Origin of the sequence: Streptomyces sp. NPDC002055, from assembly GCF_040296705.1 — a bacterium.
Lineage (GTDB): Bacteria > Actinomycetota > Actinomycetes > Streptomycetales > Streptomycetaceae > Streptomyces.
The window spans coordinates 56,522-97,012 of sequence record NZ_JBEOXS010000029.1; the positions used below are offsets into that span (position 1 = coordinate 56,522).

The following is a 40,491-nucleotide window of genomic DNA, read 5'->3' on the forward strand; positions in this document are numbered from 1 at the left end:
ATCCTCTGAATCCCCGTCTTCGGGAACCTGCGGAAAGAAGCATCCGTGAAGCCCATGTGTGGCCGTTCACTCAACAGCCGCTTAACCAGACGCGCCATCGGCGCCATCGTGCTGGGACTCAACCTGGCGCTGGTCGGAGGCATGGCCGAGGCCGTTCCGGCCGAGAAGAGGTCCGGACCCGGGCGCCCCGGCGTGACCCGGTCGGCCGATCCCGTCCGGGGCAAGGTGGCGAAGGCCCGCCCCCGGCCGTCGGACCCGACGCGGAAGGCGGCCGTCACCCGACTGGACACAGCCGCCTGGCCGAAGCCCGGGAGCGTGGCGGCCCCCGTCCACCCGAGCAGCGGAAAGCCGGGCAAGCGGGCGACGGTGACCGCGGGTGGACTGCCCGTCTCGGTCGCCGAGGCCGCCGTGTCCGGCCGGCGGAAGGCCGGCGGTGCACGGCCGCCCGCCGCGGTCCGGGTCACGAATCTGGACACCCGGCGGGCCCGTGCGCTCGGCAGCGCCGCGCTGCTGCGCGTCCAGCGCACCGACCGGGCCGGCCGGCCGGGCAAGGTCGCGCTCACCGTCGACTACTCGGCCTTCGCCGAGGCCTACGGCGGCAGTTACGGGGCACGGCTCCACCTGGTGCAGCTCCCGGCCTGCGCGGCGGTCGCCCTCCCGGGCAGCAAGAGCTGCCCCGGAGTGCCGGTGCCGCTCGACACGGCGAACGACGCCTCGCGGCGGACCGTGACCGCGGAGGTCACGACCGCTCCGGCGGCCCCGGGGAAGTCCGCCGGCACCGCCGCCAAGGCACCGCTGGTCGCCCTCGCCGCCGGCACTGCGTCGTCGCAGGGCAGCTACCAGGCCACTCCGCTGGCTCCCTCCGCGAGCTGGAGCGTGTCCAACGCCTCGGGCGGCTTCTCCTGGAACTATCCCGTCCGCACCGTTCCGACCCCGGGCGGCCTGACGCCTTCCATCGGGCTGGGCTACTCCTCGCAGTCCGTCGACGGGCGCACCGCGGTCACCAACAACCAGGGGTCGTGGCTGGGCGAGGGCTTCAGCTTCGAGCCGGGCTACATCGAGCGGGCGTACAAGCCGTGTTCCGACGACGGCCACAAGGACTCCGCCGAGCAGTGCTGGGCCTACGACAACGCCACCATCCTGCTCAACGGCAGCGCCACCCGCCTGGTCAAGGACGACGACGGCGACGACTGGCACCTCGCGGGCGAGAGCGGAGCCAAGGTCCAGCGGCTGACGGGAGCCACCAACGGCGACGACGACGGTGAGCACTGGAAGGTCACCACGACCGACGGCACCCAGTACTTCTTCGGCCTGAACCGCCTGCCGGGCTGGAGCGCCGGCAAGGAGGAGACCGATTCGGCCTGGACGGCCCCGGTCTTCGGCGACGACGCCAAGGAACCCTGCTACAAGGCCACCTTCAGCAGTGCGCACTGCAAGCAGGCGTGGCGGTGGAACCTCGACTACGTCAAGGACACCCACGGCAATGTGATGTCCTACTTCTACGGGGCCGAGACCAACCACTACGCCCTGAACGGCAAGACGGACGCCAAGGGCACCGCCTACGAGCGCGGCGGCTACCTCAAGCGCATCGACTACGGCCAGCGGGACGCCAAGGCCTACGAGGCGAAGGCCCCCGCCCGGGTCTCCTTCACCGTGGCGGAGCGGTGTCTGCCCACGAGCGGTTTCGACTGCGCCCCGGCCAAGCGGACGAAGGCCAACGCGGCGCACTGGCCGGACACCCCGGTCGACCTGGAGTGCAAGGCCGACACCAAGTGCACGGCCGGCCAGTCCGTCCCCTCCTTCTGGACGACTAAGCGGCTCACCGGCATCACCACCCAGATGCGCACGGGCACCGACACCTACACGGATGTCGACGCCTGGACCCTCACCCACCGCTTCACCGACAACGGCGACGACTCCAAGACCCTGTGGCTCGCCGCCATCGACCACGAGGGCAAGGCCGGGAGCGGCAGCGTCAAGATGCCCTCGGTGGAGCTGCAGGGCACCCAGCTCGTCAACCGGGTGGACCGGAACGGCGACAACATCGCCCCCTTCCACCGCTACCGGCTGGGCACGGTGCTCAGCGAGACCGGCGCGCAACTGGACATCAACTACGCGCCGACCGAGTGCACGGCGGGAGCCCTCCCGAAGCCGGGCGAGTCGACCAAGCGGTGCTACCCGGTGCGCTGGGCGCCGCCCGGCCACATCGAGCCGATCACCGACTGGTTCCACAAGTACGTCGTCGCCGAGACCATCGAGACCGACCGCACCGGCGGCGGGGACAACCTGGTCACGGAGTACGACTACCAGGGCGACGCGGCCTGGCGGCACCCCGACCCGGACGGCATCACCGACGAGAAGTACCTGACCTGGGGGCAGTGGCAGGGCTACGGCAAGGTCAAGGTCACCGGTGGTGACGGCGAGACCATGCCCACCCGGGTCGACTACACCTACCTCCAAGGCATGGACGGGGACAAGAAGCCCGGCGGGGGCACCCGCTCGGAGAAGGTCTCCGACTCGACCGGCAAGGAGTACACCGACTCCGAGGAGTACAACGGCTTCGAGCTGGAAGCTGCGACCTATGACCGGGGCAAGGTCGTCTCCAAGGTCGTCAACGAGCCCTGGAAGCACATCACCGCGACCGAGACCAGGAGCTGGGCCACCACCCGGGCGAGCATCGTCAAGCCCCGGGTGACCCGCGGCTACACGGCCCTGGCCGACGGCCGCTGGCGCACCACGAGGTCCGAGTCCACCTACGACACCGACACCGACACCGGCCGGCTGCTGAGGACGGACGACGACGGGGACCTGGCGAAGGACGACGACCAGACCTGCACCCGCCTCTGGTACGCGGACAACCCCGGCAGGAACCTCTACGAACTGCCTTCCCGCAGCGAGGCGGTGAGCGTCGACTGCTCGAAGACGCCCGACCGTGGTACCCAGGTGACCGCCGACGAGCGCACCTCCTACGACGACGGGAAGTTCGGCGAGGCTCCGACCAGGGGGCTGGCGACCAGGACCGAGCGGCTGACCTCGTACCAGGGGGACACCGCGCGCTACCAGGTCACCGGGACCACCACATACGACGCCTTCGGCCGCCCCACCCGGCAGAAGGACGCCGCGGAGAATGCGACCTCGACCGACTACACCGAGACGAACGGCCTGCTGACCAGGACGAAGGTGGCCAACGCCCTCGGTCACGCCACCACCACCGACTACGCCCCGGCCTGGGGCCAGTCCGCGGGACAGACCGACCCCAACGGCCGGCGCACCGACCTCGGCTACGACGCCCTCGGCCGGCTGACTTCGGTGTGGATGCCGGACCGTCCCAAGTCGGAGTCCCCGAGCATCAAGTACTCCTACTTCGTCAGCCGCGACGACGCCATCGCCGTCAAGACCGAGAAGGCCGAGATCAGCGGCTCCTTCGGCGTCGAGTACCAGCTCTACGACAGCCTGCTCCGCCCGCGGCAGAAGCAGACCGAGGGGCCGGGCGGCACCCGGATGGTGGCCGACACCTTCCACGACGGCACCGGCAAGATCAAGAAGACCAACTCCACCTACAACATGGAGGGTGCTCCGTCGCCGAAGCTCCTGACCCGCGCCAACGGTGAGGTCGGCGCGCAGACCCTCTACGAGTACGACGGTCTGGGCCGCACCACCGCGGAGATCTCGCTGGTCGCGGGCCAGGAACAGTGGCGGACCACGACGGTGTACGAGGGCGACCGCACCCGCGTCGACCCGCCGGCCGGCGGCATCCCCACGACCACCCTCACCGACGCGGCCGGCCGCACCACCGAGGTCCGTCACCACCAGGGCGCGGGCCCCACCCCGGAAGGTGCCGGCGGGCCGGGCAACGGCTACGACTCCACCACGTACACCTACACCCCGGCGGGGCGGCTCAAGTCGGTCACCGACGCCAAGAAGAACGTCTGGCGCTACGAGTACGACCAGCTCGGCCGGAAGACCAGGAGCGTCGACCCGGACACCGGCACGTCGACCACCGAGTACGACGCACTGGACCGGCCGGTCTCGGCCACCGACAGCCGCGGCGAGCGGATCTCCACGGTCTACGACGAGCTGAGCCGCCCCGTCTCGACCTGGGAGGGCGAGCCGAAGACGGGCACCAGGCTCACCGAGACCCGCTACGACAAAGCCGGCCGGCTGGGCCACGCCTACGCCTCGCTGCGCTACACCAGCGACACCGAGTACTTCCTGTCGGTCACGCAGACGGTGGACGAGTTCTACCGTCCGATCAAGACCGCCTACCAGGTGCCGAAGTCCGAAGGGGCCCTCGAGGGCGTCTACACCTTCAGCTCCACCTACAACCGCGACGGCACTCCGCGCGGTCTGGGGATGCCGGAGGCGGGCGGCCTCGGGGCGGAGGCCGTCGTCTTCGGCTACGACGAGCTGCAGCGCCCGAAGAGCCTCAAGGGCGATGCCTCGTACGTCTCGGACACCGTCTACAGCCCCACCAGCCTGGTCAAGCAGCTCGAACTGTCCACCGGCAGCGGCAAGGCGGTCTGGCAGACCTTCGCGTACGAGAAGGGCACCGATCGGCTGACCCGCTCGGCGGTCGACATCTCCGGCGTGGGCCCGGTCAAGCAGTCCTTCTACTCCTACGACCAGGCCGGCAACGTCCTGTCGATCGCCGACACGGCGAGCACCACGCCCGATGTGCAGTGCTTCGCCTACGACTCCGCGCAGCGGCTGTCCGAGGCGTGGACCCCGCAGTCGGACGAGGCCGGCGCGGCCGGATCGGGCACGGTCGGCGGACCGCAGAACGGTTCCTCACCGAAGAGCTGCGGGTCTTCTCCGGGGGAGAAGCCGCTGGGCGGCCCGGCGGCGTACTGGAAGTCGTACACCGTCGACGCGATCGGCAACCGGACCAGGGAGACCGTCCACGACACCGGCCTCGACAAGGCCAAGGACGTGACCCGCTCCTTCACGTACGGCGAGAACAAGGCCGGTCCGCACGCGGTCACCAAGGTCGTGGAGAACACCCCGACGGGTGACCGGAAGTCCTCCTACGGCTACGACCCCGCGGGCAACACCGAGAAGCGCACGGTCGGCGGCAACGCCCAGACCCTGGAATGGAACGCCGAGGGCGACCTCGCGAAGACGAAGGAGGCGGACGGCAAGGAGGCGACCTACCTCTACGACGCCGAGGGCAACCGGGTCATCCGGCGGGACGCGGCCGCCACCACGGTCTACCTGCCGGGCATGGAACTCAGCCTGCCCAAGGGTGGGGAGAAGATCCAGGCCACCCGCTACTACACGTTCGCCGGTCGGACGGTGGCGATCCGCACCGACAAGGGCGACCTCTCCTTCCTCGCCTCCGACCACCACGGCACCGGCGAACTGGCCGTCAACGCCGAGACCGGCGCGCTCTCCCAGCGCCGCTTCGACCCGTACGGCGTGGAGCGCGGCAAGCCCGCGGGTGAATGGCCCGGAGAGAAGGGCTTCGTCGGCGCCACGATCGACGCGCAGACCGGCCTGACCCATATGGGCGCGCGCGAATACGACCCGGGTCTGGGCAAGTTCATCTCGGTCGACCCGGTCATCGACTTCTTCAGCCCGCAGCAGATGAACGGCTACGGGTACGCCAACAACTCTCCCGTCACGCTGTCCGACCCCAGCGGCCTGCTGCCGTGCGCGACGGGCATCCAGCTCAGCTGTGGCCCGTGCAACCCGATCTTCTCCTCCTGTGGGGGCGGAGGCGGCGGTGGCGGCGGTGGCGGTGGCGGAGGCGGAGGCGGCGGGGGTGGCGGCCATCAGGACTGGGTCGTCCACCAGGCGCAGCACCAGGTCTACTCGGCACAGCGCAACCTCGGAACGGCGAAGCACCGTGTCGTCCAGGCCGCCAAGTCCCTCGTCAAGATCGCCAGAGACATCCTCGGCGTCGACGCCGCCATGGACTGCGTCTCCACCGGAGACCTGGGCTCCTGCGGCGAAACCCTGCTGAATGTCGCGGGCAGCTTCGCCGGCGGACTCGCCGGCAAGATCCTTTCCAAGTACGGCATGCCCTGGAACTGGGCGAAGGGAGCCAGACTCACCAAACGCGTCTGGGGCCTGCTCGGCGACCTCGTCGGCGGCGCCAAGGACATGTGGAAGGCGTCCAAGTCACTCGACAAGGCGAAGGACACACTCGCCGCCGCCCGGGCCAAGGCGAAAACCATGGTCTCGAAGGGCAAGGAGCCGACCAAGTGCCATAGCTTCCTGCCAGGCACCAAGGTGCTGCTGTCGGACGGCAGCACCAAGCCGATCGAGGACGTCGAACTCGGCGACAAGGTCACCGTCACCGACCCCGAAACGGGCGAGACCACGACCCGCGAGGTCGTCGGCACCATCGTCACCAAGGACGACAAGCACTTCGTCGACCTGACGATCTCGACGGAGAAGGCTGCGGCCGACGGCACGGCCAAGGACGGCGAGGACGGCAAGGCCGGTGACGAAGGCAAGGCCGCCGGTGAGCCGGTCGAGGCCGGCAAGAAGACCGCGGCGCTGATATCCACGACCACCCACCCGTTCTGGGTGACATCCGAGAAGCGCTGGATCAAGGCAGGCGACCTCGAGCCCGGCATGACCCTCCGCACCCCGAAGAGCGACCGCGTCACGGTCGAGGGCGTCCGCCACTTCGAGGAACGGCGCCGGACGCATGACCTCACGATCAGCGGAATTCATGCGTACCATGTGCTGGCGGGGGCCACTCCGGTTCTGGTCCATAACTGCGGCGTTTCCAATGAATTGGAAGCGCAGGCCGATCGTGGTGAAATGCGTGGAAGTGATTTTGCTTCCGAGTACAGGTCCCGGAGCGGCGAGTTCTATCGCTCGGATAATAAGGAGCCGGTAGCGGCGCCTGACGAAATGGCGGATCTTTTCAAGAGAGAAGATCACCCCATGAATGGTGGGTGCTCGGAAATGCAGTGCCTGAGCAAAGCTTACAAAGCCGAAGGTGAGGTCGGGATCCGAGGGGGACATATGACGACGGTTCACGTGAGCGACACGGCAAAGGGTGCTCATGGTGAACTTGCCACCCCGTGCCGGGCATGTCGGCGAGTGATGAACGGATTGGGGGTGAGTTACTAGTGGACGCAGAGTCGCAGGATCCGGTGCTCAGCTTGGATCCCGGCACCGTGGCCGCTCTGGAGGCGTCTGGGTGGCATCCTGGGCGTCGGGTCGACGTGTCCGCTGAGGTACAAGCCTTGGAAGCCCGCGGGTACGTCACGAGTCGCACGGTCCTCGGTTTTCTTGAGTCGTTCTCTGGGCTGCGGGTCGAGCCGGTCAATGAACAAGGCCCGAATTTCATCAACGGAGAACCGTTCATCGCCGACCCGGTAGGGGTCGGGAACAGGCATCAGGATGAAGCCGTGGCGATCGGTTCGGCGCTGAACGGGGCTTGGTTCCCCATCGGCTGGTGGCTCAGCTATTCGCATGTCTTCATGGAGCGATCCGGCGCGCTGGTCGCTTGTGCGAATGGCCTCATCTGGAGTCTTGGGGACACCCCCCTCGCAGGTCTGGACTTCATGGTGCGAGCCGATCGTCCATTGGTTTGTGTGCATGCCCCTGCGGGGGTGAGGCCGTGGCCGGACAGCGTTTGACCTCCTCATGGATTACCGGACTGTGATGTTCGCCGAATCCTTGGCGCGGCGCCAGCCTGGCCGGACCCCGATGGGGAGTGGCGCTTCTTCGGGAGCAGCTCACCGCCGACGACGTGAATACCTGAGAGGCCCCGCTGGAGTCATCCAGCGGGGCCTCTCAGGCGCTTGACGGTCATGTGAGCGGACGGGCCCTGGAGGAAGAGGCTGAGCGTGTTGGGTCCCGTGGTCGGTGAGATGCCGAGGCGCGTGTGCGCCGTCCCTCACCCCGTCTGCGCCGCAGCAGCCGCCGAAGCCTGTCGGTTCCCCCGCTCCACGATCCGGGAGAAGGCGTAGTCCGCGACGTCCTTGCCCGCCTGGCGGGCGCGGGTGTCGGAGGGCTTGACGGGCTTGCCCGAGGTGTAGCCGGAGACCGTGAAGTACGCGTAGCGGCCGACCGAGTTGTAGGTCAGCCGGCAGGCCGTCGCGCGGCAGAAGGACGGTACGCCCTTGCCCGCGAGGGACTGGATGTTGCCCGCGGCCTGGTTCTTGGCCCGGGAGGCCTGGGTCTGCGTGTCGAAGACGGCGACGCCGACCGTGACGGCCACGCCGCTCTTCTCGTACGTCGCCCGGATGACCTGGTCGCAGTCGTTGCGGCCGAGGACGGCCCCCAGACGGCTGGAGGCGGCGGAGGCGCAGCTCTTGGTGGCGCCGGAAGCGCCCTTCTTGTACGAGCCGGCGCCCGTCGACATCGTCTCCGCGGGGAAGAGCGTGCCGGCGCTGAGCGGGGCCCGGTCCTTCTCCTTGGTGGATATGAAGTCCCGCGGGTCCGGCGGGGGCGGCGGCGAGACGTCCGAGAAGGAGGGCTCGGGCTGCTGCGGCTCACTGGGCAGGGTCTGCGGCGACGGGAGGTCCTGGGCGCTGTCGTCCGTGCTGCCCGAGTTCACCACCACGGCCGCGACCACGACCGCCACGGCGGCCGTCGCCAGCGCGCCGCCACCGATCAGCACGCCCTTGCGGCGACGGTTACGGGCTGCCGTGCGGTCCGCCAACGCGCCCCAGTCGGGCGTCGACCGGTTCGATCCGCCGGAGTCCACCGGCCCTCCTTGCCCAAAGCTCATGGCGCGAATCCTAAACCGCTTGGAAGAGCGGGCGTTCAGTGGCGACAATCGATCACCATGGGCCATCTCGAAGCAGCACATGTCGAGTACTACCTTCCCGACGGCCGGGTGTTGCTCGCTGACGCCTCGTTCCGGGTGGGCGAGGGCGCGGCGGTCGCCCTGGTGGGAGCCAACGGGGCGGGCAAGACCACCCTGCTGCGGCTGCTCTCCGGGGAACTCCAGCCGCACGGCGGTTCGGTGACCGTCAGCGGCGGGCTCGGCGTGATGCCGCAGTTCGTCGGCAGCGTGCGGGACGAGAGAACGGTCCGGGACCTGCTCGTGGGGGTGGCGCAGCCGCGGATCCGGCAGGCCGCGAAGGCCGTCGACGAGGCCGAGCTCGCGATCATGACGAAGGACGACGAGGCGGCCCAGCTCGGTTACGCGCAGGCGCTCAGCGACTGGGCGGAGGCCCGCGGCTACGAGGCCGAGACCACCTGGGACATGTGCACCATGGCCGCGCTGGGCGTCCCGTACGAGCGGGCGCAGTGGCGCCAGGTGCGGACGCTCTCCGGCGGTGAGCAGAAGCGGCTGGTGCTGGAGGCGCTGCTCCGCGGGCCCGAGGAGGTCCTGCTGCTCGACGAGCCGGACAACTATCTGGACGTCCCCGGTAAGCGCTGGCTGGAGGAGCAGCTGGGGCAGACCCGGAAGACCGTGCTGTTCGTCTCGCACGACCGTGAGCTGCTGGCCCGGTCGGCGGAGAAGATCGTCAGTGTGGAGCCGAGCCCCGCCGGGTCGGACGTCTGGGTGCACGGCGGCGGCTTCGGGACGTACCACGCGGCGCGCAAGGAGCGCTTCGCCCGCTTCGAGGAGCTGCGCCGGCGCTGGGACGAGAAGCGCGCCCAGCTGAAGCGGCTGGTGCTGGACATGCAGCAGTACGCGTCCCGGAGCGACGAGATGGCCTCCCGCTACCGCGCCGCGCAGACCCGGCTGCGGAAGTTCGAGGAGGCCGGGCCGCCGCCCGAGCCGCCGAGGGAGCAGGACATCCGGATGCGGCTGCGCGGCGGCCGGACCGGGGTTCGTGCGGTGACCTGCAAGAACCTCGAGCTGACCGGTCTGATGAAGCCGTTCGACCTGGAGGTCTTCTACGGCGAGCGGGTCGCGGTCCTCGGTTCGAACGGCTCCGGGAAGTCGCACTTCCTGCGGCTGCTGGCGGGAGACGACGTGGCGCACACGGGGGAGTGGAAGCTGGGCGCCCGGGTGGTCCCGGGCCACTTCGCCCAGACCCACGCCCACCCCGAGCTGGAGGGGCGCACCCTGGTCGACATCCTGTGGACCGAGCACGCCCGGGACCGCGGCCGGGCGATGAGCGTGCTGCGCCGCTACGAGCTGGAGCCGCAGGCCGACCAGCCGTTCCAGAAGCTCTCCGGCGGGCAGCAGGCCCGCTTCCAGATCCTGCTGCTGGAGCTGGAGGGGACCACGGCGCTGCTGCTCGACGAGCCGACCGACAACCTGGACCTGGAGAGCGCCGAGGCCCTCCAGGAGGGGATGGAGGGGTACGAGGGGACGGTGCTGGCCGTGACGCACGACCGCTGGTTCGCCCGCTCCTTCGACCGCTTCCTGGTGTTCGGGGCGGACGGGGTGGTCCGGGAGACCCCGGAGCCGGTGTGGGACGAGGGCCGGGTGGCCCGGGCGCGCTGACCGCGGGCCGGGCCCCCTGGCGCGGGCCACTGGCCGGGGCGGTCCCCCGGGGCGGCCCCCTGGTCGGGGCGGTTCCCCCGGGCCGGACCCCTGGGGGGCGGTGACGTACGGTGACGGGCGGGCACGCCGTCCGCCGGGGCGCGGGGCCGCCACCTCCGCGGACGCCGGTTCCGCGGGGCCGGGGCCAGGCCCCGCGGGGTGCGGTCCGGGTGGGGGCCGATCCGCGTACTCCGATCGGGGTGTTTTGACCCGTGCGGGCCGCGGCCGGTATTCTGCCTGTTCGTTGTGCGTACTGGCTTGCTCGTTCTCACGTGAGAGGCCGTTACGCCGGTCCACCGGGCCGATGACCAGCGGCAGGCACACGGGTTGCGTCCCCGGGTGCCGCCAAGGCTGTCGTGATCGTCCGGGTGGCCTTGTAAAGGACCCGTCCCCTGTGCCCTCGCGGGCTCGGGGAGACCCCATCACTGAAGAAGCGAAGGCTACGACCGTGCGTACGTTCAGCCCCAAGCCCGGCGATATTCAGCGCCAGTGGCACATCATTGACGCGCAGGACGTTGTCCTGGGCCGTCTGGCGACCCAGGCCGCGACCCTTCTCCGGGGCAAGCACAAGCCGGTTTACGCGCCGCATGTCGACGCGGGTGACTTCGTCGTCATCATCAACGCCGACAAGGTGCACCTCTCCGGCAACAAGCGCGTGCAGAAGATGGCCTACCGCCACTCCGGCTACCCGGGCGGCCTCCGGTCCGTCCGCTACGACGAGCTGCTCGAGAAGAACCCCGAGAAGGCCGTCGAGAAGGCCATCAAGGGCATGCTCCCCAAGAACACCCTGGGCCGCCAGATGCTCTCGAAGCTGAAGGTCTACGCGGGCTCCGAGCACCCGCACGCTGCTCAGCAGCCGGTCCCGTTCGAGATCACCCAGGTCGCGCAGTAGTCCCGGCCACACCCCCTAAGACGAAGAGAATCTGAGGAGAACCGTGGCCGAGACCACCGCCGAGACCCCCATCGAGGTCGAGGAATACACCACCGAGACCGTCGAGTCGGAGTACACCTCCGAGTCGCTCGCGTCCCGCTTCGGCGACCCGCAGCCGGCTGCCGGCCTCGGGCGTCGCAAGAACGCCATCGCCCGTGTCCGCATCGTGCCGGGCACCGGTCAGTGGAAGATCAACGGTCGCACCCTTGAGGGCTACTTCCCGAACAAGGTGCACCAGCAGGAAGTCAACGAGCCCTTCAAGGTGCTCGAGCTCGACGACCGCTACGACGTCATCGCCCGCATCTCGGGTGGCGGCGTCTCCGGCCAGGCCGGTGCCCTGCGTCTGGGTGTCGCCCGTGCGCTGAACGAGGCGGACGTCGACAACAACCGCGGCCCGCTGAAGAAGGCCGGTTTCCTGAGCCGCGACGACCGTGCGGTCGAGCGCAAGAAGGCCGGTCTGAAGAAGGCCCGCAAGGCGCCGCAGTACAGCAAGCGCTAATCGATCGGCCGGCGCGTTTCGCGCCGGCGTTCGATGGACCGCCCCGGCGGCACACCACGTGCTGCCGGGGCGTTCGTTTATGGCCGTCCAGGAGCGTATACAGACAGAAGGCGCTCAATTCCCGACAGTTTCCAAGCAACTCGGAGGACACCAGTGGTACGACTCTTCGGCACGGACGGTGTGCGCGGTGTCGCCAACGCGGATCTGACGGCTGAGCTGGCGCTCGGGCTGTCGGTCGCCGCGGCGCATGTGCTCGCCGAGGCGGGCACGTTCGAGGGCCATCGTCCGACGGCGGTGGTGGGGCGTGATCCGCGTGCGTCCGGGGAGTTCCTGGAGGCCGCCGTCGTGGCCGGTCTCGCGAGCGCGGGCGTGGACGTCCTGCGCGTCGGTGTGCTGCCCACCCCCGCGGTGGCGTATCTCACCGGTGCGCTGGGCGCCGACCTCGGCGTGATGCTCTCCGCCAGCCACAATCCGATGCCGGACAACGGGATCAAGTTCTTCGCCCGCGGTGGGCACAAGCTCGCCGACGAGCTGGAGAACCGGATCGAGTCGGTGTACGGGGCGCACTCCTCCGGTGAGCCCTGGGAGCGCCCCACGGGTGCCGGTGTGGGCCGGGTGCGCAGCTACGACGAGGGCTTCGACAACTACGTCGCGCACCTCATCGGCGTGCTGCCGAACCGGCTCGACGGGCTGAAGGTCGTCCTCGACGAGGCGCACGGCGCCGCGTCCCGGGTCTCCCCGGAGGCGTTCGCGCGGGCCGGCGCCGACGTCGTCACCATCGGTGCCGACCCGGACGGCCTCAACATCAACGACGGCTGCGGCTCGACCCACCTGGACCTGCTCAAGGCCGCGGTCGTCGAGCACGGCGCGGACCTGGGCATCGCGCACGACGGCGACGCGGACCGCTGCCTCGCGGTGGACGCGGCGGGCAACGAGGTCGACGGCGACCAGATCCTGGCCGTCCTGGCCCTCGCGATGCGCGAGACCGACGGGCTGCGGAAGAACACCGTGGTCGGCACGGTGATGTCGAACCTGGGCTTCAAGCTGGCCATGGAGCGCGAGGGCGTCGAACTGGTGCAGACCGCCGTCGGCGACCGGTACGTCCTGGAGTCGATGAAGGAGCACGGCTACGCGCTGGGCGGCGAGCAGTCGGGCCACGTGATCATCCTCGACCACGCGACGACCGGTGACGGCACGCTGACCGGTCTGATGCTCGCGGCGCGGGTGGCGGCCACCGGCCGCGGCCTGGCGGAGCTCGCGGGCGTCATGGAGCGGCTGCCCCAGGTGCTGGTCAACGTCCCGGACGTGGACAAGACCCGGGTGGCGACGTCGACGGAGCTCACGGCGGCCGTCGCGGACGCGGAGCGGGAGCTGGGCTCGACGGGGCGGGTGCTGCTGCGGCCGTCCGGTACGGAGCCGCTGGTGCGCGTCATGGTCGAGGCCGCGGACATCGACCAGGCGCGGTCGGTCGCGGGGCGGCTGGCCGATGTGGTGAAGTCCGCGCTGGGGTAGTCCCGGTACGCATCGATTCCGGCCACGGGCCCGGCACCCCAGGACGGGGTGCCGGGCCCGTGCCGTTTCCGGGGCTGCGGTTCCGGGGCTGCGGTTCCCGGGGGCGTGGCGACTGCGCCCCGGTGCGGGGCCCGGATGGCCGTCCCACCGGCGACGAGCCCCGACCGGGCCGAGCTCCCACCGGCGACGAGCCCCATCGACGTCGAGCCCCCACCGGGCGACGGGATCGGCGTCGCGCGCGGACTGTCCGCTTCCCCGCAGGCGACGAGGCCCAGCCGACGACCACGCCCCCACCGACGAAGAGGCCCCCGGGCCCGCTGAGAAAGCGGGCCCGGGGGCCTCCCCGGTGGTGCGGTGATTCAGCCGACGAGGGTCAGCCGAGGGTCGCCAGCGCCTCGTTCAGGATCTTCGACGGGCGCATCACGGCCGCGGCCTTGGCGGTCGCGGGCTGGTAGTAGCCGCCGATGTCGGCCGGCGAGCCCTGGACCGCGATCAGCTCGTCGACGATCGCCTGCTCCTGCCCGGAGAGGGTCTTGGCGAGCTCCGCGAACGACGCGGCGAGCTGCGTGTCGTCGGTCTGCTGGGCCAGCTCCTGGGCCCAGTACAGGGCCAGGTAGAAGTGGCTGCCGCGGTTGTCGATGCCGCCGAGGCGACGGCTGGGCGACTTGTCCTCGTTGAGGAAGGTGGCGGTGGCGCGGTCCAGGGTGTCCGCCAGGACCTGGGCCCGCGCGTTGCCGGTGGTCTGCGCGAGGTGCTCGAAGCTGACCGCCAGCGCGAGGAACTCGCCCAGGCTGTCCCAGCGCAGGTAGTTCTCCTTGACGAGCTGCTGGACGTGCTTGGGCGCCGAGCCGCCGGCCCCGGTCTCGAACAGGCCGCCGCCGTTCATCAGCGGCACGACGGACAGCATCTTGGCGCTGGTGCCGAGCTCGAGGATCGGGAACAGGTCGGTCAGGTAGTCACGCAGCACGTTGCCGGTGACCGAGATGGTGTTCTCGCCGCGGCGGATCCGCTCCAGGGAGAACGCGGTCGCGTCCGACGGCGCCATGATCTCGATGCGCAGGCCCTCGGTGTCGTGCTCCGGGAGGTACTGCTTCACCTTGGCGATGAGGTTGGCGTCGTGCGCGCGGCCCTCGTCCAGCCAGAACACGGCCGGGTCGCCGGTGGCGCGGGCGCGGGTGACGGCCAGCTTGACCCAGTCCTTGATCGGGTCGTCCTTGGTCTGGCACATCCGGAAGATGTCGCCGGCGCTGACGGTCTGCTCGATCACGGCGTCGCCGCTGCCGTCGAGGACCCGCACGGTGCCCGTGGTGGGGATCTCGAAGGTCTTGTCGTGGCTGCCGTACTCCTCGGCCTTCTGCGCCATCAGACCGACGTTCGGCACCGAGCCCATGGTGGACGGGTCGAAGGCGCCGTTGGCCCGGCAGTCGTCGATGACGACCTGGTAGATGCCGGCGTAGCTGCTGTCGGGGATGACGGCGAGGGTGTCGGCCTCGTTGCCGTCCGGGCCCCACATGTGGCCGGAGGTGCGGATCATGGCCGGCATCGAGGCGTCGACGATGACGTCGCTCGGCACGTGCAGGTTGGTGATGCCGCGGTCGGAGTCGACCATCGCCAGCTCCGGGCCCTCGGCGAGCTCGGCCTCGAAGGACTCCTTGATCTTCGCGCCCTGCGGCAGCGACTCCAGGCCCTTGAGGATGCCGCCGAGACCGTCGTTCGGGGTCAGGCCGGCGGTGGCGAGGGTCTCACCGTGCTCGGCGAAGGTCTTCGGGAAGAAGGCCCGGACGACGTGGCCGAAGATGATCGGGTCGGAGACCTTCATCATCGTGGCCTTGAGGTGCACCGAGAACAGCACGCCCTCGGCCTTGGCGCGGGCGACCTGCTCGGTGAGGAACTCGCGCAGCACCGCGACGCGCATGACCGACGCGTCCACGACCTCGCCGGCCAGGACCGGTACCGACTCGCGCAGCACGGTGGTGCTGCCGTCGTCGCCCGCCAGCTCGATGCGGAACGAGCCCGCCTCCGGCACGACCACGGACTTCTCGGTGGAGCGGAAGTCGTCGGCCGTCATGTGGGCGACGTTCGTCCTCGACTCGGGGGTCCAGGCGCCCATCCGGTGCGGGTGCGCCTTGGCGTAGTTCTTGACCGAGGCGGGGGCGCGGCGGTCGGAGTTGCCCTCGCGCAGGACCGGGTTGACGGCGCTGCCCTTGACCTTGTCGTAGCGGGCGCGGATGTCGCGCTCCTCGTCGGTCTTCGGGTCGTCCGGGTAGGCCGGCAGCGCGTAGCCCTGCTCCTGGAGCTCGGCGACCGCGGCCTTCAGCTGCGGGATCGAGGCCGAGATGTTCGGGAGCTTGATGATGTTGGCGCCGGGCGTCTTGGCGAGCTCACCGAGCTGGGCGAGGGCGTCGTCGATGCGCTGGCCCTCCTCCAGGTACTCGGGGAAGCTCGCGATGATCCGCCCGGCCAGGGAGATGTCGCGGCTCTCGACACTGACCCCGGCCGTCGAGGCGTATGCCTGGATCACCGGCAGGAACGAGTACGTCGCCAGGGCGGGGGCCTCGTCGGTGTGCGTGTAGATGATGGTCGAGTCAGTCATCGATACTCCGCTTCACGTCTCTAATCGTCTCGATGTCAAGATATCTCGTAGGTGCCCCCTCCCGACACCGCCCCCTCGCGCCGGGTCGCGGGGCCGCCCGCACGGCCGGTCCCGGCCCGCCTGCGCGGCGCACCACCCGGGACCGTCGGCCCCCGGTGCCGCGCGGGGCACGGTCCGGGCGCCCGGTACGCAGGGTACGGACCATGGCCGGAATCCGTCGCCGCTCAGCCCTCCCGCCGTGGCGTGAGCCGGCGCTGCCGGGCCCAGAGCGCCTTCTGCACGATCAGGGTGAGCGTCCCGGCGAGGACGATGCCCGCCAGGTTGAGCAGCAGCTGCTCGCTGGAGCCGCGGGCCTGGGCGTACTCCCCGTAGCTCAGCGCCACGGCGGCGTTGGCGGCGGCCGGGACGGTCGTCACGGAGATCGCCACGCCGACCAGCGCCCCGGACTTCGAGGAGGTCAGGGAGAGCGTCCCGGCCATCCCGGCGAGGACCGCCACCACGAAGGAGAACGGGTCCGGCTGCCAGATGAAGTCGGTGTTCGGGCGCTCGCCCGTCACATCGGAGGAGTGGAACAGCCCGAGCGCGTCCATCAGCAGGCTGAAGCCGGTGGTCAGGACCATGGCGACGGCGAAACCGAGGAGCAGCGCCACCAGCGAGCGCCAGGCGAGCCGCGGCGCCCGCTGCACCACCGCCGTGCAGACCCCGGCGAGCGGCCCGAATTCCGGGCCGACGGCCATCGCGCCGACGATGAGGACGGCGTTGTCGAGGACCACACCGCACGCCGCGATCATGGTCGCCACCGTGAGGAAGGCCAGATAGGTCGCCGACAGCGTGGACTCCTCGTGCGTGGCGTCCTCCAGGTGTTCCCACAGCACGGCGTCCGCGCCCTCGCCGGGCGCCTCCTTCTCCGCCCGGTCGGCCCGCTCGGACAGCGAGAGGTCGATGTTCTCCAGCGAGATGGAGCCGGTCGCGTGGATGCCCAGCTCGCGCAGGGCGCCGAGCAGCTCGTCCGCGGCCTCCCGGGCCACATCGCAGAGCACCATGTCCCCGGCGGGGTCGCGGGCGGCGCCGGTCAGCACGGCGAGGTGGGCGGTGCCGACCGTCCGCTCCAGCAGGGCGACGACGTCGTCGGTGCGGTCGGCGGGGACGATCAGGCGCAGGTGCAGCATGGGGGCACGCTACGTGCCGCACCCGCGCCGAGTCAGCCTCGGACGGGGGACGCGTCAGCCGTGGAGCGGGGGAGGGGCCGCACCCGCGCCGCGTCGGCGCCCGGCCCCGGGAACGCTTGGCCCCCGCCCGCCCCTACAGCTTCCGCAGGCTGAGCCGCTGCACCTTGTGGTCCGGCCCCTTGCGCAGCACGAGCGTGGCCCGGCTGCGGGTGGGCGCGACGTTCTGCTCCAGGTTCGGCCGGTTGATGGTGCGCCACATCAGCCGCGCGTAGTCCAGCGCCTCGTCCTCGGAGACCTGGGTGTACTTGCGGAAGTACGAGAACGGGTTCTGGAACGCCGTCTCCCGCAGCTGGCGGAAGCGCCCCAGATACCAGCGCTCGATGTCCTCCGCGCGGGCGTCCACGTAGACGCTGAAGTCGAAGAAGTCCGCCAGGCCCAGCCGGGTGCGGCCGTCCTTGCCGGGCAGGGCGGGCTGGAGGACGTTGAGCCCCTCGACGATGAGGATGTCCGGGCGGCGGACGGTCAGCCGCTCGCCGGGCACGATGTCGTAGACCAGGTGCGAGTAGACCGGCGCGGTCACCTCGTCCTTGCCGGACTTCACATCGGCGACGAAGCGGGTCAGGGCGCGGCGGTCGTAGGACTCCGGGAAGCCCTTGCGGGACATCAGCCCGCGCCGGTGCAGCTCGGCGTTGGGCAGCAGGAAGCCGTCGGTGGTGACCAGCTCCACCCGCGGGTGCTCGGGCCAGCGCGCCAGCAGCGCCTGGAGGAGCCGGGCCGTCGTCGACTTGCCGACCGCGACACTGCCCGCGACGCCGATCACGAACGGGGTGCCGGGCTGTGAGCCGTGGCCGTTGCCCGCGTCGCCGAGGAAGGTGTTCAGCGCACCCCGCAGATTGCTGGTGGCGCCCACGTAGAGGTTGAGCAGCCGGGACAGCGGCAGATAGACGTCGCGCACCTCGTCGAGGTCGATGACGTCGCCGAGCCCGCGCAGCCGTTCCACCTCCTCCGCGCTGAGGGGCAGTGGCGTCCGCTCCCGGAGGGCGCTCCACTCGGCGCGGGTGAGGTCCACATACGGGCTCGTCTCGGCCCGACGCTGGGTGCTGCGCGCTGGAGAGGTGATCACACGTTTCATTGTGTTCGCTCGGCGGACGGCGCGGGGCGTGGCGTCGCTCACGCCACGCTGTGCCCGGCCGGTCACCTGCTGGTCCTCGCCGGGTGGAATGTCAGTGGTGTGCGTCACAGTTGTGGGAGGTGTGGAAGCCGACGCACCCGTACCGGAGCCGAGGGGAAGCCCATGACGTACGCGATCCAGGCGGAGGGCCTGGCCAAACGCTTCAAGGAGACCCAGGCGCTGGCCGGTGTGGATCTGGCCGCGCGCTCCGGCACCGTGCTCGGCATGCTGGGCCCCAACGGGGCGGGCAAGACGACCGCGGTGCGGATCTTCGCGACGCTGATCCGCCCGGACGCCGGCCGCGCGACGGTCGCCGGGCACGACGTGCTGCGCGAGCCGGGCCTGGTCCGCTCCGTCGTGGGGCTGACCGGGCAGTACGCCGCGGTCGACGAGAATCTGACCGGCACCGAGAATCTGCTGCTGATCGGCCGCCTCCTGGGCCTGCCGCGGAGCGAGGCGCGGGCCCGCGCCGGGGAGCTGCTGGACCGTTTTCAGCTGAGCGACGCCGCGGGCCGCGCGGCGAAGACGTTCTCCGGCGGGATGCGGCGGCGGCTGGACCTGGCGGCGAGCCTGGTCGGCCGGCCGCAGATTCTGTTCCTCGACGAGCCGACGACCGGGCTCGACCCGCACAGCCGCATCGAGCTGTGGGAGCTGGTGCGCGGCCTGGTCGCGGACGGCGTCACGGCGCTGCTCACCACCCAGTACCTGAACGAGGCGGACCAGCTCGCCGACGACATCGTGGTGATCGACAAGGGCAAGGTGATCGCCGAGGGCACCCCGGACGAGCTGAAGTCCGCGGTCGGCGGCCAGGTGCTCCAGCTGCGGCCGGTGGCCGCGGAGGACCTCCCGTCGGCGCACGCCCTCGTGGTGGAGGCGGCGGGGCCGCAGACGCAGATCGAGGGCGAGGTGATCACCGCCCCGGTCAAGGATCCCGCGCTGATGCCGGCCGTCGTGCGGCGGCTGGACCAGGCCGGGATCGCGGTGGGTGAGCTCACCCTGCGGCGCTCCAGCCTCGACGAGGTGTTCCTGGCGCTCACCGGCCACAAGGCCGAGCCGACGACGGACGACGGGCCGTCCGAGGAGGACGACTACGCGAAGGTGGCGAGCTCGGCATGACCGCCGGGACGGTCGCCGCACCGCTGACCAAGAGCGGCCGGGTGCGCCCCGGTGCGGCGCTTGCGCAGATCGTCACCATGGCCTGGCGCAGCCTGGTGTCCGTGAAGCACAACCCGCTGGAACTGGTCGACTTCAGCATCACGCCGATCATGTTCGTCTTCCTGTTCACCTTCGTCTTCGGTGGCCAGATGGCGGGGTCGCCCGAGGACTACCTGCAGTACGCCCTGGCGGGCATCATCGTGCAGAACACCCTGTTCATGACCATGTACACCGCCATGGCGCTGAACTCCGACCTCACCAAGGGGGTGTTCGACCGGCTGCGCAGTCTGCCGATAGCCCGGTCGGCGCCGCTGTTCGGCCGGATCGCCGCCGATCTCGCCAAGCAGCTCTGGGCGATGCTGCTGATGATCGGCCTGGGCATGCTGCTGGGCTTCCGGATCACCACCGGGCTCGACGGGTTCCTCGCCGCCGCGCTGCTGCTGGTGACGTTCGCCGCGGCCGTGTCGTGGGCCGCGGTGCTCATCGGCATGCTGGCGGGCGACCCGGAGAAGGTGCAGGTCTTCGCCTTCACCATCATCTTCCCGATCACCTTCACCAGCAGCGCGTTCGTGCAGGTCGACACCATGCCCGGCTGGCTCCAGGCCTGGGTCGACGTCAATCCGGTGACCCATCTGTCCGACGCCTTCCGCGGTCTGCTGACCGGTGGCGCGGTGGCCGGACCGGTCCTCTGGTCGCTGCTGTGGGCGGCGGCGATCGCGGCGGTCTTCATACCGCTCGCCCTCCGCGCCTATCGAGCACGCGTCTGATCGGGGCACATCGGAACAACCGGCCGTCCCCCGTACGAGGTCTATCGGTACCGGGCATTCGGCGTTAGCTTCCGGGATGTCAGGGGGACGAGCCGTAGATCGCCATGTGCCACGAGAGGACCGTCATGTCCGCACGCCTTCGTGATCTCATCGGCCGAGGGGGCGACGGTCGCCGGACCGCGCGGGACGGCCGCGGCCGGGGCGGCCGGGCCCGTTCGGCGGTGGTGCCGGGGCCGAGGGACTCGGGGGAGGACTTCGCCGGCCGGGTGCGCAGCGAACTGGCCGCCGACCTGCCGGACGAGGACCTCGGCGAGGAGCTGACCGACTGTCTCGACCTGTACGAGATGGGCAGCAAGCCGCGCTGCGAGGAGGTCGAGTACCTCGACCTCGTGCAGGAGGCCATCGACCGGATCGACCGGGGCTGCTGACGCCGGGTCCGGTGGTCCGGCGCCGGACCACCGGAGGCCGCCGCCCCGGACGGGCCGGGAGGCCGGGCGCGGTCCGCCACCCCGCTCCGGGCGCGGCCCGGCAACCGGGCGGGGCGCGGATCGGTGGCGTCCGGGACGGGCACGTAGGCTGCCCGCATGTGCGGAATCGTTGGGTATGTGGGAGGGCAGTCCGCCCTCGACGTCGTCATCGCCGGACTGAAGCGCCTGGAGTACCGGGGGTACGACTCGGCCGGGGTCGCCGTCCTCGCCGACGGCGGACTCGCGGCGGCCAAGAAGGCGGGCAAGCTCGCCAACCTGGAGAAGGAGTTGGCGGCCCGGCCGCTGCCGAGCGGCGGCACCGGCATCGGGCACACCCGCTGGGCCACCCACGGCGCGCCCAATGACGTCAACGCCCACCCGCACCTGGACAACTCCGGCCGGGTCTCGGTCGTCCACAACGGCATCATCGAGAACTTCGCCGCGCTGCGCGCCGAACTGGCCGAGCGGGGACACACCCTGGAGTCCGAGACGGACACCGAGGTGGTGGCGCACCTGCTGGCCGAGTCCTTCTCCTCGTGCAACGACCTGGCGGAGGCCATGCGTCTGGTGTGCCGCCGGCTCGACGGCGCGTTCACCCTGGTCGCGGTGCACGCGGACGCTCCGGACGTGGTGGTCGGCGCGCGCCGCAACTCCCCGCTGGTGGTCGGCGTCGGGGACGGCGAGGCGTTCCTCGCCTCGGACGTCGCCGCGTTCATCGCACACACCCGGGAGGCCCTCGAACTCGGCCAGGACCAGGTCGTCGAACTGCGCCGGGACGGGGTGACGGTCACCGACTTCGACGGCGCGCCGGCCGACGTCCGCGCCTACCACGTGGACTGGGACGCCTCCGCCGCCGAGAAGGGCGGCTACGACTACTTCATGCTCAAGGAGATCGCCGAGCAGCCGAAGGCCGTCGCCGACACGCTGCTGGGCCGGATCGACGCCGCGGGCAGCCTGCACCTGGACGAGGTCCGCATCCCGGCCTCGGTGCTCCGGGAGATCGACAAGGTCGTCATCGTGGCGTGCGGCACCGCCTTCCACGCGGGCATGATCGCGAAGTACGCGATCGAGCACTGGACCCGGGTCCCCTGCGAGACGGAGCTGGCCAGCGAATTCCGCTACCGGGACCCGATCCTGGACGCCCGCACCCTGGTCATCGCCATCTCCCAGTCCGGCGAGACCATGGACACCCTCATGGCCCTGCGGCACGCGCGCGAGCAGGGGGCCAAGGTCCTCGCCATCTGCAACACCAACGGCTCGACCATCCCCCGGGAGTCGGACGCCGTCCTCTACACCCACGCCGGCCCGGAGGTGGCCGTCGCGTCGACCAAGGCGTTCCTGACGCAGCTGGTCGCCTGCTACCTGGTGGCGCTCTACCTCGGGCAGGTGCGGGGCACCAAGTGGGGCGACGAGATCCGGTCCGTGATCCGCGAGCTGTCCGCGATCGGCACCCAGGTCGACGAGGTGCTGGGAACCATGGAGCCGGTCCGGGAGCTGGCGCGGACGCTCTCCGACAAGAACACGGTGCTCTTCCTCGGCCGTCACGTGGGCTACCCGGTCGCCCTGGAGGGCGCGCTCAAGCTCAAGGAACTGGCGTACATGCACGCCGAGGGCTTCGCCGCGGGCGAGCTCAAGCACGGCCCGATCGCGCTGATCGAGGAGGACGTGCCGGTGGTGGTGGTCGTGCCGTCGCCGCGCGGACGCTCGGTGCTGCACGACAAGATCGTCTCCAACATCCAGGAGATCCGGGCCCGTGGCGCGCGGACCATCGTGATCGCGGAGGAGGGCGACGAGACCGTCGTCCCCTACGCCGACCACCTGATCCGCATCCCGGCCACGCCGACGCTGCTCCAGCCGCTGGTGGCGACGGTGCCCCTGCAGGTCTTCGCCTGCGAGCTGGCGACGGCCCGGGGCAACGAGGTCGACCAGCCGCGGAACCTCGCCAAGTCGGTGACGGTCGAGTGACCGCAGCCACCGCAGCCACCGCAGCCACCGCAGCCACCGCAGCCACCGCAGCCACCGCAGGCACCGCAGGCACCGCAGCGACCGCAGTCACCGCAGTCGCTCCCACCGCCACCACCGCTCCGGCGCTTGCTCCGGCGCCTCCCACGGCGCTTTCCGCCGTGCGGCCCGCGGCGGGGCGCCGGGGGCCGGCGCTCGTGGCCGGAGCGCTGTCGTGATCATCGGGGTGGGGATCGACGTCGCGGAGATCGACCGGTTCGGCGCCGCGCTGGAGCGCACCCCGGCCCTGGCCGGCCGGCTGTTCATCGACCGGGAGCTGTGGCTGCCGAGCGGTGAACGCCGGGGCACGGCCTCGCTGGCCGCACGGTTCGCCGCGAAGGAGGCCCTGGCGAAGGCGCTCGGCGCGCCGGCCGGGCTGCTCTGGACGGACGCGGAGGTCATCACCGAGGACAGCGGCCGCCCGCGGCTGCGGGTGACGGGCACGGTCGCCGCGCGGGCGGAGCAGCTGGGCGTCCGGGGCTGGCACGTCTCGCTGAGCCACGACGCGGGCGTCGCGTCGGCCGTGGTGATCGCCGAGGGGTGACCCGACCACGGTGAGGTGCGTCGGGAGCGGCGTCCCCGGCCGCGCGCGGCCGGGGGTGAACGACGGTGGTGCGGGATGTCGGGGACGGGTTTCCCCGACCGCGCGCGGCCGGCGGTGAACGACGGCGGCGCGGGACATCGGTGACGGCGTCCCCGACCGCGCGCGCCCGGCCCCGGTCTTGGGAAGACTGGGGCCCATGAGGACTGCGTACAGCGTGGAAACCGTACGGACCGCCGAGCGCGAGCTGATGGCACGGCTGCCGGAAGGGGCGCTGATGCAGCGCGCCGCGGCCGGACTCGCCGCCTCCTGCGCCGACTTGCTCGGCCGGGTCTCGGGGGCGCGCGTCGCGCTGCTCGTCGGCAGCGGGGACAACGGCGGCGACGCCCTCTACGCCGGCGCCCGGCTGGCGGCGCGCGGCGCGGGCGTCACGGCCGTGCTGCTCTCGCCGGACCGTACGCACCCCGGCGGGCTCGCCGCGCTGCGCCGGGCCGGCGGGCGCACCGTCACCGCCGGGGCGGGGGAGGGCGCCGTCGCGCGGGCCGCCCTGGTCGTCGACGGCATCGTCGGCATCGGCGGGCGCGGCGGGCTGCGCCCGGAGGCCGCCCGGCTGGTGGCGGCGGCCCGGGACGCCCGCGCGGGCGTCGTCGCCGTCGACCTGCCCAGCGGGGTGGACGCGGACACCGGCGAGGTCGCGGGCGAGACGGTGCACGCCGACGCCACCGTCACCTTTGGCACGTACAAGCCCGGCCTGCTCGTCGACCCCGCCGCGGAGCGGACGGGCGCGCTGCGGCTGATCGACATCGGCCTCGCCCCGTATCTGCCCGCCACGCCCGACGTGGAGGCGCTGCAGCACGCGGACGTCGCCGAACGGCTGCCGGTCCCCGCGCCCGAGAGCGACAAGTACCGGCGCGGCGTGGTGGGGGTGGTGGCCGGTTCGGCGCGCTACCCGGGCGCGGCGGTCCTCGCGGTGGCGGGCGCGCTGCGGGGCGGGGCGGGCGCCGTACGGTACGTCGGCCCGGCCGCGGACGCGGTCATCGCCCGCTTCCCCGAGGCACTGGTGCACGCCGGCCCGCCCGCGAAGGCCGGGCGGGTGCAGGCGTGGGTCGTCGGGCCGGGCCTGGGCGACGCCCCCGGCGCCCGGCAGGCGCTGGACGAGGTGCTCGCCTCCGACGTCCCGGTGCTCGTGGACGCCGACGGACTGCGGCTGCTGGACCGGGAACGGCTCCGCTCCCGCGCGGCGGCGACCGTGCTGACCCCGCACGCGGGCGAGGCGGCCGCGCTGCTGGGCACGGCGCGCGAGGAGGTGGAGGCGGCGCGGCTGGCCGCGGTGCGCCGGCTCGCCGCGGAGTACGGGGCCACCGCGCTGCTCAAGGGATCGACGACGCTGGTCGCCGACGCCTCGGGCGGCCCGGTGCGGGTCAACCCGACCGGTACCGGCTGGCTGGCCACGGCGGGCAGCGGCGATGTGCTGTCCGGGCTGGGCGGAGCGCTGCTCGCGGCCGGGCTGGAGGCCCGCGAGGCGGCCTCGGCGGCCGCGTATCTGCACGGCCTGGCCGGGCGGCACGCGGCGGGCCGGGAGGGGAGCCCGGTGGGCGCCTCCGATGTGGCCGAGTCCCTCGCCTCGGCCTGGCGCGACGTCCGGACGCGCTGAGCGGGACCGGGCGCGGCGTGGTCCCGTGACCCCGGGCGTCGTGCCGTGACCCCCGGCGTGGTCCCGTCACCGCGGCGTCGTGCCGTGACCCCGGGCGTCGTGCCGTGACCGTCGTCCCGTCACCGCGGCCTCGTCCCATGACCCCCGGTGACCCCCGGCGTCGTCCCGTCACCCCTGGCCTCGTCCCGTCACCCCCGGGCCGGTCGTCCGGCACTCGCCTCCACTGCGCCTCACGGGCGGAAATCGCGTGGCATCGGGGTGGTGTCCGGCCCGGGGCGGTGGGTCGGGGCGTGCTCGGCGGGACCGGTAATTCCGTCCGGATCGTTCTGTGGCGAGCCTCCCCGCCCCGCGTGGGCCGTGAGTCCCGCCGCCGTGGAGAGGAACGGAATGCGTCCACCGGTCAAGACGGTGAAGTGGAGAGGGCGGCCCGCCGCGGCGGCGGTCGCCATCGCGGTCCTGATGCCGCTGACGGTCACCACGGCGGCGATGGCGGACGACGGGGACCCGCAGCCGCCGGACGGCAAGGGGGCCGTCGCCGTGCCGCTGGACCAGCTCGTCCCCGGCATTCCGCCCGGCCCCCACGAGCGGCACGTGGACACCCCCGACCAGGCGCTGCCACCGCAGATCCCGCAGAGCACACCGGGCACCGCCGAGACCTCCCCCGCCCCGGACACCCACGACGCCCCGGATGCCCACAACACACCGGACACCCACAACACACCGGACACCCACAACACACCGGACACCCACGACGCCCCGGACACCCGCGAAGCCCCGGACACCCGCAAGGACCCCGGCCCCGGAACGGCCCCGCAGCGCCACCCGGACCCCCGCGCCCCGGGCCCGTACGCACCGCCCCCCGCCGACGAGCCCGTCGTGGAGTTCGTGCCGCCGGACGAGGTCCAGCCCGGCGACGAGGCCGCCGGCCCCCTGCGCTGCACCCACGCCGTCGGCCCGTACCAGCGCGAGATCGAGGACTTCCTTCAGCTGCCCGTCGACGGACGGCAGTCCAAGGAGGACTGCGAGGCGATCCGCGACTGGCAGACGAAGGAGAACATCACCCCCGCCATCGGGTTCGCCGGTCCCAGCAGCTACGGCCACATCCGGCTGCTGCGGGCCGTGCCCGATCCGAACGCCGCGGGCGACTGCCCCGAGGTCGCCGATCGGGTCGCCTGTGTCGATCTGCCCCGCCAGCTGATGTGGGTGCAGGAGGGCACGAAGGTCGTGTTCGGGCCGGTGGCGATCCGCAGCGGCAAGCCCGGCTACCCCACCCGCGTCGGCTGGAACCGCGTCTACTGGCGGAACAAGGACCACGTCTCCTCGATCTACCACTCCCCGATGCCCTTCGCGCAGTTCTTCAACGGCGGGCAGGCCTTCCACGGGGTCTACGGGAACATCTACGACCCGGACGAGGGCTCGTTCGGCTGCGTCAACCTCCGGTACGGGGACGCCGAACGGATGTGGGACGCGCTCCGGCTGGACGACCGCGTCTTCTCCTGGGGCCGCCGGCCGGGCACCTGACCGGACGCCGCCCGCTATCCGACCGACCGCTGTGCCGGACCCGACCCACACCGCCCCGCTATCCGACCGACCGCTGTGCCGGACCTGACCCACACCGCCCCGCTATCCGATCCACCGCCGTGCCGGACCCGACCACACCGCCCCGACATCTGACTTTCCGGATGAACTCGGACGAGACCGGCGCCGGCCGGGCGCCCGGTGAGAGACTGTCCCCGATGACTGCACCAGCAGGCGGGGAGCCGACCGGACTTCCCCCCACTCCGATGCGCGCCCGGGCGGTGGTCGACCTGGCCGCGCTGCGCGCCAACGTGCGTGCCCTGCGCGCCTGCGCGCCGCGCGCCGACCTCATGGCCGTGGTCAAGTCGGATGCCTACGGCCACGGCGCGGTGCCCTGCGCCCGCGCCGCCCGCCGGGCCGGAGCGGCCTGGCTGGGGACGGCGACGCCCGAAGAGGCGCTGGCGCTGCGCGCGGCGGGGGACACCGGCCGGCTGCTGTGCTGGCTGTGGACGCCCGGGGGGCCGTGGCGCGCCGCGATCGAGGCCGATGTCGACGTGTCGGTGAGCGGGATGTGGGCGCTGCGCGAGGTGACGGACGCCGCGCGGGCGTGCGGCCGCACCGCCCGGGTGCATCTCAAGATCGACACCGGGCTGGGCCGCAACGGCTGCCCGCCCGCCGCCTGGCCGGAACTGACCGCCGCCGCCCGCGCCGCCGAGGCCGAGGGCACCGTCGTGGTGGCCGGCGTCTGGTCGCACTTCGCGTGCGCCGACGAGCCGGGACACCCGTCGATCGCGGCCCAACTGAGCGTTTTCCACGAGGCGTTGGCCGAGGCCGGGCGGGCCGGGCTGAAGCCCGAGGTCCGGCACATGGCCAACTCGCCCGCCACCCTGACCCTCCCCGAGTCCCACTTCGACCTGGTGCGCGCCGGGATCGCCGTCTACGGCGTCTCGCCCAGCCCGGAGATCGGCCTGCCGTCGGACTTCGGCCTGCGCCAGGTGATGACGCTCTCCGCGGACGTCGCCCTGGTCAAGCAGGTGCCCTCGGGACACGGCGTCAGTTACGGCCACCACTACGTCACACCCGGCGAGACGACGCTGGCCCTGGTGCCGGTCGGCTACGCGGACGGCATCCCGCGGCACGCCTCGGGCACCGGGCCCGTGCTGGTCGGCGGCAAGTGGCGGACGGTCGCGGGCCGGGTCGCGATGGACCAGTTCGTCGTCGACCTCGGCGGCGACACGGTCCAGGTGGGCGACGAGGCGGTGCTGTTCGGCCCGGGGGACCGGGGGGAGCCCACCGTGGAGGACTGGGCGCGTGCGGCGGGCACCATCGGGTACGAGATCGTCACCCGGATCGGAGCGCGGGTGCCACGCGTCCACGTCCACGAGGACGCGCACTAGGGTCGGTCGTCCGGACCGGGCCGGCGCCGCGAGCGCGGCCCGGGGCGAACGACGGACGCCGGGCCCGACGGCCCGGCTGCACACGCACGACGGGGACGGACAGCGACGAGGAGCGGCACCACCATGGGCGAAAGCGGGGCGGGGGACATGGGACGTGCGGTCACGTCCGCGGCCGGTGGCTGGCGCCGGGCCGGCCTGGCGGGCGCGGCGATCGGGGTGATCGCGGCCGGGGCGGCCGCCGGTGTCGCCGTCGAACGGCTCACCGTCGGCCGGGGCATACGCCGGAAGGCGCGCCTCGCGCTGGACGCCACCGGCCCGTACGGCAGCCTCCGGGGCACCCCCGGGCGCACCGTCGCAGACGACGGCACCGAGCTGTACTACGAGGTCGACGAGGTCGAGCCGGAGCAGGAAGCGCCGCGCAGGCGCCGCCGGTTCGGGCGCCGCAGACCGGCCCCGGTGACCGTCGTCTTCTGCCACGGCTACTGCCTGAACCAGGACGCCTGGCACTTCCAGCGGGCCGCGCTGCGCGGGGTGGTCCGCACGGTCCACTGGGACCAGCGCAGCCACGGCCGCTCCGCCCGCGGGCTGGCGCAGGCCGACGGCGTCCCCGTCAGCATCGACCAGCTCGGCCGCGACCTGCGGGCGGTGCTCGACGCGGCGGCGCCCGAGGGGCCCGTGGTCCTGGTGGGGCACTCGATGGGCGGCATGACGGTGATGGCCCTGGCCCACCACTTCCCGGAGTACATACGCGACCGGGTGGTGGGGGTGGCGCTCGTCGGCACCTCGTCCGGGAGGCTCGGCGAGGTCAACTACGGGCTGCCGGTCGCCGGGGTGAACGTGGTGCGCCGCATCCTGCCCGGCATGCTGCGGGCCCTGGGCTCCCAGGTGGACCTGGTCGAGCGGGGCCGGCGGGCGACCGCGGACCTCTTCGCCGGGCTGATCAAGCGGTACTCGTTCAGCTCCCGGGACGTCGACCCGGCCGTGGCGCGGTTCGCGGAGCGGATGATCGAGTCCACGCCGATCGACGTGGTCGCGGAGTTCTACCCGGCCTTCGACGAGCACGACAAGGCCGAGGCGCTGGTGGCCTTCCGGGACCTGCCGGTCCTGGTGCTGGCGGGCCGGGGCGACCTGGTCACCCCCAGCTCGCACAGCGAGGCGATCGCCGAACGGCTCCCGGCGGCCGAGCTGGTGCTCGTCCCCGACGCGGGCCATCTGGTGATGCTGGAGCATCCGGAGACCGTGACGGAACGGCTGACCGAACTGCTGGCCCGGACGGGTGCGACGGCCCCGGCGGGCCGCGCGCCGCGCTCGGCGCGGGGGTAGCGGGAGACCCCGGCCCGGCGTCCTGTCCTGCCGGCCTCTGCGGACCCGGCTGCCGGTCGGGCCCGGCGGCCGCTCCGGCCGGCCCGGCCTCCCGCGGTGCCGGCCTCCGAGGTCCCCGGCCCCAGTGGTCCCCGGCCCCTGTGGTCCCGGTCCGCGCGGTCCCGGACCCAGCAGATACCGGTTCGCGAGCCGCCGGGGACGCCGCGGGGCCCGTTCCTTGCGGCGCAGCGGCCCGGGAAGGCCCTCCCGCCCCGTACCATCGGCCGGTATGAACGCCCCGTACGACCCGCACGCCGTGGCACCGTCCGGTGCCCCCGCCGCCACCGCGCGGCTGACCGTCCACAGCCCGGAGCAGATGCAGGAGCTGGGGCGCCGGCTGGCGAAACTGCTGCGCCCCGGTGACCTGGTGCTGCTGACCGGACAGCTGGGCGCGGGCAAGACGACGCTGACCCGCGGGCTCGGCGAGGGCATGGGGGTGCGCGGCGCGGTCACGTCACCGACGTTCGTCATCGCCCGGGTGCACCCGTCGCTGAGCGGCGGCCCCGCGCTGGTGCACGTCGACGCGTACCGGCTGGGCGGCGGTCTCGACGAGATGGAGGACCTGGACCTCGACGTCTCACTGCCCGACTCCGTGGTGGTCGTGGAGTGGGGCGACGGAAAGGTCGAGGACCTCTCGGACGACCGTCTGCACGTGGTCATCGGCCGGACCGAGGGCGACGAGACGGTCGAGAACGACGAGCGGGAGGTCGTCGTCACGGGCGTGGGGCCGCGCTGGGCCGCCGCCGACCTCTCCCCGCTGGCCGGCTGACCCGGACCCCGCCCGCACGGCTTCGCCGACGGCGGCCGGCGCGGCCTTCTTCACCGCGCGGCCCCGGCTCCGGCGCCCTGAACGCACCCCGGGCCCGGACGGGGCCGTTTCCGGAAGGTCCCCTCACCGCGCCCGCTTCCGCCGGCCACCCCCACCACCGCCGGCCACCCCCACCACCGCCTGCCGCTCACCGCCCCGTACTGAGCGCTGCCGTCGGCCGGTGCTGCCGTCGGCCGGTACCGGCTGCCCGACCTGCCGGTTCCGGCCCGGACCGGAGCGGGCCGTTTCCCTGATGTGCGTTCCGACAAGACGTCGGGAAGATGTTGCGCGCGCGGTACCGGGCATGGTCACATGGAGGCAGAGACGTGGTTAGGTCTACCTAACCTAGCCTGTACCAGGAGCCCCGGGAGGCATCCATGCCGCGCCATGAGCCCGCTGCCGACGCGCCGAGCCCCGCCCGGCGCGACGAGCAGTCGCCTCCGCGGTCGCCTTCGCCGGCCGCCCCGCCCGCCGTGTCGCCCTCGATGAGCCAGCTGCTGGCGGCCTGCGCGGCGGCCAGCGCGGTCTCCACCCCGCCCGAGGCCGAGGGCGAGCCGGACGCGGGCACTCGCGCTCGCGGGGGAGCGGGCCGCCGGGACGCCGCGTAGCGCGGAGCCGGACATCAGGCGGACGTCCGAGCCCCGTGTCGGGGCGGCGAGCCCGCCGGGACGCCGCGCAGTCGCGCAGCGGTCCGTCCGGAGCGCGTTCCGCGGACGACGACCGGCGCTTCGCCGGGGCCTCTTCCGGTGCCGGGCCGGCACCCGCTCACCGTTCGCCGCGGCAGCCGCGACGGAATCCCCGACGGTTGCCGGGTACCCCTTTCGGGTGGACCGGCGGCCCGGGTGCGAGATCCGCACATGGGCTCAAGCGATCAGGACGCCTCGGGCGCCCGCACCCGTCCTCAGGCGACCACGACGACCTTGGTGCCGATGGCCGCGAACGCCCACATCGCCTTGCCGTCCGCCCGCTCCTCGCGGATGCCGCCGGTCTTCTTCTGCGAGACCGGGTCGGGCTTCGAGCCGTCGACGGCCGCGCTGAACCCGACCACGACTCCGTCCACCGAGGCGAACCGGACGACGTTCTCGACGGGGACCCCGTCGGAGCCGGGGATCAACGCGGAGCGGCCGGTGACCGTGTACTGGCCGGGCGCGGGGCTGACCTTGCTCGGGGTGACCCGGTAGCTGCGGGCGGCCCGGCCGTCCGCCCCCACCAGCCAGACCCGCTTCTCGCCCAGCGCGTAGACCACGCGGAGACCGGTGCCGGAGTTCTCCGGGATCGCGTGCCGCGACGTCCTCCCCGTACCGCCGGGCTTCTCCGGCCGGTGGTGCTCACCGGCGGAGGCCGAGGGGCGCGGCTTGGCCGCGACGGCGGGGGCGCCGGCGGACGCCTGGTAGGCGAGGAAGCCGACCGCGGCGAGGGCCGCGGCCGTGAGAGCGGTCACGATCGCCCCCGAATTGCTCCGTGCCACGCCTGCCGCCTCTCGTCCGGTCCGTCGGTCTGCCCGCGTTACCGGCCCGACCGTAGCACCGCGCGCCCGTACACCTGCGCGCCCGGGCGTGCAACCGCACCGCCGCCACGAGCACCGGCCGCCGCACGCCACGCCCCTGGGGATCCGCCGTCCCGCCCGCCCGGAAGCCCCCCGGGGAAGCACCCCGCCCGCAAGCACCCCGCCCGGAAGCCCCCGCCGCAAGCACCCCGCCGAAAGCCCCCGCGGAACGCATCCCCCGCCCGGGAATCCGCCGCTCCCCGCCGGCCCCCGCCGGCCGGACCGTGGCCGGACCGCACCGGGGGCCGCGGAACGCGCCGTAGGCTGTACCCGTGCTGCTGCTCGCTCTTGACACCGCCACCCCCGCCGTCACGGTCGCCCTGTACGACGGGGACCGCGTCCTCGCCGAGTCCCACCAGGTCGACGCCCGGAGGCACGGGGAGCTGCTGCTGCCGTCCGTCGACCGGGTGCTGCGCGCCGCCGGGACGAAGATCGACGCGGTGACCGGCATCGTCGTGGGGGTCGGTCCGGGCCCCTACACCGGGCTGCGGGTCGGCCTGGTGACCGCCGCCGCCTTCGGCGCCGCGACCGGCGCGCCCGTCCACGGGCTGTGCACGCTCGACGGCATCGCGTACGCCGCCGGGCAGGCCGGCCTCGACGGCCCCTTCACCGTGGCCACGGACGCCCGGCGCAAGGAGGTCTACTGGGCCCGGTACGCCGATCCCCGCACCCGGGAGACCGAACCCGCCGTCGACCGGCCCGCCGACATCGCCGAGCAGATCGCCGGGGACCCGGCCGTCGGCGCGGGCGCGCTGCTCTACCCCGAGGTGTTCACCCGCGTGCCCGCGGGGATGCCCGAGTACCAGTCCGCGGCCGCGCTGGCCGCGCTCGCCGCCGAACGGCTCGCCTCCGGCGCGGACTTCCTCCCGGACCGGCCGCTCTACCTGCGCCGCCCGGACGCCCAGGTGCCCGCCAACTACAAGGTGGTCACCCCGCAGTGACCGAAGCGACCGACCCGACCGCGGAAGCCCCCGGCGCCGTGACCCTGCGCGAGATGCGCTGGTGGGACGTCGAGCCGGTGCTGGAACTCGAACGCGAACTCTTCCCCGACGACGCCTGGTCGCGGGGGCTGTTCTGGTCCGAACTCGCGCACGCCCGCGGGCCGTCCGCCACCCGCCGCTATGTGGTCGCCGAGGAGAACGGCCGGGTCGTCGGCTACGGCGGGCTGTCCGCCGTCGACGGCACCGGTGACATCCAGACCATCGCCGCCGCGCGCGAACACTGGGGCACGGGCCTCGGCGCCCGTCTCCTCACCGACCTGCTCTCCGGCGCCACCGCCTTCGAGTGCCACGAGGTGCTGCTGGAGGTGCGGGTCGACAACGCCCGGGCCCAGCGGCTCTACGAGCGCTTCGGCTTCGAGCCCATCGGCCTGCGCCGCGGCTACTACCAGCCGGGCAATGTGGACGCCCTGGTCATGCGCCGCTCCCAGACGGCCGACGGCGCCGCCGCCGTCCCCGACCTCGCCGCGCACGACGCCCGTCACGCGCACGACGCGGCCGCGGCGGTGGCCGCGCCCGCCGCCCACGACACCGCCCCCACCGCTGACGGCCCCACCCCAGACGGCCCCGCCGCAGACGACCCTGCCGCACACGAACAAGGAACGACCCACGATGGCTGACGAGCCGCTTGTCCTCGGAATCGAGACCTCCTGCGACGAGACCGGCGTCGGCATCGTCCGCGGGCACACCCTGCTCGCCGACGCCGTCGCGTCCAGCGTCGACGAGCACGCCCGCTTCGGCGGCGTCGTGCCGGAGGTCGCCAGCCGGGCCCACCTGGAGGCCATGGTTCCGACCATCCGGCGCGCGCTGAAGGACGCCGGGGTGGCGGCGAGCGACCTCGACGGCATCGCGGTCACCGCCGGACCCGGCCTCGCGGGCGCGCTGCTGGTGGGGGTCTCGGCGGCCAAGGCGTACGCCTACGCCCTCGGCAAGCCGCTCTACGGCGTCAACCACCTCGCCTCGCACATCTGCGTCGACCAGCTGGAACACGGGCCGCTGCCGGAGCCGACGATGGCGCTCCTGGTGTCCGGCGGCCACTCCTCGCTGCTGCTGGCCCCGGACATCACCGGCGACGTCCGTCCGCTCGGCTCGACCATCGACGACGCGGCGGGCGAGGCGTTCGACAAGGTGGCCCGGGTGCTGAACCTCGGCTTCCCCGGCGGCCCGGTCATCGACCGGTACGCGCGCGAGGGCGACCCGGCGGCGATCAACTTCCCCCGCGGGCTCACCGGCCCCCGGGACGCGGCCTACGACTTCTCCTTCTCCGGCCTCAAGACCGCCGTCGCCCGCTGGATCGAGGCGAAGCGCGCCGCGGGCGAGGAGGTGCCGGTGGCGGACGTCTCGGCGTCCTTCCAGGAGGCCGTGGTCGACGTGCTGACCCGCAAGGCGGTGCGGGCCTGCAAGGACAACGGCGTCGACCACCTGATGATCGGCGGCGGGGTGGCGGCCAACTCGCGGCTGCGCGCCCTGGCCGAACGCCGCTGCGAGGACGCCGGGATCGTGCTGCGGGTGCCGCGGCCGAAGCTGTGCACGGACAACGGGGCGATGGTCGCGGCGCTCGGCGCGGAGATGGTGGCGCGCGGGCGGGCGGCGTCGGCCTGGGACCTGTCCGCGGACTCCTCGCTCCCGGTGACGGAGCCCCATGTGCCCGCCGGGAACCACGACCACGACCACCCGCACGACGGCCACGACGGCAACAGCCACGGGCACGGGCACGACCACGACCACTTCCACGAGCTGAGCAAGGACAACCTGTACTCATGACGGTGCACGCATGACGGTCGCGCTGATGTGGGAGGCCCGGGCCGCCGAGGGCCGCGGCCCGGAACTGCTGGCGTGGGCCCGCGCCCAGGAGCTCGCCGGTCCGCCGCTGCGGCGCGAGACCTTCGGCGCCCCCGGCGACCGGGTCCTGGTCATCACCTGGTGGGATGCCCCGTACGAGGCGGACCTCCCCGAACTCGGCTCCCCCGCGCAGGACCTGCTGCACCGGCCGGTCCACCGCTGGCGGTTCGAGGCCCTCGACCACGAACCGCCGGCGCAGGCCCCCGGATAGCCGCCGAGCCGCGAATCGTCCCCCGGCGCTCGGGGGGCCTTGCCCGGTGAGCGCGAATGCCCCTCAGCCTCGCGCCGGCCGCCCGATCAGCATCGTCGGCGCTCCGGCCGCGCGGGTGAGGAACACCGTGGCCGCGTTCGGCCCCTGCGGTTTGACCTTCCGGCGCAGCTCCTCCGGCTCGACGGCCGAACCGCGCTTCTTCACCGTCAGCTTCCCCACCTCGCGCTCCCGCAGCAGCGCCTTCAGCTTCTTGAGGTTGAAGGGCAGCGCGTCGGTGATCTCGTACGCGGTGGCCCACGGGGTCGGGTGGAGTCCGTCCGCCGTCACATAGGCGATGGTCGGATCGATCAGCCGCCCGTCCACCCCGGCCGCCGCGTCCGCCACCAGATGGGCGCGGATCACCGCCCCGTCCGGTTCGTACAGCCAGCGCCCGACCGGACCCGGCGCCGGGTCCGGCAGCCCGGCTCCGGTGAGGGTGTGCGGGCCCGGGAGCAGCGTGGCGCGCCGGGCGCCCGGCGCGGTGCCGAACCAGAACACCGCCTCCTTCACCTCGCCGCCGTCCGAGATCCACTCGGCCTCCGCGTCGTCGGGCACCGCGTCGTGCGGGACACCCGGGGCGATCTTCAGGGCGGCGTACGGGGCGCTGCGGGCGGCACCGACCGCCCAGGACAGCGGCGGGGAGTAGGCCTCCGGGTCGAAGATCCGTCCCCGGCCGCCCCGCCGGGCCGGGTCGGCGAAGACCGCGTCGTACCCGGAGGTGTCCACCTCCGTGACGTCCGCGCAGCGCACCTCGATCCGGTCCGCGAGGCCCAGCGCCTCGGCGTTGGCCCGGGCCACCGCGCAGGTCAGCGGGTCCCGGTCGACGGCGAGGACCTCCACGCCCGCCCGCGCGAGGGCGATGGCGTCGCCCCCGATGCCGCAGCAGAGGTCGGCCAGCCGCCGGACGCCGAGCGCCGCGAACCGCTCGGCCCGGTACCGGGCGACGGAGGTGCGGGTGGCCTGCTCCACGCCGTTGGGGGTGAAGAACATGACGGCCGCGTCCTCGGCGCCGAACTTCGCCGCCGCCCGCTGCCGCAGCCGGGCCTGCCCCAGCGCCGCGGACACCAGGTCGGCGGGGTGGTCGCGGCGCAGCCGGGTCGCGGTCGCCAGTTCCTGGGCGGGGTCGTAGTCGCGCAGGTCGGCGAGGAGCGCCCGGCCCTCGTCGGTGAGCAGGGCGGCGAAGGAGTCGAGGGCGTTCACTGGTCAATTGTGGGCCAAGCGGGGGACCGTCCGGGCACCACGGTCTGTCGCGCCGCCGCGGGGCCGACTCCCTGGCAGGATGCGGCGCCATGCAACTAGTACGACAAAATGAAAAAAACACTCATGAGCGTCGATTCCGGTCCACCACCTGTGCCGCGGTCCTGCTCCTGATCGGTGTGGTCGGCGGAGCCTGCGCACAGCCTCCCGATCGCACCGCACCGCTGCCCGGACCCGACCCCGGACCGGGACGGTCGGCCCCGGGCGCCGGACCCGCCGCCGCACACGGTCCCCAAGCCGCCGCACACGGCCCCGAAGCAGCCTCGCGCGGCACGGGACACCCCGGCCCGCCGCCCTCCGCCGACCGCCGTCCGGTCCCGCGCACCGCCGGGCGCCCGGCCCCCGCGGCGGCCCCGGGCCTCCCCCGTGACCTGGCGATCTACGCCGAGAGCAGGCTGAACGCCCGGTCCGTCCGGCTGCGCGCCGCCCAGCGCTGGGGCCTGCTCCGCCCGCCGGTCGCCGCGCCCGCCCCGCCCGTCCGCAAGGCGCGGCCGGCCACGCCGCGCTCCCTGTCGATGGGGTCCGGCCTGCCCCCGGTGTTCACCCGCGTGCCCACCTCCGACCGCGTCGTCTTCCTCACCATCGACGACGGCGGCCACAAGGACCCGGAGCTGCTCCGGATGCTGCGCGAACTGGACGTGCCGGTGAGCGCCTTCCTCAGCGACTACGTCGTGCGCGACGACTACGGCTACTTCCGGAAGCTCCAGCGGCTCGGCGTCTCCCTGCACAACCACACGCTCACCCACCCCGACCTGACGGAGCTGTCCTTCGAGGACCAGTACAGGGAGATCTGCCGCCAGCAGCGGAACCTGGAACGGGAGTTCGGCGTACGGCCGCGGCTGTTCCGCCCGCCGTACGGCAACTACGACCGGGAGACGCTGCTCGCCGCCAAGTCCTGCGGCGTCCGCAGCGTGCCGCTCTGGACGCAGGAGGCGTTCGCCGACCGCATCGACTTCGCCGACACCCGGGGCCGGCTGCACCCGGGCGACATCATCCTCACGCACTTCCGCGGCCGCGGGGAATGGGGCGGGACCATGGCCGACATGGTCCGCGAAGTGCTGCGCACCGCCACCGCACAGGGCTTCGCGGTGGCCAGGCTGGAGGACTACATCTGAGGGGCGCGGCGGCGGGCCGCGGCGCGAACGCCGGCCGGACGCCGGGGTGCGCCGCCCCGTCCTGACACTCCGGCTCCGCGCCTGGGAAACCGAACGCCCGGTACTGCGCCGGGCCAGGCGGCCGAGAGCCGCCCCCACCGCTCTGACCAGCAACAAGCAGGCCGGCAGAAGGCCGGGCCGGCGAGAGAGGACCCCGCTGGGCCCGTCTGTGCGCGTGGGGCACCCGGAGGTTCGTTGGCACTCTAGTTGACTGAGTGCTAACGCCGTCATAGTCTCAGCTTTGGCACTCTCCACTACGGAGTGCCAGCTACACAGCGACGGGCAGGTCCGGCACCCGCGACGACGGATCTACCAGGTCGCCACCTCAGACAGTTAACCCCGTGAGCTCTCCGAAGGGGGAGGTCGGATCGTGACGACCGCCAGCACCAAGGTTGCCATCAAGCCGCTCGAGGACCGCATTGTGGTCCAGCCGCTGGACGCCGAGCAGACCACGGCTTCCGGCCTGGTCATTCCGGACACTGCCAAGGAGAAGCCCCAGGAGGGCGTCGTCCTGGCCGTGGGCCCGGGCCGCTTCGAGGACGGCAAGCGCCTTCCGCTCGACGTGTCCGTAGGCGACGTCGTGCTGTACAGCAAGTACGGCGGCACCGAGGTGAAGTACAGCGGCGAGGAGTACCTCGTCCTCTCGGCTCGCGATGTTCTCGCGATCGTCGAGAAGTAATTCACCCACTGTTTTTTGATCTGCGCCCCGGAACCCGTGTCTGAACAACCGGGCGTCCGGGGCGCAGTTCGTTGAGAGGACGAACGCAACCATGGCGAAGATCCTGAAGTTCGACGAGGACGCCCGTCGCGCCCTCGAGCGTGGCGTCAACAAGCTTGCCGACACCGTGAAGGTGACGATCGGCCCCAAGGGCCGCAACGTCGTCATCGACAAGAAGTTCGGCGCGCCGACCATCACCAACGACGGTGTGACCATCGCCCGCGAGGTCGAGGTCGAGGACCCGTACGAGAACCTCGGCGCCCAGCTCGTCAAGGAGGTGGCGACCAAGACCAACGACATCGCGGGTGACGGCACCACCACCGCGACCGTGCTGGCCCAGGCGCTGGTCCGCGAGGGCCTGCGCAACGTCGCCGCCGGCGCCTCCCCGGCCGCCCTGAAGAAGGGCATCGACGCCGCGGTCAAGGCCGTCTCGGACGACCTGCTCGCCATCGCGCGCCCGATCGACGAGAAGTCCGACATCGCGGCCGTCGCCGGTCTGTCCGCCCAGGACAAGCAGGTCGGCGAGCTCATCGCCGAGGCGATGGACAAGGTCGGCAAGGACGGTGTCATCACCGTCGAGGAGTCCAACACCTTCGGCCTGGAGCTCGACTTCACCGAGGGCATGGCCTTCGACAAGGGCTACCTGTCCCCGTACTTCGTCACCGACCAGGAGCGTATGGAGGCCGTCCTCGACGACCCGTACATCCTGATCCACCAGGGCAAGATCTCCTCGATCCAGGACCTGCTGCCGCTGCTGGAGAAGGTCATCCAGGCCGGCGGCTCCAAGCCGATGCTGATCATCGCCGAGGACGTCGACGGCGAGGCGCTCTCCACCCTCGTGGTCAACAAGATCCGCGGCACCTTCAACGCCGTCGCGGTGAAGGCCCCGGGCTTCGGCGACCGCCGCAAGGCCATGCTGGGCGACATCGCCACCCTCACCGGCGGCACCGTCGTCGCCGAGGAGGTCGGCCTCAAGCTCGACCAGGTCGGCCTGGACGTGCTCGGCTCCGCCCGCCGCGTGACCATCACCAAGGACGACACCACGATCGTCGACGGTGCCGGCAAGGCGGAGGACGTGCAGGGCCGCGTCTCCCAGATCAAGGCCGAGATCGACGCCACCGACTCCGACTGGGACCGCGAGAAGCTCCAGGAGCGCCTCGCGAAGCTCGCCGGCGGCGTCTGCGTCATCAAGGTCGGCGCCGCGACCGAGGTCGAGCTCAAGGAGAAGAAGCACCGTCTGGAGGACGCCATCTCCGCGACCCGCGCCGCGGTCGAGGAGGGCATCGTCTCCGGTGGTGGCTCCGCTCTGGTCCACGCCGCCAAGGTGCTCGAGGGCAGCCTGGGCAAGGAGGGCGACGAGGCCACCGGTGTCGCCGTCGTCCGCCGCGCCGTCGTCGAGCCGCTGCGCTGGATCGCGGAGAACGCCGGCCTCGAGGGCTACGTCATCACCTCCAAGGTGGCCGAGCTCGAGAAGGGCCACGGCTTCAACGCCGCGACCGGCGAGTACGGCGACCTGGTGAAGGCCGGCGTCATCGACCCGGTCAAGGTCACCCGCTCCGCGCTGGAGAACGCCGCTTCCATCGCCTCCCTGCTCCTCACCACCGAGACGCTCGTGGTCGAGAAGAAGGAAGAGGAAGAGGGCGACGCCGGCCACGGCCACGGCCACGCGCACTGACCTCGCGAGGTACCACGAAGGGCCCCTGTCCCCCGCCGCTCGGCGGGGGACAGGGGCCCTTCTGCGGTCACATCGGCACGCCGTCCAGCTGCCGGAGCAGCCGCAGCAGGTCGTAGTGCCACCAGGCTTCCTGAATCCGTCCGTCGCGGAACCGGAACACGGTGGTGCCGGTCATCGTGACGTCCTTGCCGGTGGCGGAGATGCCCATGAAGTCGCCGCGGTGCGTGCCCTGCCAGGTCCACCGGGTCGCCACCTCGTCGCCCTCGGCCAGCATGCTGTCGAGCGTGAAGTCGAAGGCGAACGCGCTCCGCCAGCCCGCGACGTCCTGCCGGATGACATCGGCCCCGACCGTGGACTCCACGTCCTTCGAGATGTCGTGGTCGATCAGGTCCGGGGCGAACAGCTCGTCCACGAGATCGAGCCGGCCCCCCACGGCCACCTCCTCGAAGAACCTCCGCGCCGTGTCCTTGTTGAGCGCCTCGTCCCGTACGACATCGAGGTCGGTGAAGGTCGGGGCGCCGTCGCAGAGCGCCACCATCTGCTGGAAGATCTGCTCCGTCTCCGGCAGGCCCGAGTTCCGCATCGCCTCTTCGTACGACGGGAACTCGATGATCTCGACGACGTGCTCCCCGTCGGCCCGGTCCCGCCCCACAACCGCATGCGTAGCGGTCCGCTTCCCCCGCGTCCGCTCGGCCCAGGTGTCCATGAGCCGGTTCATGTCGTCGATCTTGTCCGTCTTGCAGTCGATGATCTGCACGAAAGTCATGACGCCTCCCAGAGCTCGGGCAATTACTCCATTTTAGTGACGAAACGCCCAAACACCGGAAACCCGATCACCCGCACCCACCGGCGACACCGGGGCGACGGCGGGCCGCCAAGAGAAGCGAGCCCGACGGGTCCCGCCCACCCTCTGGGCAGCGATTGCCGAGGTCCCCAGGCGCCGAAGGGGATCAGCCGCGCGCGAGACGTGAGGGTGGCGGGGCCGCAGGGGTGGGGGGTTCCGGAAGCTTCCGTGTATTTGTGGCCCCCCGGGCCGTAAATATACGTTCCGGAACCCCCCACCCCCGCGGGCCCCGGACCCCCCCCCACCCCCCC

At 72.4% G+C, this 40,491-nt stretch carries 31 protein-coding genes; 24 read left to right on the forward strand and 7 right to left on the reverse strand.

The features are described from left to right. Positions 1-108 precede the first annotated feature (108 nt). Both ABT112_RS19560 and ABT112_RS19565 read left to right on the forward strand, forming a co-directional pair. The gene (locus ABT112_RS19560) at positions 109-7,086 is read left to right on the forward strand and encodes an RHS repeat-associated core domain-containing protein (protein WP_351511198.1); all 6,978 of its coding nucleotides are present in this window, start codon (positions 109-111) and stop codon (positions 7,084-7,086) included. After that, positions 7,086-7,598 (forward strand): SUKH-3 domain-containing protein, encoded by a 513-nt coding sequence (locus ABT112_RS19565; protein ID WP_351511200.1) that lies wholly within the window; start codon positions 7,086-7,088, stop codon positions 7,596-7,598. Before ABT112_RS19560 ends, ABT112_RS19565 begins: the two co-directional genes overlap by 1 nt. 260 nt (positions 7,599-7,858) lie before the next feature. Here ABT112_RS19565 and ABT112_RS19570 read toward each other — a convergent pair whose 3' ends face one another. Continuing rightward, on the reverse strand, positions 7,859-8,695 hold the full coding sequence (locus ABT112_RS19570; RefSeq protein ID WP_351511202.1) for a hypothetical protein: 837 nt from the start codon (positions 8,693-8,695) through the stop codon (positions 7,859-7,861). Positions 8,696-8,752: 57 nt separating this feature from the next. Between ABT112_RS19570 and ABT112_RS19575 the strand changes: the two genes are divergently transcribed. The 4 genes from ABT112_RS19575 to glmM all read left to right on the forward strand — a co-directional run bounded on the left by ABT112_RS19575 (position 8,753) and on the right by glmM (position 13,353). Beyond that, a complete protein-coding gene (locus ABT112_RS19575; protein WP_351511204.1) occupies positions 8,753-10,372 on the forward strand; it encodes an ABC-F family ATP-binding cassette domain-containing protein in 1,620 nt (539 codons plus the stop codon). A gap of 487 nt (positions 10,373-10,859) precedes the next feature. Then, positions 10,860-11,303: a 50S ribosomal protein L13 gene (gene rplM, locus ABT112_RS19580; RefSeq protein ID WP_351511206.1), complete on the forward strand. Its 444-nt coding sequence runs from the start codon at positions 10,860-10,862 to the stop codon at positions 11,301-11,303. A 43-nt stretch (positions 11,304-11,346) separates the two neighbouring features. Beyond that, positions 11,347-11,841, forward strand: coding sequence for a 30S ribosomal protein S9 (rpsI, locus tag ABT112_RS19585; RefSeq protein ID WP_351511208.1), 495 nt, complete (start codon positions 11,347-11,349; stop codon positions 11,839-11,841). 153 nt (positions 11,842-11,994) lie between these two features. Then, a complete protein-coding gene (gene glmM, locus ABT112_RS19590; RefSeq protein WP_351511209.1) occupies positions 11,995-13,353 on the forward strand; it encodes a phosphoglucosamine mutase in 1,359 nt (452 codons plus the stop codon). Positions 13,354-13,726: 373 nt separating this feature from the next. Here glmM and ABT112_RS19595 read toward each other — a convergent pair whose 3' ends face one another. The 3 genes from ABT112_RS19595 to coaA all read right to left on the reverse strand — a co-directional run bounded on the left by ABT112_RS19595 (position 13,727) and on the right by coaA (position 18,247). Continuing rightward, positions 13,727-15,946, reverse strand: a complete 2,220-nt coding sequence (locus ABT112_RS19595; RefSeq protein ID WP_351511211.1) for an NADP-dependent isocitrate dehydrogenase — start codon at positions 15,944-15,946, stop codon at positions 13,727-13,729. 224 nt (positions 15,947-16,170) lie between these two features. Continuing rightward, on the reverse strand, positions 16,171-17,115 hold the full coding sequence (locus tag ABT112_RS19600) for a DUF389 domain-containing protein (RefSeq protein WP_351511212.1): 945 nt from the start codon (positions 17,113-17,115) through the stop codon (positions 16,171-16,173). Positions 17,116-17,248: 133 nt separating this feature from the next. Further along, complete coding sequence (coaA, locus tag ABT112_RS19605; protein ID WP_351511214.1) at positions 17,249-18,247, reverse strand: type I pantothenate kinase; 999 nt, start codon at positions 18,245-18,247, stop codon at positions 17,249-17,251. A gap of 162 nt (positions 18,248-18,409) precedes the next feature. Between coaA and ABT112_RS19610 the strand changes: the two genes are divergently transcribed. The 11 genes from ABT112_RS19610 (at position 18,410) to ABT112_RS19660 (ending at position 30,564) form a co-directional block, all read left to right on the forward strand. Further along, positions 18,410-19,402, forward strand: a complete 993-nt coding sequence (locus ABT112_RS19610) for an ATP-binding cassette domain-containing protein (protein WP_351511216.1) — start codon at positions 18,410-18,412, stop codon at positions 19,400-19,402. Beyond that, entirely contained in the window at positions 19,399-20,208 is an 810-nt protein-coding gene (locus tag ABT112_RS19615; RefSeq protein ID WP_351511218.1) for an ABC transporter permease, read from the forward strand. The genes ABT112_RS19610 and ABT112_RS19615 overlap by 4 nt, the downstream gene beginning before the upstream one ends. Positions 20,209-20,333: 125 nt before the next feature. Further along, a complete protein-coding gene (locus tag ABT112_RS19620) occupies positions 20,334-20,636 on the forward strand; it encodes a hypothetical protein (RefSeq protein ID WP_351511220.1) in 303 nt (100 codons plus the stop codon). Positions 20,637-20,792: 156 nt separating this feature from the next. Next, positions 20,793-22,640 carry a glutamine--fructose-6-phosphate transaminase (isomerizing) gene (glmS, locus tag ABT112_RS19625; RefSeq protein ID WP_351511222.1) on the forward strand — a complete coding sequence of 616 codons (1,848 nt, stop codon included), beginning with the start codon at positions 20,793-20,795 and terminating at the stop codon, positions 22,638-22,640. A 211-nt stretch (positions 22,641-22,851) separates the two neighbouring features. Next, positions 22,852-23,220, forward strand: coding sequence for a holo-ACP synthase (locus ABT112_RS19630; RefSeq protein WP_351511224.1), 369 nt, complete (start codon positions 22,852-22,854; stop codon positions 23,218-23,220). 196 nt (positions 23,221-23,416) lie between these two features. Beyond that, a complete protein-coding gene (locus ABT112_RS19635; RefSeq protein ID WP_351511226.1) occupies positions 23,417-24,871 on the forward strand; it encodes an NAD(P)H-hydrate dehydratase in 1,455 nt (484 codons plus the stop codon). 387 nt (positions 24,872-25,258) lie between these two features. After that, positions 25,259-26,392 (forward strand): L,D-transpeptidase, encoded by a 1,134-nt coding sequence (locus ABT112_RS19640; protein ID WP_351511228.1) that lies wholly within the window; start codon positions 25,259-25,261, stop codon positions 26,390-26,392. A gap of 215 nt (positions 26,393-26,607) precedes the next feature. Beyond that, the gene (gene alr / locus ABT112_RS19645) at positions 26,608-27,786 is read left to right on the forward strand and encodes an alanine racemase (RefSeq protein ID WP_351511230.1); all 1,179 of its coding nucleotides are present in this window, start codon (positions 26,608-26,610) and stop codon (positions 27,784-27,786) included. 123 nt (positions 27,787-27,909) lie between these two features. Continuing rightward, the gene (locus tag ABT112_RS19650) at positions 27,910-29,109 is read left to right on the forward strand and encodes an alpha/beta fold hydrolase (RefSeq protein WP_351511231.1); all 1,200 of its coding nucleotides are present in this window, start codon (positions 27,910-27,912) and stop codon (positions 29,107-29,109) included. Between the two features lie 268 nt (positions 29,110-29,377). Beyond that, positions 29,378-29,917, forward strand: coding sequence for a tRNA (adenosine(37)-N6)-threonylcarbamoyltransferase complex ATPase subunit type 1 TsaE (gene tsaE / locus ABT112_RS19655; protein WP_351511233.1), 540 nt, complete (start codon positions 29,378-29,380; stop codon positions 29,915-29,917). Between the two features lie 416 nt (positions 29,918-30,333). Continuing rightward, entirely contained in the window at positions 30,334-30,564 is a 231-nt protein-coding gene (locus tag ABT112_RS19660) for a hypothetical protein (protein ID WP_351511235.1), read from the forward strand. Positions 30,565-30,857: 293 nt separating this feature from the next. Here the strand turns inward: ABT112_RS19660 and ABT112_RS19665 are convergent, their stop codons facing one another. After that, on the reverse strand, positions 30,858-31,424 hold the full coding sequence (locus ABT112_RS19665) for a hypothetical protein (RefSeq protein ID WP_351511237.1): 567 nt from the start codon (positions 31,422-31,424) through the stop codon (positions 30,858-30,860). A gap of 350 nt (positions 31,425-31,774) precedes the next feature. Between ABT112_RS19665 and tsaB the strand changes: the two genes are divergently transcribed. The 4 genes from tsaB to ABT112_RS19685 are packed head-to-tail and all read left to right on the forward strand — an operon-like array spanning position 31,775 to position 34,553. After that, positions 31,775-32,443 (forward strand): tRNA (adenosine(37)-N6)-threonylcarbamoyltransferase complex dimerization subunit type 1 TsaB, encoded by a 669-nt coding sequence (gene tsaB, locus ABT112_RS19670; protein WP_351511239.1) that lies wholly within the window; start codon positions 31,775-31,777, stop codon positions 32,441-32,443. Between the two features lie 53 nt (positions 32,444-32,496). Then, on the forward strand, positions 32,497-33,120 hold the full coding sequence (gene rimI, locus ABT112_RS19675) for a ribosomal protein S18-alanine N-acetyltransferase (RefSeq protein ID WP_351511254.1): 624 nt from the start codon (positions 32,497-32,499) through the stop codon (positions 33,118-33,120). Continuing rightward, entirely contained in the window at positions 33,113-34,264 is a 1,152-nt protein-coding gene (tsaD, locus tag ABT112_RS19680) for a tRNA (adenosine(37)-N6)-threonylcarbamoyltransferase complex transferase subunit TsaD (protein WP_351511241.1), read from the forward strand. Before rimI ends, tsaD begins: the two co-directional genes overlap by 8 nt. A 10-nt stretch (positions 34,265-34,274) precedes the next feature. Further along, positions 34,275-34,553: a hypothetical protein gene (locus tag ABT112_RS19685; RefSeq protein WP_351511243.1), complete on the forward strand. Its 279-nt coding sequence runs from the start codon at positions 34,275-34,277 to the stop codon at positions 34,551-34,553. Between the two features lie 63 nt (positions 34,554-34,616). On the opposite strand, the gene ABT112_RS19690 is transcribed toward ABT112_RS19685, so the two are convergent. Further along, on the reverse strand, positions 34,617-35,792 hold the full coding sequence (locus tag ABT112_RS19690) for a THUMP-like domain-containing protein (RefSeq protein ID WP_351511245.1): 1,176 nt from the start codon (positions 35,790-35,792) through the stop codon (positions 34,617-34,619). A gap of 89 nt (positions 35,793-35,881) precedes the next feature. Between ABT112_RS19690 and ABT112_RS19695 the strand changes: the two genes are divergently transcribed. From ABT112_RS19695 to groL, 3 genes are all read left to right on the forward strand, one after another. Beyond that, on the forward strand, positions 35,882-36,964 hold the full coding sequence (locus ABT112_RS19695) for a polysaccharide deacetylase family protein (RefSeq protein ID WP_351511247.1): 1,083 nt from the start codon (positions 35,882-35,884) through the stop codon (positions 36,962-36,964). 409 nt (positions 36,965-37,373) lie between these two features. After that, positions 37,374-37,682, forward strand: coding sequence for a co-chaperone GroES (groES, locus tag ABT112_RS19700; RefSeq protein ID WP_329175511.1), 309 nt, complete (start codon positions 37,374-37,376; stop codon positions 37,680-37,682). A 91-nt stretch (positions 37,683-37,773) separates the two neighbouring features. After that, positions 37,774-39,396, forward strand: a complete 1,623-nt coding sequence (gene groL / locus ABT112_RS19705) for a chaperonin GroEL (protein WP_351511248.1) — start codon at positions 37,774-37,776, stop codon at positions 39,394-39,396. A gap of 67 nt (positions 39,397-39,463) precedes the next feature. Here groL and ABT112_RS19710 read toward each other — a convergent pair whose 3' ends face one another. Further along, complete coding sequence (locus tag ABT112_RS19710; RefSeq protein WP_351511250.1) at positions 39,464-40,162, reverse strand: ester cyclase; 699 nt, start codon at positions 40,160-40,162, stop codon at positions 39,464-39,466. Positions 40,163-40,491: the final 329 nt, after the last annotated feature.

Bases quoted from the DNA above. Each gene is read 5' to 3' on its own strand.
- rimI (WP_351511254.1), top strand. From the start codon at position 32,497: ATGCGCTGGTGGGACGTCGAGCCGGTGCTGGAACTCGAACGCGAACTC.
- ABT112_RS19650 (WP_351511231.1), top strand. From the start codon at position 27,910: ATGGGCGAAAGCGGGGCGGGGGACATGGGACGTGCGGTCACGTCCGCG.
- ABT112_RS19640 (WP_351511228.1), top strand. From the start codon at position 25,259: ATGCGTCCACCGGTCAAGACGGTGAAGTGGAGAGGGCGGCCCGCCGCG.
- glmS (WP_351511222.1), top strand. From the start codon at position 20,793: ATGTGCGGAATCGTTGGGTATGTGGGAGGGCAGTCCGCCCTCGACGTC.
- tsaD (WP_351511241.1), top strand. From the start codon at position 33,113: ATGGCTGACGAGCCGCTTGTCCTCGGAATCGAGACCTCCTGCGACGAG.
- ABT112_RS19615 (WP_351511218.1), top strand. From the start codon at position 19,399: ATGACCGCCGGGACGGTCGCCGCACCGCTGACCAAGAGCGGCCGGGTG.
- ABT112_RS19595 (WP_351511211.1), bottom strand. From the start codon at position 15,946: ATGACTGACTCGACCATCATCTACACGCACACCGACGAGGCCCCCGCC.
- ABT112_RS19685 (WP_351511243.1), top strand. From the start codon at position 34,275: ATGACGGTCGCGCTGATGTGGGAGGCCCGGGCCGCCGAGGGCCGCGGC.
- ABT112_RS19600 (WP_351511212.1), bottom strand. From the start codon at position 17,115: ATGCTGCACCTGCGCCTGATCGTCCCCGCCGACCGCACCGACGACGTC.
- alr (WP_351511230.1), top strand. From the start codon at position 26,608: ATGACTGCACCAGCAGGCGGGGAGCCGACCGGACTTCCCCCCACTCCG.
- ABT112_RS19620 (WP_351511220.1), top strand. From the start codon at position 20,334: ATGTCCGCACGCCTTCGTGATCTCATCGGCCGAGGGGGCGACGGTCGC.
- ABT112_RS19660 (WP_351511235.1), top strand. From the start codon at position 30,334: ATGCCGCGCCATGAGCCCGCTGCCGACGCGCCGAGCCCCGCCCGGCGC.
- ABT112_RS19570 (WP_351511202.1), bottom strand. From the start codon at position 8,695: ATGAGCTTTGGGCAAGGAGGGCCGGTGGACTCCGGCGGATCGAACCGG.
- ABT112_RS19575 (WP_351511204.1), top strand. From the start codon at position 8,753: ATGGGCCATCTCGAAGCAGCACATGTCGAGTACTACCTTCCCGACGGC.
- ABT112_RS19710 (WP_351511250.1), bottom strand. From the start codon at position 40,162: ATGACTTTCGTGCAGATCATCGACTGCAAGACGGACAAGATCGACGAC.
- ABT112_RS19610 (WP_351511216.1), top strand. From the start codon at position 18,410: ATGACGTACGCGATCCAGGCGGAGGGCCTGGCCAAACGCTTCAAGGAG.
- coaA (WP_351511214.1), bottom strand. From the start codon at position 18,247: ATGAAACGTGTGATCACCTCTCCAGCGCGCAGCACCCAGCGTCGGGCC.
- ABT112_RS19695 (WP_351511247.1), top strand. From the start codon at position 35,882: ATGCAACTAGTACGACAAAATGAAAAAAACACTCATGAGCGTCGATTC.
- groL (WP_351511248.1), top strand. From the start codon at position 37,774: ATGGCGAAGATCCTGAAGTTCGACGAGGACGCCCGTCGCGCCCTCGAG.
- ABT112_RS19635 (WP_351511226.1), top strand. From the start codon at position 23,417: ATGAGGACTGCGTACAGCGTGGAAACCGTACGGACCGCCGAGCGCGAG.
- tsaE (WP_351511233.1), top strand. From the start codon at position 29,378: ATGAACGCCCCGTACGACCCGCACGCCGTGGCACCGTCCGGTGCCCCC.